Source organism: Paucimonas lemoignei, from assembly GCF_004342585.1.
In the GTDB taxonomy this organism is placed as follows: Bacteria; Pseudomonadota; Gammaproteobacteria; order Burkholderiales; family Burkholderiaceae_D; genus Paucimonas; species Paucimonas lemoignei.
Genome location: NZ_SLZQ01000003.1, coordinates 172,425 through 229,518, shown reverse-complemented (window position 1 = coordinate 229,518; position 57,094 = coordinate 172,425). Strand labels below are relative to the sequence as shown.

Below are 57,094 nucleotides of genomic sequence, written 5' to 3'. Positions count from 1 at the left end.
GCATTGAGAAAAGATCTCACTATGCGTTGCTATGTCAAAGTGACGTCAGTATAGAAGAGCAATCCAACGCCGGTATCTTTGATGCGATTTACGCCAAAAATTTGGCGAGCTTAAATCCAATTGGGGCGTCGCAAGTAACTTCAGTAGTGTCTTATCAGCCTAAAGTGCGGCTGTCGAAAGGCCCTCTCACATTTGAAAAGCCCTATCAAGTGGCATTCCGCGCAAAATTTTTTGGAAAAGGATTTGTGCGACTTGCCCGACCCGTTGTGATGACCGGCACGATGATGGCGCTTTATCAGGGACTTTGCGAAGTACAAACAGCCAAAGAATGGCACGAAGGGGTGCAGGCAATTCGCTCAATAGCGGAAGATGCTGTGGGAGGAGCATCGTGTCAGAATGATTTATTCGGCGAATATGCCTAAGCCATACAGTTTCCAGATAGCGATGTAAATACTACCAAGCTATGAATCTGCTAGTCGTTTAATGTGACTAATATCTGCTAACGCCGCATTAAGGAAGCTTTCTAGACTAGCCAAATTGTCGTTCGAAGAAAGTTGAGCCGTATTCTCTGCTTTTAGGACCAAAAATTTGGCGCGCACAGATTCAAGAAGTCGGGAGACATGCGCCTGGTTAATCACGCTTTGTGTTGAAGCGCGAAGCGCAAATGCAATATGAATATAGGGTTCAAGCGATTCCAATCGTGTGTGTCCAGTCCATTCACGAACTTCCCGCTTTAATGCTTCTCCGTCTAAAAGCGCTCGCCGGAAGTCATCGGCGGTTTCTATCTTCTCTCGTTCAATTAGCGCGATAAAAAGATTGGTCACGAAGGCATGTCGGAATAAATGTGGCGAAAGATCGCCCCTAATGCCGGCCGCCAAGCGAAGAAGTGATATCTCTTGGGTTATTGTATTGGGCCGTAAACCTTGCCCAGTTCGTTCATTAACTAACAGAATTCCATTGTCGTTACGCGCTCCGCAAGTTCGTTTGATAAGAGGGGCGCGATTCTTTCTGACAAATTCCAACAAAATATTTAGATCGGCGCGTAATACAGGAATAAGCCGGAATTCTTCATTATTTCCCCCTTTTTTTCCGGTCAGAACTTTCAACATCGGATATTCCATCTGTTCTGCGCCGAGTACACTTTGCACAGTTAAATGGGCTACTTCAAATCGTCTGGCACCAGTGATTTCCAATAACGTAATCAAGACATATCGGCGCTTTTTTAGATAGACCGAAGAACTTGCATGTTGAATGACCTCTCGTAGCTGACGCACATTTTCTGTGCTAACCGGCAAACGAGATTTATAACTATCTGCGGTTGGGAACGCATTATGATGCCAGTATTCCCTAATAATTGGCTTGCTCGACCGCCGAGTATTTTGAATAATGTGAGTCTTTTTGCTTGCTAGGATCCTGCCAGTCGGGCCGATAAAATTGGCATCGCCATAAAAATCACCGACCGCACTCAAAAAATCGAGGCAGACTTTTCCAATTGCCCTCACTGCATTAGGCCCTCGAACCGCTTGGTTCGTTCCATCTTTCTTTTTTTCGCCCGATAAAGTTTTAATAAAAAGAGTGAAGTGATTATCCATTAGGTCGTGAAAATCAATTTTATTCTTAAAACAAAAACGGATCAGATGCGAAAGTTGTGCAGCGTAAGTTGTGAGTGTCCCACCACCGTTTTTCCTAGATAGGCCTTGTTTATAAAGCCTTTGTATAAAGATGTTCGCTTCAAGGCACCATCGACGATCTGGCCAGTAAATCATCGGAATATTGTCTGCCAGGTCTGTTGCAATATTTCCTTCCCAATCTAGATGGGAAAACGAGCGAAATGACGTTTGAGTAAGCTGATAGAGCTGACTGTTTGCCATATGTATCAGTCCTCCTTGCGTAAGGCCGGGCGTTTGCACAGGGACATCTGTAATCGTAGCGCTTTCTGTTCACGCAGACATTTTTCCAAAATAATTGGATTGTTGGAGTCTCGCGCATAGCTGAGACCTTGGTTAAATGACTTGTTAATCGCCATGGTGAGATGCCAGCAGTCTTGCAGAGCGATTTGAAGCAAATCCTTCAACTCATCAATCTGCTCTGATAAAGCAGCTTTCGTCCGCTTGCCTGATCGTGCTGATCGCTCAAGGAAAATGCCGATCGCATCAGCGGCAGATGTTCGCCGTGCATCAAATCCCTGGAATCCATCTGCCAAGATGTCTTCGGCGATACGCTTGATGGTATTGATCGATGAAGGAGCAATGCCAGCATCTTCTCTAGAAAATTTAGCGAGCGCGCCTTGCGACTTGAGGGCAGCAATAAACTGATTGTCTGCGGCATAAGAAGCTGGGTTATCAATGGCTTCTTGTAAAAGCTTATCAAGCGCCCGCACAGACGCTGAATTTTTCTCAAGGCGGGGATCAGTTTTCATTTATTTCGCCTGTAATCTTAACCATCACTTTAAATTCCTTTCCTTCGGGAGTTTGGAAGAAATGCGGCTCGATGGTGACGGTCCCGCTTTCAAGAAGAAAGAAAACGTATTCTTCAAGTTCTTCGCTGTCGAGTAATGAAAACTTTTCGACGTTAAAATGTTTTCTTGCAAGCTGAGCCAGCCCGCCCGTTTCTGCTGGCTCCCTCCTTAACGCTTCTGCCCCGTACGCTGCTTTGGCACCATTTAGTACCGCGCCTGAAGTCGATTCAGTAATGTAGTGGTAAAGATGTTCCATGTCAGTGTGGCCAAGATACCACTGCAGCGTTTCTATGCCGCCAAACGATCTTCCCCAAAAAAAGAGCATGGCAAAAAATCGGCGCAATTGGTGCTGCCGGATGTAGTAACGTCGTCCCTTTTCATCAAGGGCAAGCTCAAAGTAATCACAGAACATGTCAAGCGCAGCGTTGTAGTACGAGTGCGATACTGACGAAGGAAGGTAGGAGGGCACCTTGGGACGGGCGAATAATTGCGTTGTCTCTCCGATTATCCCGCGTTCGACTAACTCAATTTGCAGTCTTTCTAGCATGCCGATCTGCGAAGCACAGATTTCGGGAATCGGTCGGACTTCCTTTTGTCGCATGCCGTCGAAACCTGATTTACGGTTCTCAAAAACCAAGTATTGGCGCGACTGGTCAAGGCACTGCGCAGTCTTCAGATCGATTAACTCACCTTGCCTTCTAGCGGAGAGGGTTCCGACAGAGACTTCTATGGCGCCATACAAAACGTGAAGTAGCTCAAAAAAACCTTCATTGGCTCGCATGCGCCGAAAATACTCACTACTTGGCGGACGGATAGAGCCTGGTTTATTAGGATTACTTTCACTGAAACTCATCTCAAAACCTAGATGCAATGTGCGAACGCCTTGCCGGCGAAGCTTTTCGGTCAGTAAAGGTTTTATGCCATTCTGAGCGCAATAGTCCCAAATACTCTTATCGCTCGCTTTCGCCGCAGTTGCAATATTCAGGTAGCTGGTAATTAAGTCTTCTCCATACTCCAACGAGAACTCGATAGCCTGTTTTAATGAGGTGAAAACGAGGCTTTGTGGCAACGTGCGAAATCGCCCACTTGGTTTCAGGGGCAAACAATCGTGCAGCGCAATTTCATCCGTTAAGTTTAGCGCTTCTAAGGGGACTGGCAATTCAAGTTCCGATAACAGCCCCATGGAACGGAGCGTCTGTTTCCATGCGCTCAAGGTTGCAAGACTTAGTTTATCTTCAAGCGCCGTGCGAACGGGGACGCTAGAGTATTCCCGATAATATCGATCGATCTGATGAAAATGTAGTTCTTCGGGAATTGGCTTGGCCTGAATCTTTCCCCATAGCGTATTTGCGTAGACTGCGTCGGAAATCTGCTTCGATCTCGGTCCATAGCGATAGTCCACATTTGCACAGGCTTTTTTGTAAAAACCTTTGGACCAAAGAAAAGCTCTTGCTCGAATGAGCTCTTGATCATTCAATTCCAGCGAGCGATCGCAAATATCGACTTCGATTTCTCCGAGGGCTGGCTTTTCTTTTAAGATAGCCTGCACCTCGGATTCGTTAAGCTTACTAATCCCGTCCTTTAGATACGCCGTTAACCGATCATGCCATCTGTAGATGGATTCGGCCGTAGAGGATGATGTTGCAAGGTCTGAGAAGAACCGTCTAATGTCAGTGTCAGTGACAATTGCCAGGCCATAACTGGCGAGCTTAAAGTAAGCAGTATTTAACAGAAAATAATCAATTAATCTAAATGTCCGGCTTACGCGGTGATAGCAGGCGATATTTGTTAATGTAACTTGTCCAGTTGAATCGAAATGGGTTTGTACACAAAGCCAGCATTTGAAAAGCTCAAGGAGCTGGTGATGTTGTGGATCAGTTAGCCAGCTATTGTCTTCTAGTTGCACTCGGAAATCGATTTGGAATTTACTCCCAAGGCCGAAATCAAGCTCCCAGCTGTTATTGGGAAAAGGGCTTTTTAACCACCATGCAGAACGATATTCTTCAGCCCGATCCAAGTTGATTAGCGCTATGAATTCGAGTTCCTTGGGAAGAGCGGATGCTTTACTCATAAATAATGGATTCCATTGCTTTTGGATTTGCCTCTTGAAGTGCGGTAGTCAAATAGCCTTTGAGATCTTCACGCTTGCACTTTTCACTTTCGATGTGATCAATGACTTGGGTTGCTATTTCCGACCAATATACGGCCTTTCCAGAGGGCCGACTGTGAGCGTTGGACACTGCGATTTTTAAGCTTGCTAGCGCAGTTAATATGCCAGGGCTTACTCCAATTAATAATTCACCTGGTTGGTCTTTCGGCTTATCGGGTTTTTCTTCTTGATTAAAAAATGAATCCGGAATTTTTCGCAATGCGTGGTTAGTTAAGAATTCATGTAATTCCGCCATGCTGGCGAAACTCGTGGCTTTAAGTAGGTATTTGCTATCTTTTAGGGCCTCTACGAGAATGCCCGCTTGGAAAATGCGGATCCACCGTTCTTGAAAGAATGCCAGAATCGGTTCTGGCAAGTATCGGGAAAGCAAGCTCCGCGAATACTCGGCGTGCCCGAGGGCTTCCGCCATTTTTTTGACATCGTGTGTTTCTAAGTAGATTAATACCCCTGCACTTGCTCTTAACGTAGGCAGACTGAAACGATCAGCTATATCAGTGCTCTCACCGATACTTATGTTGGCGGAGCATTGAATGCTTTGTGCCGTGGCTGCTCGCCTTGAGGCCATTGAAGTGCACGTCGCTATCCGGTTCACCGCAGTTGGGTAACTAAAAGCGATCCCGCTAGTTAAGAGTAGTCTTCGCCACTTATCATCACCGCGCTCTTTAAGAAATTTGCGAAGTGGATTTGTTAGCGCAATGATTTGTAGGACGATCTTGGCAGTCTCGCCCGTTAAGGCAACTTTTTGTTGGCTTTTCACTGGGCCTTTGCGATCTTTGCGGCCAATTAAAACGTATTTTCCATCGATTTTTTTGAGGCCGGTCCGCTTTCCATGTTTATTGTAGAGTTCGAGACCCTCGAGAAAAGACGGCGTAATAATCGGGTGCTCGGCCACGAGTAATGCACAATGTGGAAGTAGGGAGCTTGTCGTTGGTATTCCGAGGTCATGAGCCGCTTGTTGGAGATCGCGTCCATAAAGACTTGTTAGTGCACAGTCGTTACTCGTTAAGTAACCATGATAAGCAAACGTGGCAGCGATATTTTCGAAGTAGTTGGGATTGGCCCGATCGACGATCCAGCCTTGTCTTGTGTATTCGCTAGTCCCGCCGATGAGTCTTACTTGGCCTTGCGATTGCGCTACTATTCGACGCCGATAACGACCCCAAATATCTTTGACAGCACAATTAGCCCATGTTTTTATTATTCCTACATCACGGCGAATTTGATAAAACAGGAGTTCTAGCGCTTGGGAATCCGTAATATGGAGCGGAATATGGGTTAGCAATTTAACCTTAATCTCGGTCCCGTCTTTTAATTTTCGTATTTGTGTATGCGATTTAGGGCGATGTTTGATTGGGGCTTTAGGGAATTCGCCGAAAGGGCGGGCGAATAATTGATTCCCCACCAAATAATGTTCAACGAACGTAACAAGTTCATTGCGCCAGTCTCGTGTAATTGTGTGGATATTGCTATCGGCGGCAAATCGAGTAGTCGAGTAATAGATTAGAAATTCTCGCCAAAATCTTGTTATAAAATTCGAAGAGCGAAAATCACTAGGGGAAAGCTCTCGAGGATACTCTCCAATAAATGCGGCAAGCTCTTTTAGTCCGACAATTCGGCTCGATTTCCTACCGCTGAAATATTGATCGCACGCTTCAAAAAGACGCTGAGTAAATTCACGCCCCAACTTTTTGTAGATAAGGTATAGCGGGAAATGGGTGACGCGCCCGACTCTGTTTGTGGAAGGCCAATTCCGCCAAAGCCACACCTGCTCCTCTTGGAGTTGTAGGAGCGCATACTTCTCTTTGCATGCATCGACAAAGGACGTAGGGCCGGTACTGGCCGGTGAAAACTGCTCTGCATTAACTTGTGAAAACTCGGCTCGAAGCTCAACCAAAAGGGCCTTGAATGCCGAACAATAAGCGTAACGGCTACTAATTGATAATGACGCGAAATCGTCGGAATTCAATGCGCCGACAAACTGCTCGCAGATGCTGTTGAAACTAGCGCTGCGAATCGTGGTTAACGTAACCCCTTGCCCACTAACTTGCAGAAAACATTCAAGGAATCTAATTAAAGCGGAAATTTTGGGTTGGTGAGATATTCCTACCCGGGTGCCAGCCGAATTCAGTACGGCAAGAGCTTTATTACTTATTGCCTCAAATGTGTAATCTTGATAGGCACCTATATCCTGGATGATTGTCTGTGGCTTCACTATCTTGTCCGTTTGCGTAAATCATTGATTTATCGCAATTAATTAATATTGGACAATATTAGCAAAAAAGTTAAACCACAAATTCATCGAGAAACAGGACGCCGCGATGGGCTAGCGAGATTTCGCCGGGACGCGGATTGCCGCCGCCGCCCACCAGGGCAACCGCCGACGCCGTGTGATGCGGCGTGCGGTAGGGGCGCTTCTTCCAGCGCGTCGCGGCAAAGCCGCCGGTCAGCGACTGCACCGCGGCGGACTCCAGGGCGTCGTCATCCGACATGGGCGGCAAGATTCCGGGCAGGCGGGCAGCCAGCATGGATTTGCCGGTGCCGGGCGGCCCGACCATCAGTACGCTATGTCCACCAGCCGCCGCCACTTCCAGCGCCCGCTTGGCGTGCAATTGTCCCTTGACCTCGGAAAAATCCGGATAGTACGGGATAGCGTCGGCAGCCGGCTTTGCCTGGAATCGTGCCAGCCGGTCTTCGCTTTCCTTGCCGGCGAAATGTGCGCATACCTGCAGCAGCGACGCCGCGGGCAGAATGGCAGCTTCCCTAACCAGTGCGGCTTCTTCGGCATTCGCAAGCGGAAGAATGAATGCGCGCCGGCTTCCCGGCTTGCTGCTGACGCTCATGGCATAGGTCATGGCGAGCGCGCCGCGGATCGGCCTCAATTCACCCGACAGCGACAATTCGCCGGCGAATTCATAATGTTCCAGTTCGTGTGCCGGCACTTGTCCGGAGGCGGCCAGGATCCCCAGGGCAATCGGCAGATCGAACCGTCCCGATTCTTTCGGCAAGTCGGCTGGCGCCAGGTTGACGGTGATGCGTCGCGAGGGGAATTCAAACTGGGCGTTTTGCAGGGCGGCGCGCACGCGGTCGCGGGCTTCCTTGACTTCAGTATCGGGCAAGCCGACGATCGTAAAGGAGGGCAAACCATTCGCCAGGTGCACCTCGACCGTGACTTCCTGCGCCTGCATGCCAGTCAATGCACGACTTTTCAGGACTGCCAGACTCATCGCTCGCCTTGCTTTAATTGAAAAAAAGCAAGCTTAACGTTGCTGCATCCATCCAACTTTGCCCTATATCACGCTGGCTTAGGCTTGGGCGGTTTTGTGGTTTTTATGATGTTCCAACGAAGAAATAACCGCTTTGACAATGCCGAACATGATGGCCCGCTCGGCATTGGGATGATCGGTCAGGCAAATCTTGATGTTTCCTATTTGCACCGATGTGCTGTGCTCCTGCCCTGCTTCCTTGATGAAGGCGACGGGCAATTCATATTGCGCCAACAGCTGGCCGCAGGCTTTCCAGTCGCGCGTCCACTTGGGCAGCGCCTTGTTGCCGGCCCAAAGTGTCCCCGCGCTTTCATAGAGTTCTTCAATATTGTGGTGTCCCAGTAGATGCGCAAGCTGGCGTTCCTTGGCGATGCAGCTGCGGAAATACTCTTCGTCAGTCATGCGCATGATGGCGACTCCTGCCTGGAAAGCGGTGCGGACACTGGAACGGCTCCGCCGGCATGGCTGGTGCCGGCAGCAACCCGACGACTCTATTTATTTGTTTTTCAACTGGGCTTCCAGTTCCGCAACCCGTGCTTCCAGCTCTTCCAGCTTGGCACGGGTCTTTGCCAGCACCTGTATGTGGATATCGAATTCTTCACGTGTCACAAGATCGAGACGCGAAAACCCCTGGTTGAGCATGGCTTTGACATTCTTTTCCACATCCTTCATGGGCGAGTTGTCGATTGCTTGCTGGATCTTCGCTTGAAGATCGTCGAGGAAGTTCGGTTTAGTCATAACGATTTATTTTCAGAAATTAAAAGCACTATTTTGATGCGTCAGCACGTGATTGAACCAAAACGGTGCATATCAAATTGCCTACGCCACAAGATTTTACTAATTGGCAATAAATATTTGCCTTTTGATTAATACATCTGCACGGTAACAGGGTGGCACGGCTCCTGCTAAGTACGGTAAAGCTTACATCATCAAGCATTTTTTACCTTAACACTCACAGGGAAGAACCATGAAAAAATTAATGCTCACCGCTGCAGTCCTCGCTACCTTTGTTGCGCCAGCCTTTGCTGAAGAAGCTGCGTCTCCGCATTCCTTTTCCGGCAACCTGACGGTCGCATCGGACTATCGTTTCCGTGGTATCTCCCAAACCTTCAAGCAACCGACCGTACAAGGCGGGTTCGATTATGCGCATTCCAGCGGCTTTTACCTGGGCAACTGGAACTCCACCGTGAGCGGCCTGCAGTTTACCAACGGCGGCAGCATCGAGATGGACTTCTACGGCGGCTATAAGTTTGAGCCGGTCAAGGATCTGACCGCCGACGTCGGCGTGCTGTACTACTACTACCCGGGTTCCTCGATCGGCAACACCGGCGAGAAGTACAACAACACTGAAATCTATGTTGGCGCCTCCTACAAGTGGTTCTCGGCCAAGTATAGCTACAACGTCACCGACTTCTTCGGCTTGAACACCGCTTCGGGCGGCGGCAATGGCGATTCCAAGGGTTCCGGTTACCTCGACCTGGGTGCCACGTTCGAAGTCGCCGAGAAAACCAGCCTGGGCTTCCATGTGGGTCGTCAATGGGTGAAGAACTACGGCAGCCTGAACTATACCGACTACAAGGTCAGCCTGTCGCGCGATTTCGGTTTCGCCACGCTCGGCCTGGCAGTCGTCGGCACCAATGCTGACCGGGCGGCTTATCCGAATGTCGTCAATGCTGCGGGCAAATCCAAGGACGTGACCGACACCGGCGTTGTTGTTTCGATCAGCAAGACTTTCTAATTCAACCTGTAAGAGGTTCTCATGAAACTGATTACTGCAATCATCAAACCCTTCAAGCTTGATGAAGTGAGGGAAGCCCTGTCCGCCATTGGCGTGCAAGGCATTACCGTCACCGAGGTCAAGGGTTTCGGCCGCCAGAAGGGGCATACCGAGCTGTACCGCGGCGCCGAGTATGTGGTCGATTTCCTGCCGAAGACCAAGATCGAGGCGGCGGTCGATGACGATATCGTCGAGCGCGCCATCGAGGCGATCGAGACATCTGCCCGCACCGGCAAGATCGGCGACGGCAAGATCTTCGTCTACGATCTGCAGCAAGTCGTGCGTATCCGTACCGGCGAAACCGGCAAAGAAGCCCTCTGAGGAGACTATGATGAAATCTTATTTTGCACGATTCCTGGCAGCGGCCGCGCTGCTGGCCGCAGTCGGCCTGGCGCCATCGGCCGTGGCTGCGGAAGAAACGACAGCCGCGCCGGCTGCTGAGACGGCAACGGCAGCCACAACTGCTCCTGCCGAAACCGCGGCAGCCGCAACGCCCGCAGCAACACCCGCCGCCCAGGCGGAAGCTGCTCCGGCAGAGGCTGCTCCCAAGCTTGACTCGGGTGACACCTCCTGGATGCTGACGTCGACCCTGCTGGTCATTCTGATGACCATTCCGGGACTGGCGCTGTTCTACGGCGGTCTGGCGCGTTCCAAGAACATGCTGTCGGTGCTGATGCATGTATTCGTGGTGTTCTCGCTGGTGTCGCTCCTGTGGGCCATCTACGGCTTCAGCCTGACCTTCGGCGGCGAGGGGACATTTTTTGCCAACTTGGACAAGCTGTTCCTGAAGGGTATCGGTCCCGACACCCTGTCCGGCGCACTGCCAACCATCCCCGAGTACGTGTTCGTGGCCTTCCAGGGCACTTTCGCGGCCATCACTTGCGCGCTGATCGTCGGTTCTTTCGCCGAGCGCATCAAGTTTTCCGCCGTGCTGCTGTTTTCCGTGCTGTGGTTTACCTTCAGTTACATCCCGATGGCTCACATGGTCTGGGGCGGCGGCTTGCTCGGCAAGGATGGCGCGCTCGACTTCGCCGGCGGCACCGTGGTGCACATCAATGCCGGTATCGCCGGTCTGGTGGGCGCCTATGTGGTCGGCAAGCGTATCGGCTACGGCAAGGAAGCGCTCAAGCCGCACAGCCTGACCATGACCATGATCGGTGCCTCGCTGCTGTGGGTGGGTTGGTTCGGCTTTAACGCCGGCTCGGCTGGTGCTGCAAACGGTGTCGCAGGTCTGGCGTTCGTCAACACTGTCCTGGCGACTGCCGCCGCCACCTTGTCGTGGATCGCCGGTGAAGCCATGACCAAGGGCAAGGGTTCCATGCTGGGTGCTGCATCCGGCGCCGTGGCTGGCCTGGTTGCCGTGACCCCGGCTGCCGGCTTCGTCGGCCCGATGGGTTCGATCGTGATCGGCCTGGTTGCCGGCCTGGTCTGCCTGTGGGGTGTTGGTGGCCTCAAGCGGATGCTGGGCGCGGACGATGCATTCGACGTGTTCGGTGTGCATGGCGTGGGCGGCATCATCGGCGCCATCCTGACCGGCGTGTTTGCTGCACCTGCTTTGGGCGGCACGCAGGCAGCCGACTTCGCCATGGGTCATCAAGTGTGGATCCAGGTCAAGAGCGTCGCGATTACCCTCATCTGGTCTGGCGTGGTATCGCTGATTGCCTACAAGCTGGTTGATCTGGTGATCGGTCTGCGCGTGACGGAAGAGCAGGAGCGCGAAGGCCTCGATATCGCCAGCCACGGCGAATCCGCCTATCACCTGTGATCGTAGCAACCGTGGATTATTAAAAGATATTCAACCCATGCCGGGTTGTTCGGGCGCCTCCTCAGGAGGCGCTTTTTTATGGTCAAGCTTCTTTAAATTCACGAAATTGTCCTAATCTGAATTAACCCAAAAAGTATTTTTAGCCTGATTGGAATCATTGCTGTTTGTGCATGCCGTACACGCAAAGGGACGATTCCCGCTAAAATCTGCGTCAAACTCCATCGTTTGTTAAAGGGTGTATATGGTTCCGCATCTGGTCACGGCTCTGAATGGGCCGCTGCTCGACCTCGAAAAGAAAATCCTGAAGGCCACGCCGGCGATCGAGCGCTGGTTCCGGCTTGAATGGCAGGAGCATACGCCGCCGTTTTATTGCTCGGTCGATTTGCGCAACGCCGGCTACAAGCTGGCGCCGGTCGATACCAACCTGTTCCCGGGCGGCTTTAACAACCTGTCGCCGGAAATGCTGCCGCTGGCTGTCCAGGCGGCGATGGCAGCGATTGAAAAGTATTGTCCGGATGCTAAGAATCTCTTGCTCATCCCGGAAAACCATACCCGCAATACCTTTTACCTGCAAAACGTTTCGCGACTGATGCAGATCTTCCGCCAGACCGGCTTGAACGTGCGCCTGGGTTCGCTATCGCCGGACGTGACGGCGCCGACGCCGATCGAACTGCCGGACGGCACGACCCTGACGCTGGAACCGCTCGAGCGTATCCAGAATGGCCGCCGCGTCGGTTTGAAGAATTTCGATCCCTGCACGGTCTTGCTGAACAACGATTTGTCGTCGGGGATTCCGCCGATCCTGGAAAACCTGCAGGAGCAAAACCTGCTGCCGCCGCTGCATGCCGGCTGGGCCGTGCGCCGCAAGAGCAATCACTTCGCCGCCTACGATGAAGTGGTGAAGAAGTTCGCCAAGCTGATCGATGTCGACCAGTGGATGTTGAATCCCTACTTTGCCAAGTGCAGCCAGATCAATTTCCACGAGCGCACCGGCGAAGATTGCCTGGCAGCGAGCGTCGACAGCGTGCTGGCGAAGATCCGCAAGAAGTATAAGGAATACGGCATCAAGGAAACGCCCTTCGTCATCGTCAAGGCCGACGCCGGCACCTACGGCATGGGCATCATGACCGTGCGCGACGCTTCCGAAGTCAAGGACCTGAACCGCAAGCAGCGCAACAAGATGTCGGTGGTGAAGGAAGGCTTGCAGGTGTCCGACGTCATCATCCAGGAAGGCGTGCATACCTTCGAGCATATCAACGATGCTGTGGCCGAGCCGGTGGTGTACATGATCGACCGCTACGTGGTTGGCGGCTTCTACCGCGTGCATGCCGAGCGCGGCGTCGATGAAAATCTCAACGCTCCCGGCGCCCATTTCGTGCCGCTGGCCTTCGCCCAGCAGCATGCCTTGCCCGACCTGAAAGCCAAGCCCGGCACCACCGCGCCCAACCGCTTCTACATGTACGGCGTGGTGGCGCGCCTGGCCTTGCTGGCCGGTTCGCTGGAAATGGAAAAGACCGACCCGAATCCGGAAATCTATTAATGAAAATCGCTTTCCTGGCCGACCAGCTGTCGACCTTCAAGACGTACAAGGATTCGACCTATGCCATGATGGCCGAGGCGGCTTCGCGCGGCCATGAGATTCATGCCTTCGAGCAGTCCGACATGGCGCTGGAGCAGGGAAAGGTGATGGCCAATGCCGCCCGCATCCAGCTCACCGGCGAGGCCGATGACTGGTACCGTGCCGAACCGAAGGCTGCCCAGCCGCTTGCCGCCTACGATGTCGTGGTGCTGCGCAAGGATCCGCCTTTCGACATGGAATACGTGTACCTCACGTATTTGCTGGAAATTGCCGAGCGACAGGGCGCGCGCATCGTCAACCGGGCTGGCGCCGTGCGCGACCATAATGAAAAGCTGGCAATCGCGCAGTTTTCGCAATTTACCGCGCCGACTCTGGTCACCGGCAACATGGCGCGCCTGCGTGCCTTCCATGCCGAGCACCAGGACATCATCCTAAAGCCGCTCGATGGCATGGGCGGCACCGGCGTCTTTCGCGTACGTGACGATGGCCTGAACCTGGGCGCCATTATCGAAACCCTGACTCATCATGGCAGTGTCACGGTCATGGCGCAGCGCTACATCCCTGAAATTGCCAAGGGCGACAAGCGCATCCTGCTGATCGGTGGCGAAGCGGTGCCCTATAGTCTCGCGCGCATCCCGCAGGCCGGCGAAGTGCGCGGCAACCTGGCGGCCGGCGGTACCGGCGTGGCGCAGCCCTTGTCGGCGCGCGACCAGGAAATCGCCCATGCGCTGGCGCCGGAGCTTTTCCAACGGGGCTTGTTGCTGGTAGGATTGGACGTGATCGGTGATTATCTGACCGAAGTGAACGTCACCAGCCCGACCTGTTTCCAGGAGATCCGGCAGCAAACCGGATTCAACGTGGCCGGCATGTTCATCGATGCGCTCGAAAAGCGCGGCTGAATTACGCGCTTGGCGCAGGGACGGACCCCAAATACTATGGTAGGTATTCTTCTTTTAACGCATGCCCCGCTGGGCGAGGCGTTCGTCGCTGCGGCCACGCACGTGTTCCGCAACCGACCGGAGCGTCTTGAAGCGATTGATGTGAAGGCCGACCAGGATACGGCCGAAGTGCGGCGCATTGCCGGCGAAGCCATCAAGCGCCTCGACGACGGCAGCGGTGTGCTGGTGATCACGGATGTCATGGGCGGGACACCATCCAACTGTACGCTGCAGTTGTGTTCGCCTGGAGAGGTGGAAGTCATTGCCGGCATCAGTCTGCCGATGCTGTTGCGTGCGCTCACTTATCGCCAGGATACGCTGGATGTGGTGGTGGAAATGGCGCTCGCCGGGGGGCAGGGCGGCGCCGTGAGGGTGGATAACCGGGTACGCTTGTCGCCGAATTAATTCGAATAAGAAGAACGACATGGTTCAACAAGAAATCGAGATCATCAACAAGCTGGGCTTGCACGCGCGCGCGTCGGCCAAGCTGACCCAGCTGGCGGCGAAATACAAGAGCGATGTCTGGATGACGCGCAATTCGCGCCGGGTCAATGCCAAGTCCATCATGGGCGTGATGATGCTGGCCGCCGGCAAGGGCACCAAGGTGTTGCTGGAGACGGAAGGTCCGGATGAGCAGGAATGCTTCGATGCCCTGCTCGCGCTCATCAATGACAAGTTCGGCGAAGGCGAATAGAGGCACGCATGGCATCTTTCACCCTCCACGGCATTCCGGTTTCGCGCGGCATCGCGATCGGCCGCGCCCATCTGCTGGCGCCGGCCGCGCTCGAGGTCAAGCATTACCTGATCCCCGAGGAACAGGTGGAGGCCGAAGTCCAGCGCCTGCAGGATGCGATTGCCACCGTCCACAAGGAATTGCAAACGATCTGGAATGAGCTGCCCAAGGAGTCGCCGGCTGAGCTGGGTGCATTCCTGGACGTACATGCGCTGATCCTGTCGGACCCGATGATCGCCGAGGAGCCGCTCAATATCATCCGCACACGCCACTACAATGCCGAATGGGCGCTGGTGACGCAAATCGATGAATTGTCGGCGCAGTTCGACGAGATCGGCGACGCTTATCTACGCGAGCGCAAGGCTGACATTCAGCAGGTCGGCGAGCGCGTGATCAAGGTATTGACCGGCACGGCAGTCGATTTGCCCAAGCCGCGGGAAGATGAGCCCGCAGCCAGGATGATCGTCGTGGCGCACGATATCTCGCCGGCCGACATGCTGCAGTTTAAGAATGGCGCCTTTGCCGGTTTTGTCACCGACGTCGGCGGCCAGAACTCGCATACCGCCATCGTCGCCAGAAGTCTCGATATCCCGGCGGCAGTCGGCATGTTCAACGCCTCGGCGCTGATCGCCCAGGATGACTGGGTGATCGTCGATGGCGATGCCGGCGTGGTGATCGTCGATCCGCCGCAAGTGGTGCTGGAACAGTACCGCGATCGGCAGGCCAAGCTGCTGCGCGAGCGGAAAAAGCTCGCCAAGCTGAAGAAAACTCCGGCCATCACCAAGGATGGCGTAGAAATCACTCTGCTGGCCAATATCGAATTACCGGACGATTGCTCGTCGGCGATGGAAGTCGGCGCCTCTGGCATCGGCCTGTTCCGCTCTGAATTTCTCTTCATGGGGCGCGGCGGCTTCGTTGCCAAGCTGCCGACCGAAGATGAGCAGTACGAGTCCTACCGCAAGGCAGTGACGATGATGAAAGGGCGTCCGGTGACGATCCGCACGCTCGACATCGGCGCCGACAAGCCGCTCGATGCGGCGGAGCAGACTGCGCTCAATCCCGCGCTGGGCTTGCGCGCCATCCGTTATTGCCTGGCCGAGCCGCAGATTTTCCTGATGCAGCTGCGCGCCATCCTGCGCGCTTCGGCGCACGGCCCGGTCAATATCCTGGTGCCGATGCTGGCGCATGCCTTCGAGATCGAACAGACCCTGTCGATGATCGCGCAAGCCAAGGAACAGTTGCGCGACGCCGGCAAGAAGTTCGACGAAAACATCAAGGTCGGCGCCATGATCGAAATCCCGGCTGCGGCGCTGGCGCTGCCGATGTTCATCAAGCGCATGGATTTTCTCTCCATCGGCACCAACGACCTGATTCAGTACACGCTGGCGATCGATCGTGTCGATCATGAAGTGGCGCACCTCTACAATCCGCTGCATCCGGCTGTGCTGTATTTGCTATCGTCGATCATTTCCGCCGGCGCGCGCGAAGGCATTCCCGTGGCGGTGTGCGGCGAGATGGCTGGCGACATCAAAATGACGCGCCTCTTGCTGGGCATGGGCTTGCGCGAATTTTCGATGCACCCGACCCAGGTGCTGCCGGTGAAAAATGAAATTCTCAACAGCGATTTGACCGTCCTGGCGACGCAGACGCGCCGGATCCTGCGCACGACCGACCCGGTGGCGATTACCGAAGCGGTGGCGCAATTGGGCTCGCTGTAATCCATGCCGTGATAAGCCTGGCGCCGGCTTTGTCATGCTTGCGGTTTGACGGCGGCAGCCGACTTGGTTATTCTTACGCAATGGCGCCGATTTGATATCAGCTTGCGGGCGCATGATAAATACGGCTAAAGCGTGCTTGGTACAACTGACAAGTTCGAATTTAGCCCGACGCGCATGACGCTTTCGGGCTTTTTTATTTTCTCTTTATGACTTCCATCGGAATCGTCTCGCCGCAGGCCATGCATTTCAGCGAGCCCTTGCCGCTGCAGGGCGGCGCATCGCTGGCGGACTATACACTGGTGTATGAAACCTACGGCAAGCTCAATGCCGACCGTTCCAACGCCGTGTTGATCTGTCACGCGTTGAATGCTTCGCACCACGTGGCGGGCTATTACCTGAACGACAAGGGCGAAAAGAATATCGGCTGGTGGGATAACATGGTCGGGCCCGGCAAGCCGGTCGATACCGACAAGTTTTTCGTCATCGGCGTCAACAATCTTGGCTCCTGCTTTGGCTCGACCGGGCCGATGCACACCAATCCGGCAACGGGCAAACCTTATGGCGCAAGCTTTCCGGTCGTGACCGTGGAAGACTGGGTCGATGCCCAGGCGCGGCTGGCCGATGCATTGGGCATTGAACAATTCGCCGCCGTCATGGGCGGGTCGCTCGGCGGCATGCAAGCGCTGGCCTGGAGCCTGCGTTATCCGAAGCGCCTGCGTCATTGCGTGGTGATCGCCTCGACGCCCAAGCTATCGGCGCAGAATATCGCCTTTAATGACGTGGCACGCCAGGCCATCCTGACCGACCCCGATTTCCATGGCGGCGACTTTTATGCGCATGGCGTGGTGCCCAAGCGCGGCTTGCGGGTGGCACGCATGATCGGCCACATCACCTATCTGTCGGATGACGACATGGCGGAGAAATTTGGCCGTGAGCTGCGCGCGGGGAAATATCAGTTCGGCTTCGGCATCGATTTCGAAATCGAATCCTACCTGCGTTACCAGGGCGACAAGTTTTCCGAATACTTCGATGCCAATACTTATCTCTTGATTACCAAGGCGCTGGATTATTTCGACCCGGCGCGCGAATTCGATGGCGACCTGGCGCGTACGCTGGACGGAACCGAAGCGCAATTCCTGCTGGTGTCGTTCACCACCGACTGGCGCTTTTCGCCGGCGCGCAGTCGCGAGATGGTGCAGGCGCTGGTCAACAACAAGCGGCGCGTGTCGTATGCGGAAATCGATGCGCCGCATGGCCACGACGCCTTCCTGCTCGAAGATCCGCGCTATCTGCGCACGGTGCGCACGTATTACGATCGCGTGTGGCAGGAAATCCAGGCAGGAGGCGCATTATGACTTTCGATGAATTGAGCCGCCTGCGGCCGGATCTGGCATTTATCGCGCACTGGGTAGCGCCGGGGTCGCACGTGCTGGACCTGGGTTGCGGCGATGGCGTCATGCTCGACCACCTGCGGTCCGACAAGGGCTGCCATGGCTATGGCATCGAAATCGATGACAACAAGATCCCGGTCTGCATCGAGCGCGGCGTCTCGGTGATCCAGCAAGACCTGGAAGCCGGCCTGGCCATGTTTGAAGATAATTCCTTCGACATGGTGCTGTGCCTGTCGGCGCTGCAGATGATGAAGGATGTCGAGGGCGTGCTGACCGAAATCACCCGTGTCGGCCGCGAGGCGATCGTTTCCTTTCCCAACTTCGCCCATTGGCCGCACCGGCTGTCGCTGATTCGCGGTCGCATGCCGGTGTCGAAGTCACTGCCGTATCAATGGTATGACACGCCCAACCTGCGCTTTTCCACCATCGGCGACTTTGCGGAACTTGCCAACAGCGTCGGACTCGAAGTGCTCGAATTCATCGCGTTGCATGAAGGCAAGCCAGTTGGCTTCTTGCCAAACTGGCGCGGCAGCCTGGCGGTCTTCCGTCTTCGTAAAAAACACTGATTAAGAATCGTTCATGAGCCAGACTCCCGGCAGCGCCCCGCATCGCCACGACACGGATAATTCCAAAGACCAGGGCGCCGCGCGCGCCGGCGAAGAGAAAGCCAGGTCCGGGACGCGAATCCGCGACGCTTTCCTGCAGCCCTCGGCCTGGACCATGTTTTTCTTTGGCTTTGCCTCCGGCTTGCCGTTCTTGCTGGTGGCCGGCACGCTCGCTTACTGGCTCAAGGAAGGCGGCATCGTCCTGAAGGACATCACCATGATCGCCAGCGCGGGCTTGGCGTATTCCTTCAAGTTTTTATGGGCGCCGCTGGTCGACCGCCTGCGCTTGCCGATTTTAGGCCGGCTGGGGCAGCGGCGCAGCTGGCTGTTGCTGGCGCAAGTTGCGGTGATGATCGGGCTCGCCGCGATGGCTTCGGTGACGCCGGAGCAACTGCCGCTGTTCGTCGGCCTGACCCTGCTGGTAGCGTTCGCCGGCGCGACACTGGATATCGTGGTGGATGCCTATCGCATCGAGATCGCGCCGGTCGAGGCGCAGGGCGCGCTGGTCGCCACCTATTCGCTGGGATACCGGATTGCGCTGATCATCACCGGCGCGGTGGCGCTGGTCTTGGCGGACCACTTCATCTGGCCGAACGTGTACCGCCTGATGGCGCTGTTCATGCTGATCCCGATTGCGACCAATCTGCTGGCACGCGAGCCGGAAGTCATCCGCTTGCATGCAAAAAGCTGGGTGGCTGGCATGCGCGAGGGCGTGGTCGAGCCGTTTGCCGATTTCTTCCGCCGTTTTGGCGGCCGTGTTGGCTTGGTGATCCTGCTCTTCATCTTGCTGTTCAAGATTTCCGACCAGGCACTGGTCGGCGGCATCATGGGGCCGTTTTACCTGGACCAGGGCTTTACCAAGACGCAGATTGCCACCATATCGAAGATATACGGCATCTGGGTCGGTATTGGCGGCGCTTTCCTCGGCGGCGTCGCCGTGGTAAGGCTGGGTGTCGAGCGCGCGTTGTTGCTGAGTATCGTGCTGGGGGCGCTTTCCAACCTGCTGTACCTGGGGCTGATCGGCGCCAATGGCAATGTCGGTATGCTGACCCTGGTGATCTCGGGCGAGAACCTGGCGCAGGGCCTGTTGGGAACTACTGCCGTGGCTTATCTGTCGGCATTAGTGAACCAGCGTTATACCGCGACCCAGTATGCGCTGTTCAGTTCGCTGATTACGCTGCCGGGCAAGGTATTGGGCTTTTATTCAGGCCGCATTGTCGAGGCGGTGGGATATGCGCCGTATTTCTGGATCACGACCCTGGCGATCGTGCCGGCGGTAGCGCTGTATTTCTGGTTGCGGCCACGCGTTCGCCTGGATGGCGAAGCCGGCGCCGTTGAAAGAGACAACTGAGGGAGTCGCTGAAGGAGACATTGAGCCATGCACTTCAAGCCAACTGGTTTTTCAAGGCGCCTTGCTATCACATTGGCGCTGGCGGGAATGACGAGTGCGGCGGCCCCGGTTTGGGCACAACAGCCGCAAGCGGCGAGCGACGGTGTCCAGGTCGGCAAGATGTCTTCCCTGCGCAATCTGGTGCCGGAAGAGCAACTGGAAGCGGCCGCGACCCAGCAATACGTCGCCATCAAGCAGCAGGCCCAGCAGCAGAATATTCTGCTGCCTGAAAATCATCCGCAGGTTAAGCGTTTGCGCGCCATCGCCAACAAGATCATTCCGCAAGTCACGCGCTGGAATCCGCGCGCATCCGACTGGAAGTGGGAAATCAATGTCATCGCCGCCAAGGATGTGAATGCCTTTTGCATGCCCGGCGGGAAAATCGCTTTCTTTACCGGCTTGCTGGATGGCTTGCAGCTGACCGATGACGAAGTCGCCATTGTCATGGGCCATGAAATCGCCCACGCCTTGCGTGAGCATGGCCGCGAACGTGTCGCCAAATCCACGCTCACCAATGCCGGCGCCAAGCTGGCTGGCATCGGGTTGTCGGCGTTGCTTGGCATTGATTCCAATCTGACCACGGCCGCTACTGGTCTTGGCGCCAACCTGACCATGCTGAAGTTCTCGCGCGACGATGAAACCGAAGCCGACGTGGTTGGTTTGGATATCGCCGCGCGTGCCGGTTATGATCCGCGCGCCGGGGTCGCGCTGTGGCAGAAAATGGCGAAAGTCAGCCAGAACGCTTCGCCGCAATGGCTGTCGTCTCACCCGGCGGGCCAGAATCGCATCACGGAAATGAAAAAGCATTTGCCGGCGGTAATGCCGGTCTATGCCAGAACCAAGGGCGTGGCATTGCAAGCCTTGCCGCCTTACCGCTCCAACGTCAAGGGAATCGATCCTGTTTCCTGAATGACGTTACGCCATACCCGATAAGCCGTGGTTCCATAATCGAGCCACTAATAAGACGGCCCCGGCAAACCGATGCAGTTTGCCGGGGCCGTTTGTCTTACAGACTGCGCTTGGCTTATGCCGCTGTCAATGCCTGGTCGAGATCGGCGATCAGGTCATCGATGTGTTCGATGCCGATCGACAGGCGCAGCATATCTTCCGACACGCCGGCCTTGGCCAATTCTTCCGGGTTGAGCTGACGATGGGTGGTCGACGCCGGGTGGGTAGCCAGCGACTTGGCGTCGCCGATATTCACCAGGCGGGTGAACAGCTTCAAGGCGTCCAGCACCCGGGCGCCGGCAGCGCGCGGATCGGTATCGTTCGACTTGACGCCGAATGACAGGATGCCGGAGGCGCGGCCATTCATGTACTTCTCCACCAGCGCATGGTCGGGATGGTCGGACAGACCGGCATATTTCACCCACGCGACTTTCGGATGCTTTTGCAGGTATTCAGCGATGGCTTGCGAGTTTTCGCAGGTGCGGTCCATGCGCAGTGCCAGCGTCTCGATGCCTTGCAGGATCAGGAATGCGTTCATCGGCGAGATTGCCGCGCCCATGTTGCGCAGCGGGACCACGCGTGCGCGGCCAATGAAGGCTGCCTCGCCCAGCGCTTCGGTATACACCACGCCGTGGTAGGACACGTCCGGTTCGTTCAAGCGCTTGAAGCGTTCCTTGTATTTCGCCCAGGGGAACTTGCCGCTGTCGACGATAGCGCCGCCGATACTGTTGCCGTGGCCGCCGAGATATTTGGTCAGCGCGTGCACGACGATGTCGGCGCCATGCTCAATGGGGCGGAACAGGTAGGGGCTGGGCACGGTGTTATCGACGATGAGCGGGATGCCGTGCGCATGCGCGACTTCCGCCAGCTTGGCGACATCGGTGACGTTGCCGAGCGGGTTGCCGATCGATTCGCAAAAGATCGCCTTGGTGCGCGCGTCGATCAGTGCGGCGAAGCTGTCCGGATTACGGGCGTCGGCAAAACGGGTTTCGATACCCATTTGCGGCAGCGTGTGGGCAAAGAGGTTATAGGTGCCGCCGTACAGCTGGCTGGCCGACACGATGTTGTCGCCCGATTCGGCAATGGTTTGAATGGCATAGGTAATCGCTGCCATGCCCGAAGCCACTGCCAGCGCGGCGATGCCGCCTTCCAGAGCGGCGACGCGCTTTTCGAGAATGTCTTGCGTCGGGTTCATGATGCGGGTGTAGATATTGCCCGGCACCTTCAAGTCGAACAGGTCGGCGCCATGCTGGGCATTATCGAAAGCATAGGCCACGGTTTGATAAATCGGGACAGCCACGGCTTTGGTGGTGGGGTCGGGCGAATAACCAGCGTGAACGGCAAGAGTTTCTAGCTTCATTGGCGGTTCCTGAATTGAACGAAAAACATGAAAAATAACACAGTATCAATTATTTGCAGAAGCTGGTTTTTTTAATAAGGAAATTCCTGCAGCAATTGAATAAATTCCCGCTGTCAATCCCTTTTCTCAAGGAAACATTTGATTAATCTGGGTATACTCCAATCCTCGAATTACCCGGATGCAGCGCGGGAAACTTAAGACAGCTAGTCGACGTTTCTTCTTCGCTTCTGCACCACTTGCCTCATGGTCAAACCAGGCGGCAAGAGACACAAAGAATTCCGCACATGGCAAATTTTCTGGCGATTCTGTCAGGGGGCGGCGTGACCCTGCTGATCGTCGCTTTATTCCTCAGCATTAGCAACTTGGCTGCGCTTTACCTTTCGGTGAGAAAGCAGCATCTTGTGCGCAGCGCGCTGTTCGTGTTCACTGCCCTCGGTGTCATGATGTTTCCGGTCTACGGCGGCGGCGACACCCTGCTGGACCAGCGCGCGGCGATTCTCGCGGTGGCGACCATATTCGGCAGTGTTGCCACGGCCATGATGACGGCGCTGGCGATGCTGATTTATCGCGCCTATGTCGGCGGCAGCGCCATGCTGGCGGGCTTGCTGGGCATTACCCTGATGCTGGCAGTGTCCGTGTTATTAGTGAAGTGGTGGCGGCACCGTCATGCAGCCCAGCCCTATGCCGGCCGGTTGATCCTGGCAGCGGGCATTGCCGCAGGCCTGTGTTCAGTCGTGAGCTTGCTGCTGGTTGGGCCAGGCGGTAAAGGTTTGGATCTGGTGCAGCAAGAGGGATGGAGCATCTTCCTGGTTCAGGTGGTGTCGACTTGCCTGTTTGGCTTCATGCTCAAGCTGCATGTCGAGCGCGAGCACAACCTCGAGGAACTTCGGCAAAAAAATAGCGCCTTGCGCGACACGCTCGTGCAAACCATCGGCGCGCTGTCCGCCGCCATGATGCATCGGGACCCTGCCGTGGCTAGTCATGAAAAGCGCGTGGCCGAACTGGCGGTGGCGATCGGGGCCGAATTTGGTTTCGACAGAGATCGCCTGGAGGCATTGAAGCTGGCGGCAATGGTGCATGACATCGGCATGATGCAGCTGCCGGCTGAAATCCTGATGCGGCCCCGGAAGTTGACCGAACAGGAATTCGCTTTGGTGAAGCTGCATGCGCAGAATGGCTATGAAATCCTGCGCACCGTCGAATTCCCCTGGCCCCTGGCGGATATCGTCCACCAGCATCATGAGAATTTCGATGGCAGCGGCTATCCGTTGGGATTGTCGGGCGAAGCCATTTCTTTGGAGGCGCGCATTCTGCGGGTGGCTGACAGCATGGAAGCCATGCTGTCGCACCGGCCATTCCGCCGCGCGCATGCACTCGATCACGCGCTCGCCAGCCTGGAACAAGGAAAGGGCAAGGCCTACGACCCGCAAGTGGCCGATGCCTGCCTGCGGGTCCTGCGCGATAACAAATTCAGTTTTGTGCCCCCGGTCAGGAGCGCCGCATGAAAATGGATCAGCCAATTCCCGAACTCGATGGGTTGGACCCGCATGCGCCGGTCGCCTCCATCATGCATGCGCCGGATGCGATGTTCGCGCCGGAGACGACGCTGGGCGAGGCCATCACCGCCATGGACCGCTTGCAAAGCAGCGGCTTGCTGATAGCGAAAGATGGCGTCATGGCCGGCATCCTGACCTCACATGACCTCGCGTGCGCATTTCGTAACGGCAGCGGGCCGGATGAGCCGGTGAGCCGTTTCATGTCGCGCCAAATTATTTCGATCATCGCTTCCGCCAGCCTGGAAGAAGCCGTGCAACTGATGGCGATGCATGGCATTCGCCATTTGCCGGTACTGGATGCGTCGGAAAAGCTTGTCGGTGTGATCAGCGGCAAGGACTTTTACCGCCAGAGCGAGGCCGCCATCAAGGCCCGCGCCAGCCATGCCAGCAAGCTGGAAAAGGCATTGGAGGATACGCTGGAGGCAATGGCGGCCGTGCTGGAGCAGCGCGACCCATACACCGCCGGCCATCAAAAGCATGTCGGCATGCTGGCGGTGCTGATCGGCAGGGAGCTTGGCTTCGCGGCGGAGCGCCTGCATGCGCTCAATCTTGCCGCCATCGTTCACGACCTGGGCAAGATTCAGATACCGGTGGAGATCCTGACCAAGCCGGCGCGCCTGAACGAGGTGGAATTCGCTCTGGTAAAGCAGCACCCTTTGATCGGCTATCAGATTTTGAAGACCATCGACTTTCCCTGGCCGATCGCCGATATCGTCGTGCAGCATCATGAGGCGCTGGATGGCAGCGGCTATCCCTATGGCTTGAAGGGCGAGCAAATCCTGCCGGAGGCGCGCGTGCTGACAGTGGCCGATATCGTCGAATCCATGGCGGCGGACCGACCTTACCGCGCCGCGCTGGGAATCGATGCCGCGATCGCGGAAATTACCCGGCTGCGCGGCAGCAAGCTCGATCCGGAAGTGGTCGATGCCTGCGTGCGCGTCTTGCAGCGCGGCGAATATTCACCGCACTTGCTGGGGTTGCAGCAATAAGGCCGAGCGCGACCGCATGCATCGGCTGGCTTAGCCGATGCTGCCTTGGGTGGCATCGGCCCGTGTACTTCATCGCTACTGTCAGGCTTCCACTTTCCAGTCGTAGTGCAGTGTCAGCGGCGCATGGTCGGAAAAGCGTTCATCCTTGTAAATCGCGGCTTGCTTGGCTGTTGCCGCGATGTTTTTGGTGGTGACGTGATAATCGATGCGCCAGCCGACGTTCTTGGCCCAAGCCTGGCCACGATTGCTCCACCACGTGTAGGCGTCACCGGTGGCATCCGGGTGCAAGACGCGGTAGGCATCCACCAGGCCGACTTCATCGAAGACGCGGGTGAGCCAGGCGCGCTCTTCCGGCAAAAAGCCCGAATTCTTCTGGTTGCTTTTCCAGTTCTTGAGATCGATTTCCTTGTGCGCGATATTCCAGTCGCCGCAGATCACCACTTCGCGCCCGCTGGCATGCAATGCAGCCAGGTGCGGCAGGAAGACTTCCATGAAGCGGAACTTCGCTTCCTGGCGTTCCGGGCTGGACGAGCCGGACGGGCAGTACACCGATATCACCGTCAGATTACCGAAGTCGCATTGCACGTAGCGGCCCTCGGCATCGAATTCGGGGCAGCCAAAGCCGGTGACCACCGCGTCCGGTTGCGTGCGGCAGTAGATGCCGGTGCCGGAATAGCCCTTTTTTTCGGCATAGTGAAAATATCCCAGGTAGCCCGGCGGGTTGAGGAAGGTATCCGTCATGTCGGCGGCTTGCGCCTTCAATTCCTGCACGCAGACGAAATCGGCTTGCTGCGCCGCCATCCATTCGAAAAAGCCTTTTTTGGCGGCGGAACGGATGCCATTCAGATTGGCGGAAATAATCTTGATCATAAAGACAGCTGAAAATAGATTGGATAAGGATTGGCCGACAGCATAACGCATCCCGCGAATTTATCGCAGGCATGCGCCTTGCATTTGGCACTGCATGAAGCCGGGATATCCATTTACAATGCCGCTGTGCCGCGCCACAGGCGCGGAAAATCGACAGAATTCGTCACATCACAGGATATCGAGGGTATTAATTGAACAATTTACGTCAGCAATTTATTGAGTTTGCCGTTTCCGCGGGAGTGTTGCGCTTTGGGGAATTCGTCACCAAGGCCGGCCGCACGTCGCCGTATTTTTTTAACGCCGGGTTGTTCAATAATGGCGCCAACCTGGGGAAGCTGGCTGACTTCTATGCCCAGACCCTGCTGGATTCCGGGGTCGAATTCGACATGCTGTTCGGTCCGGCCTACAAGGGCATCACGCTGGCGTCCGCCACCGCAGTCGCGCTGGCGGCCAAGGGATGCAACGTGCCGTTTGCCTTCAACCGCAAGGAAGCCAAGGACCACGGCGAAGGCGGCACCATCGTCGGCGCGCCGTTGCAGGGCCGGGTGGTGATCATCGATGACGTGATTTCGGCCGGCACTTCGGTGCGCGAATCGGTGGAAATGATCCGCGCCGCCGGTGCGACGCCTTGCGCAGTATTGATCGCGCTGGATCGCATGGAACGTGCAGGCAAGGACGATGCCCTGTCGGCGCATTCGGCAGTGCAGGAAGTCAGCCGGCTATACAACATGCCGGTGGTCTCGATCGGCAACCTGGCCGACCTGATGGAATTTATCTCGGGCGCAGGCGCCAATCCGCAGCTGGCGCAATACAAGGATGCCATCGCGGCGTATCGACAACGCTACGGAGTGGAATAATTCACAATTTAACAATTGTTTAACATCCGGCCAGCCTTGTTGTTGCAAAATTCATCATTCTTCAGGGGGTGCAATGCAAAATAAAATCAAAACACTGACCGGATTATTGATCATGGCTGGCTTGCCGCTGCTGGCGCAGGCCGAGATTTACATTTGCAAGGATGCCAGCGGCAAGACGCTGACGTCCGATCGCCCGATTCCCGAATGCCAGGACCGTAAGGTGCGGGTGCTGGGTAAAAATGGCATGACCCAACGCGAAATCGCGCCGCCGATGACGGAAGAGCAAAAACGCCAGAAGCAGGCCGAGGAAGAGAAGCGCAAGGCAGACATGGTGGCGGCCGATGAGCAGCGGCGCCAGGATCGGGCGCTCCTGGCGCGCTACAGCAAGGAAGCCGACATTGAAGTGGCGCGCGGACGGACGCTGGAGCCGGTCAATGAGCAAATCAAGCGCGAAGAATTAACGATCGCCAGCGCGGCAAAGAGTTTGGCGCAAGCCCGTGCCGAAGCCGCTGCCCAACCTAAAAGTAAAGTGCCAGCCAATTTGCAGCGCAAGATCGAAGACCTCGATCAGCAAATTGCCGACAGCAAGAAAGTGATCGGCGAGCGCAAGGAAGAAATCGTCCAGATCAATGGACGCTTTGATCAGTCGGTCAAGCGGTTCCGGGAATTGACCTCCCAGCGGACGGCCAGGGCCGAAGCGAAATAGCACATCTTGATACGCAAATAAAAAGCGGAGCTCATGCTCCGCTTTTTATTTGATCTGCCGGCATGGCAATAAACGCGCAATTTCACCGCAAGTTCAAGCAAGCCACCGGCATCGAGACAAGCCAGTGCCGTAAGGTCCTGGTTCAAGATGAAATGTGCGGCAGTCCTGTTTTCAGTAGTAGAGAAACCCCAGGGCCTCCCGCAGACGGTCGCCGGTGCTTCGCATGCGTTCCCAGCGCTCCATCGTGACATCGCCCTGGCGAAACTCCCGGAAGTAGTCGTTCGACTGGAGCTGGTTCATGATGGCTTCGATATTGGCCGGGCTGCTGTCGGCGAAGCCGAATTTTTGGCGCAAGGCCTGCATCCGGCTCGCCATCGAGTCGCCGGCTTCGGCGGCGGACTCGGCGATCTGGACCGGTGCTCGCGGCGTGACCAGGATCAGCACCGAGCGCTGCAGTTCATTGCTCTTCTTGTTCGAGAACAGGTACTGCACCACGGGCACATCCTGCAGCCCCGGCACGCCGTCGCGCGTGCTGGAGGTCGACTTCTCGCTCAAGCCGCTCAAGACCAGGGTGTCGCCCAGGTTCATCACGACATTCGCGTTAGCGGTGATCTCGCCGATCTCGATCTGGTACGCCACCCGGGGATTGTCCGAACTGGCGTTCAGCGAAGTGCGCTGCGCCTCGACCTTGAGCTGCACGCGCCCCTGCGGCAGGAAGTTGGGCGTGACGGCCAGCTTGATGCCGAAGCGCTTGTCCAGCGGCACGACGGTGGTGCCGCCTTGCGCGCTGAGCGACACCACGCCGGCGCTCAGGTTGGTGCCTGAAAAAAATTCGGATGGCTGGCCTTCGATCGCGGCCAGCGTGGGCCGCGCCAGCACTTCGTTGACCGAATTGTTGGCGTTGGCGATATTGAGCGAATAAGACAGGGCCGGAATCGTCACCGCGCGGGTGATAGCGGTGCTGACGGTGGCGGGGGTAGTGTTCGTGCTGTTCTCGGTGACGACCCGCGAGTAACCGGCGATGTTGCCGGACACCGAGCCGAGCTGGAGCGTCAACGCGTTAAGCAAGTTGACGCCCTTGGAGGTCGAAATCACTTCCTGGGTGGACAGCAGAACCACATCGATGAGCAGCATACGCGGGCCGTTGTCGGTCGCAGCCGCGGCAGGAGCAGCAGGAGCAGCAGGAGAGGCGGTGGGCGCCGCCGGCGACGCGTCAACGTCCGGCTTGGCGCCGGTGCTGCCCGGCGCCGGCTTTTCGGCGTACGGATAAGGCGTATTCGGCAGCGTGAAGGCTTGCGCGAGCTGAACCGGGCGCCCGTTGGAGGGGATCTGGGGCAAGCTCGTCGGCAGCATGCCGGCGGCGGCCGGGCGCTGTGCGCCGGGCGCATCCTGCGTCTGCTTCAGGTAAAAAGACTTCCATTGCGCCAGCCGCCGATCCACGCGCTCGATGTCGGGCCCGCCGCCGGTGATCTGGCTCAATGCCTCGCGCATCCGGTCGGCCTGGGCAAAGTTGCCGCAGGAAGCGTACACCGAAATGCTGGAACGAATGAAGCCGCGGTTCGGTTGCGCCGGCGCTTTCTGGAACTGGTCGGCCATCGCGCACGCGGTCCTGGCGTCGCCGGTCAGATACGACGCCACCATCAAGCCGTAAATGGACACGGCGCTGTCCGGGGTCATCAGCAAGACATCGGAAAACGCCAGCCTGGCGCGGTCGAACTGCTTGAGGTCCATGTACGCCAGCCCCAGGAATTCCCGCGCGATCCAGTTGCCAGGGTCGAGCCGCAGCGCCTGCTGGTACCCCTCGACGGCCATTTCATTTTTTTGCGTGTCGCCCTGCCGGGCTTGCAGGTGGTAGACGAAGCCGTTCAGGAAATGCAGGTGCGAATTGCGTGGGTCCAGCTGCAGGGCTTCGTTGGCCGCCAGTTGCGCCTGCGGCAACTCCAGGCGCTTGATCAGGTCGACCGCCACGGTGACCTTGGCCAGCATCTCCGAATCGTACGAACCCGCCGGCACCAGCGGCAATTCCTTCACCATGTCGGCAAAGGACCTGGCAGGCTCGTCGCCGTGCACCGGCATGGCGCAAAGTGCGAGCGTCAGCGCGGCGGCGAGCCTGCCGCAGCGCAGGGTGTGGGAGAGCGAAATCATCAGCGCGGCCCCGTCGACCGGAAGATCAGCTGGTCGGTACGGTCGCCCGAGCGACCCGACATGCACCCGAGCTTCTGGCCGGGAGTCACCTTGTACTCGCCGTTCATCTTGCTGGATCCGTAATTGCCGTGGGTGCGGCCCTTGTTCGTGTAGAAGATGACGCCTTCCACCTCGCTGCTGCCGCGGAAACTCACGCGCTCCACGTATTCGTCCGCTGCGAGCAGAATTTCTTCCTTGAACTGCTTGTTGCCGCCGTGGGCCTCGCCCCAGCCGCCCGGGTAGCGGAACTGCAGGCGGTCGACCTTGCTGCCGCTGTACACGCGCCAGCCGGTGATGTGCTGCCCCTTGCACACGGCGTCGTCCGTCCAGGCGCTGCCGCCGCCGCCGCCGACTCGCAGCGGTCCCATCACCGGTCCCGGATCATTCGAAGCAGGCCGCGGGTTGCGGCCCTCATCCTCGCCGCTTTCAAGCCAGTGCTCCATCGCGGCAATGTAGTCGTTCGGGCCGAACAGCTTCTGCAGGTCCGGATAGCGGTCCAGGTAGGTTGCCACGGCCACATCAGGGCTGCCCTGGCGGCCGGATTGCAGGCCAGTGTCCAGCCAGTGCCGCAGGACGCACATCCGGTCGGTGGCTTTGCACTGCGCCTGCACGTCGAGGTAGCGATCGCGGTAGAACTTGGCGTCGAACTCGAGGCTGCCGCGCCGGCCTTCGTTGAAGCCGTTGTTCTTCCAGTGCGTGGCCAGGTCCATGCCGCTCTTCACCACGTTGGGCTGGTTGTCGTAGTAGTAGTCCCAGTCGAACGCCGAGGAGGCAAACAGCGGGTCGGGTTCCGGCTTGTGCCGCTTCTTCTTGCCGAAGCCCTTGAACACGTTGCCAGCTGCCTTGAGGGCGTTGTTGGCGGCGTTGGACGACTTGTTGGCCACGTCGCGGGCGGCGTTCTTTGTCTTTTCATACTCCTTGCGCGCCTGTTCCGCCGCCTTCATTGATTCTTCCTCCGCCGCCTTCGTCGCTGCGTTGGCCGCGTCAGAAATCTTTTTCAACTCCGCAGTAGCGGCGCTGGCGGTATAGCCGCTCAGATGCTTGTATTCGCCTGCGATCTTGTTGTACGCGGCTTCCAGCTCCTTGCCGATGCAGCCGCTGATCTTGGAAGGATCGACGTTGACGCCGCCCTGGCCGTCGAAGACTTCGGCAATGTCGGTGCTTTCCGTGATCGCCACCTTGGCCTTGATCTCGAACGGGTTCACGCAGCTGGCATTCATGGCGATCGTCATCGTGCTGCCGCTCAGGATCACCGAAACTGTCTGACCGGCGACGTTGCCGAGCAGGCTGATGTCCTGCTTGTTGCCGTTGACCTTCATTGACGCATCCATCTTGAAGTTGACCTTGCCGAGCGGGCCCAGCTTGAGCGTCACGCCCGCGCCCACATCGCCGGCTAGTCCGTTGCTGCCGGCCGACGCATCCAGCCAGCCCATCTTCTGCCCCAGGATTTTGATGTCGCCGGCCTGCCGCATGTACGGTCCGCCTTCAGTCAATGGCCCCAGAATCGCGTAGTTGAAATACTTGGCATCGTTCGGGAATGGCTTGGTGCTGTCGCCAAAGCGATATTCGGCAGGATTCGGATTTTTTAGCTGGAACACCGACAGCGGCTTGGTCACGCTCAGCAAGGCATTCTTGTAAGAGTCGATGTTGCGGATATAGCCACCGCCGTATTTCGCCAGCCGCGGATCGGGAACCGCCATCGCGAACATCATGCGCGCGGCATCCTCCATCGTAAACACGGGTGGCGTCGCCATGCGGAACTGGAAGTCCAGCAGATCGAGTGCACCGGCCGGATTCCATGGCGTCTGGAAATGGATAATGATCTTCCTGTTTTCCACACCCTTGAACGCCGCATTACCCTTGTAGCCGAAGGTGAGGGCATTGTTGATGAAGAAGGTGGCGTCGGTCAGTTCCATCTTCGGCGACACCATGGCGATCCTGGTATTCGGCGCGAACTGAAATTCGATGAAGGCTTCCGGCTTGGCAGCATCCGCACCGGCCTTTTTCATCGTGTCACCGTGCGCCATGGCCTCGGCCATGCCCGCGCCGGCACTAGCGCCGCTTGTGAGGTCTGTCGGCATCGGCAGTACCACGGCCGCGCGCATGGTCACTTGATCGCTCTTGACGCCAAAACTTTCCATCGCCGATTTCATGCCCCCGCCCAAGTTTGCCTGGGCCGCCAGTTGCACGCCGCTGGCAAAGGACAGCGAGCTGACATTGAAATAGTGTTCGCGGACCACCTTCTGCAGACTGGGCGGCATCTTGATGATGTCAAGCGCGTAATCCGTCGTAGAAATCGAAATGATCGGCGAACTCAAGGTTGTACTGCCCATGGCTTTCTGCACCTTGTCGCTCAACAGGTGCGGCAGGGGAAGGGTTTTGTCGACCACCATCAGGAAGGTTTGCTGATTTCCTTTGGTGGTGAAGAAGTAAAGCTGCAAAGGTCCGCTTTGGGTGTAATAGCACCCAGTCAGTTTGTCGCCGCATGTTGTTTGTTGCAGCGCGCCAATCATGCCTTGCACCTGATCCTTGAGCTCGGCGATGGGCAGGGTGCTCAGCAGTTTTTTCAACGGCGGCGTGATGTCCGGCGGGGTGGCATGGGCGGTGGTGGAGATCGCGAGTGCGGCAAGAAGCACGCCGGCTTGACCTATTAATTTTTTCGCCATAGGTAACCTAGCCAATAGCTTTATCCGTTCGGAACTTTTCATCGCCGCCTTCCCATTCATCACTAGGATTTCGAGTATAAACATTTCCAAATTGAAATTTACTGAGCAAATCTGAGGCCGTACTTAGGCGGTTGGCAGATTGCAGATTGAATGCGCGCGGCATGGGGCAGCGACATCACCGCAAGGCGGTTGAGCCGTCATGGGCGTTTATCGGTGGAAGATTCGCGTTGAGTGTACGGTGACCGGCTTGCGTAAACTGACTGACAGTTGTGACTCCGTATTAACCGCAGATTGTGGCTTTCGCATAAAACCGGTAGCCGACACCGTACACCGTGCTGATCGGTAGCGCTTGGCCGCACGACTCTTTGACCTTGCGCCGCAAACGACGCATTTGCGTGTCTAGGCGACGCTGATCATATTCCAGGAAATTCTTCCCTAAGGCCTCGACAATCGTTCTTCGGGTAACGCATTCACTTTCACGCATCAGCGTCTGTAAAACGATGTGATCCTGTTCGGAAAGCGCGATATGGATCCCGCGGGGCGTGACCAGCCGTCTTGGTGACGCGGATAGTTGCCAGCACGGGAGGTCGTCCGGGAGAAGCTGGGGGGCAACCCATTCCTGATCATCGAATTTGCGCTGGGTGATGTCGCGTGCCACGCCGATTCTGACCTGATGCTCCTGCGACCAGGAAGCCGACCAGCTGATATACACCACCCGCCCGTCCTTGCGCACATACCGGTTTTCGAAATAACGCTGGAGGTAACCGCCCATTACCCGGTCGATCGCTGCCGCAGTTCTCTGTCGATCATCAGGATGTACGAGGTCAAGCATTTTCTTGCCCGCCATTTCCGCAGGGGTATAGCCAAAGATCCGCTCACACGCGCCGGTTACGGATAGGCATGTGCCTTGGGCGTCAACTACGCAAATCGCATCGAGCACCAAGTCGGTGTAGTCGCCGGCGAGGGTGCTGCCTTCTTTTGTCATGTCGTGTTATTTAAGGCTGCGCTGATTAAGTAAAAGGGGAGGTTGCTAGTACTTAAGGATAGCATTATGCAGAATGGCGGTGGAACGCAATGAAACACCAGACATTGGCGAAGGCCGCTTGCTTGGCGATTATGCAGGCCTCCAGAAATAGACCTGGCCGATTCTGCATTGGAGTTTGATCTTGCTGTTTCATTTACGCTTTGCGCTACAGCTACAAAATTTTTCCATCGGCGAGGGATTTTCCTATGAGTGTCAATAAAAACGCCCCTACCAGTTAGATGCAGGGGCGTTTGCAAGAGCGCAGCCGAATAATAGGCCAGGGAAAATCGCGAGAAAAAGCAACGAAAAAAGCGGCTAGTAAAACTGGCGGAAATTTAGCCTGTCAGCTTTTTCTTCAGCAATTCCGTCAGCTGTGCCGGGTTCGCCTTGCCGCGCGATGCCTTCATGGCCTGGCCGATCAGGGCATTGAATGCCTTTTCCTTGCCCGCCTTGAACTCCTCGACCGATTTGGCGTTGGCAGCCAGCACCTCGTCGACGATCTTTTCCAGCGCGCCGGTATCCGAAATCTGTTTCAGGCCCTTGGCTTCGATGATGGCATCGACTGCTGCCGGGTCATCCGAAGGGGAGTCCCACATGGTTGAGAAGATTTCCTTGGCAATCTTGTTGGAGATCGTGCCATCGGCGATGCGCAGCAGGAGCAGGGCGAGCTGTTCCGCTTTCACCGGGGAGTCCCCGATATCGACACCTTCGCGGTTCAGCGTCGACGACACATCGCCCATCAGCCAGTTGGCTGCCGGCTTGGCTTGTTCGCGGCCAGACTTCTCCAACACCGCTTCAAAGTAGGCAGCCATGGCTTTGGATTGCGTCAGCACGGCGGCGTCATATTCGGGCAGGGCGTAATCCTTGACGAAACGGTCGCGCATCGCGCCCGGCAATTCCGGCATGGCGGCTTTCACGCGCTCGATCCAGTCTTGCGCGATCACCAGCGGCGGCAGGTCGGGGTCGGGGAAGTAGCGGTAATCCTGCGCATCTTCCTTGCTGCGCATGGAGCGTGTTTCCTTCTTGTCCGGGTCGTACAGGCGGGTTTCCTGCACCACGGTGCCGCCATCCTCGATCAGCTCGATCTGGCGCCGCACTTCGTAATTGATGGCTTCTTCGAGGAAGCGGAACGAGTTGAGGTTCTTGATCTCGCAACGCGTGCCGAATTCCTTCTGGCCGACCGGGCGCACTGAGACGTTGGCGTCGCAGCGAAATGACCCTTCCTGCATGTTGCCGTCGCAAACGCCCAGCCACACCACCAGCGCATGCAGCGCCTTGGCATAGGCGACTGCTTCGGCGGCGCTGCGCATGTCCGGCTCGGTGACGATTTCCAGCAAGGGCGTGCCGGCGCGATTCAAATCGATGCCGGTCATGCCATGATAATCCTCGTGCAGCGACTTGCCGGCATCTTCCTCCAGGTGCGCGCGGGTGAGCTGCACGCTCCTGAGTTCGGCCTTGCCATCCTTCTCCAGCACGAACGATACCTTGCCACCCTGGACCACGGGGATTTCATACTGGCTGATCTGGTAACCCTTGGGCAGGTCAGGATAAAAGTAGTTTTTGCGCGCAAACACCGATTGCGGCGCAATCGTCGCGCCCACTGCCAGGCCAAACTGAATGGCGCGTTCCACCGCCCCCTTGTTCATCACTGGCAGCACGCCCGGCAAAGCCAGGTCCACGGGGCAAGCCTGGGTATTGGGTTCGGCGCCGAAAGCGATTGACGCGCCACTGAAAATTTTGCTGCGGGTGGTCAACTGCGCATGCGTTTCCATCCCGATCACGACTTCCCACTGCATATGTATTCCTCGCTGTATCCGTTTAGTTCGCCAAGGTCGCTATGGCCGGCTTATACGCTGTCCGGCGCGCGCTGATGCCAGTCGGTCGCCAGCTGGAACTGGTGCGCGACATTGAGCAGCCTGGCTTCGTCAAAGTAATTGCCGATGATTTGCAGGCCGACCGGGCGCTTGCCATTCTTGTCGCCCTGGCCAAAGCCGCAGGGAATCGACATGCCGGGCAAGCCGGCCAGGCTGGTCGACAGCGTGAAGATATCGGCGAGGTAGTTGGCCACCGGATCGTCGGCTTTCGCGCCCAGGTCCCAGGCCACCGTCGGCGCCACCGGTCCCATGATGACGTCGCAGGACTGGAAGGCATTCTGGAAATCCTGCGCGATCAGGCGGCGGATCTTTTGCGCCTGCAGGTAGTAGGCATCGTAATAACCATGCGACAGCACGTAAGCGCCCACCAGGATGCGCCGCTTGACCTCGTCGCCGAAGCCTTCGGCACGGGTCTTGCAGTACATGTCGGCCAGGTCCTTGTAATCCTTGGCGCGATGGCCATAGCGCACGCCATCGAAGCGCGACAGGTTGCTGGATGCTTCGGCCGGCGCAATCACGTAATACACGGGAATCGACAGCTCGGTCTTCGGCAGGGAAATATCCACCAGCGTGGCGCCCAGCTTTTCGTATTCCTTCAGCGCGGCGCGTACTGCTTGTTCGACATCGGCAGCCAGGCCTTCACCGAAGTATTCGCGCGGCACGCCGATGCGCAGGCCAGCCAGCGGCTTGCCGAGGTCGCGGGTGAAGTCTTCGGTCGGACGGTCGATGCTGGTGGAATCGCGCTCGTCGAAGCCGGTCATGGCATTCAGGAGCAGGCCGCAATCCTCGGCGGTCCGGGCCATCGGGCCGCCCTGGTCGAGCGAGGAGGCGAACGCGATCATGCCGAAGCGCGAGACGCGGCCATAGGTTGGCTTGATGCCGGTGACGCCGCACATGGCCGCCGGCTGGCGGATCGAGCCGCCCGTGTCGGTAGCGGTGGCGCCTGGCGCCAGGCGGCCGGCAACGGCCGCTGCCGAGCCACCGGAGGAGCCGCCGGGAATGGCGGTCTTGTCCCAGGGGTTTTTCACCGCGCCGAAATACGAATTTTCATTCGACGAGCCCATGGCGAATTCATCGCAATTGACCTTGCCCAGCGTGACGGTGCCGGCGCTATTGAAGCGCGCGACCACGGTGGCGTCGAAGGGGCTGACATAGTTTTCCAGCATCTTCGAGCCGGCGGTCGAACGCCAGCCGCGCGTGACGAAAATATCCTTGTGGGCGATCGGGATGCCGGTCAGGGCAGTAGCCGTGCCGGAAGCCAGGCGGTCATCCGCAGCCTTGGCCTGTTGCAGCGTCAATTCTTCATTGACATCGATATAGGCATTCAGGTCGCTTTGCTTGATGCGGGCAAGGTAGAGGCTTGCCAGTTCGCTGGCGGAAATGTCGCGCGCTTGCAGCAAGGCTGAAAGTTGTTTGATGGTCTTGGTATACATGGAATTCTGTCGTTAGGCGATGACGGCGGGCTTATTCGATAACCTTGGGCACCAGGTACAGGCCATCCTGGGTAGCCGGGGCCACTTGCTGGTAATCGTCGCGGCGATCGGGTTCTGTGACTTCATCTTCGCGCAGGCGTAGCGCCAGGTCTGCCTGGAAGGCGGCGATCGGGTGGCTGAGCGGCTCGACACCGGTGGTGTCGACGGCCTTCATCTGCTCTACCAGCGAAAAAATGCCGTTGAGCTTGTCCAGGGTGGCATGCGCCTGCTCGTCGGTCAGCTCAAGTTGTGCCAGCTTGGCAAGGCGCTTTACGTCAGAAAATTCAAGTGACATGGTCGGGAAAGGGTAAGCCTGATAATGAACCCCGGAGGGGAATTTTTAAATAAGCAAAAAAGCGTGGCAATCCTGCAAAAAACTTGCTAAAACAGCGCACAACTTGCACATTTTTGGTTTTTCCATGCGCTAATCTAAGGCAGATTATAAGGTAGAATGTCGGGCTATTACCTGCTCGGCGCTACTGGCGGCGCGGGCACCGGGAAGATGGCCGGTCTGTCAGAAGCAGATTGGCGCCACTTACGGGTCTATGCAGTGATGAATACGGTTGGGGAAAGACGAAGTCTGCCCGGTTTTGGTTGATTGGGGATGGCAGGCCGCTGTGCTTCGTTCTGTCTCTGAATATTGTTAATTTTTATTTGTTAAGCGCTTTTCTTTTGCGCATCAGGACGAATACATGTTTGGATTTTTACGCGGCTACTTTTCGAACGACCTGGCGATCGACCTGGGCACGGCCAACACGCTGATCTATGTGCGTAATATGGGCATCGTGCTGGACGAGCCTTCGGTGGTGGCGATCCGCCAGCAAGGTGGCCCGAACGGCAAGAAAACCATCCAGGCGGTGGGCAAGGAAGCCAAGCAAATGCTGGGCAAGGTGCCGGGCAATATCGAGGCAATCCGCCCGATGAAGGATGGCGTGATCGCCGACTTCACCGTCACCGAGCAGATGCTCAAGCAATTCATCCGCATGGTGCACGATTCCAAACTGTTCAAGCCCAGCCCGCGCATCATCATCTGCGTGCCTTGCGGCTCGACCCAGGTGGAACGCCGCGCGATCCGCGAATCGGCCCTCGGCGCCGGCGCCTCGCAGGTATATCTGATCGAAGAGCCGATGGCTGCTGCGATCGGCGCCGGTCTGCCGGTGTCGGAAGCGACCGGTTCGATGGTGGTCGATATCGGCGGCGGCACCACCGAGGTCGGCATCATTTCGCTGGGCGGCATGGTGTACAAGGGTTCGGTGCGCGTTGGCGGCGACAAGTTCGATGAAGCCATCGTCAACTACATCCGCCGCAACTACGGCATGCTGATCGGCGAACAAACCGCCGAAGCCATCAAGAAGGAAATCGGCTCGGCCTTCCCGGGCTCCGAAGTCAAGGAAATGGAAGTCAAGGGCCGCAACCTCTCCGAAGGTATCCCGCGTTCGTTCACGATTTCTTCCAACGAAATCCTCGAAGCCCTGACCGATCCGCTCAACAATATCGTCTCCGCCGTCAAGAACGCGCTGGAACAGACCCCGCCGGAACTGGGCGCCGACATTGCCGAAAAGGGCATGATGCTGACCGGCGGCGGCGCGCTGTTGCGCGACCTCGACCGTCTGCTGATGGAAGAGACCGGCTTGCCGGTGATCGTCGCCGAAGATCCGCTGACCTGCGTGGTGCGCGGCTCCGGCATGGCGCTCGAGCGCATGGACAAGCTCGGCTCGATCTTCTCGTACGAATAAAAGCTGGGCGTTTGGCGGGCGCTGCGCTAAACTTTCTAGCCGGCAGCTTGTCCAAGGGTCGTCAGGCGGGCAAGTCCCGCCTGTTTTATTGTTAGTCCATTAGATTGTCGTATCTCTAATCCATAAATGGAATACAGCCCACCGCCACTGTTCAAGCAAGGCGCCTCGGCCCGCGCCAAGGTGGTGATCTTCTCTCTGATTGCCATTTTCTTACTGGTCGCCGATGCGCGCTGGCATACGCTGGGCGCCATTCGCCAGGTGGTCGGCACGGCACTGTATCCATTGCAGCGGCTGGCCCTGACGCCGCGCGACGCCGCCTTTGCGGTGGGTGACTATTTTTCCTCCCTGTCGCGGCTGCAGCAGGAAAACCGCAAGTATATGCAGCAGCAAGTGGCCAATGCCCAGGCCTTGCAGCAATCGCAATTGCTGGCTGCCGAAAACGCCCATCTGCGTAGCCTGCTGGGCGCCAGCGAACGGCTGGAAGTGAAGTCGCTGATGGCGGAAATCCTCTATGATGCGCGCGATCCCTTTACCCGCAAGATCGTGCTGGATCGCGGCTCCCAGCAAGGCGTCAAGCCCGGGCAGCCGGTGATCGACGATACCGGCGTGGTGGGACAGGTGACGCGCGTGTTTCCCTTCACTGCCGAAGCCACGCTCCTGACCGATAAGGACCAGTCGATTCCCGTGCAAGTGGTGCGCAGCGGCTTGCGCAGCGTTGCTTATGGCCGCGGTCAATCCGGCGTGATGGATTTGCGTTTCATGCCGGCCAATGCCGATATCCGCAAGGGCGATATCCTCGTCACCTCCGGCCTCGACGGCATTTATCCAGCGGGTCTGGCCGTGGCAAAAGTGACGGAAGTCGAGCATAAATCTTCGGATGCCTTTGCCAAGATCGTCTGCCTGCCGGCTGCGGGCATCGATCGCCATCGCCAGTTGCTGATCCTGTTGACCGAATACCAGCCGCCGCAGCGCACGCAGGCAGCGGCGCCGGCAGGTGCCGATGCAAAGTCGCCCGCCAAACCGGCAGATAAGGCGGCTGATAAAGCTGCGCCGGCCAAGGCCGCGGAGGGGGCGGCAGCCAAGCAGGATGCGAAGCCTGCCGCCAAGCCGGATGCTAAACCTGCAGAAAAGGCGACAGACAAACCAGCTGCGCAGTCCGCACCCAAGACTGCGGCTCAGCCCGGCGGAGCCACCGCCAATCCTGCTGCTAATATTGCCAAGCCGGTGCAAAAGCCGGCTCCGGCCAACGTTGCAGGTGCTCCCGTAGCGCCGGCGACATCGGCAACGCAGGCGAATAAGCCGGCAGCCCAGGTTGCGCCTGCAATTCCAGCAGCGCCGGCTAACAAGCCTGCTCCTCAAGTTGCGCCTGCCAAACCGGCAACCAAACCTGTGACGCAACCAGCTTCCGCCGTTCCGGTGGCCAAAGCAATGCCTGCTCCAGTTTTCAACCCGACAGCGGCAAACTTGCCCGCCAATCCGGTCGCTAATCCTGCAGTGCCTGCTGCCCCGGCGTCCCAAGCCGCCAAGCCGGCCGCGCTACAACGGCCGCAAGCTTCCGGCGGCACAGTCCCAAGCGGCCCGACGCCGACTTCGTTACCCTTGGAGCTTCGATAATGCACCAGCCACATTACATCCTGTTGCCGGTCAATCCGATCTTCATTGCCGTAAGCCTGGTCGGTGCTTTTCTTCTCAATATGCTGCCTTGGGGTGGTTTGGCCGGCGTGCCGGATTTTGTTGCGCTCGTGCTGGTGTTCTGGAGTATTCACCAGCCGCGCCGGGTCGGCATCGGTGTTGCCTTTTTCATGGGCATCCTGATGGATGTGCATGACGCCACCCTGCTGGGCGAGAATGCGCTGTCATATACGCTGCTGTCTTATTTCGCCATCATGATCCATCGCCGCGTGCTGTGGTTCCCCATGAGTACCCAGGCGCTGCATGTGCTGCCGCTGTTCATGCTGATGCAGGCAGTGCAGGTCGTGATTCGCTGGATTGTCAGCCAACAGGCCCCCGGATGGTTCTTTTTCAGCGAGAGCGTGGTGGCGACCCTGTTGTGGCCGGTCGTAACCTGGCTGTTGCTGGCGCCTCAGCGCCGCGCCGTCAATCGTGACGACACGCGCCCGATTTAAGCGGCAATGAATCTCTATATATTCGGTGGCAATCTGAATAGCCATTCCTCATTGCGCCTTTTGTATTGGCATGACTGAATTTAAAAATACCGAACACGAACTGCATCTCTTCCGCCTGCGCCTGTCGGTGGTGGGCGTGTTCGTGTTCATCTGCTTCGGTCTGCTGGTGACGCGGCTGGTCTGGCTGCAGGTGGTGCGCCACAACGACTATGTCGCGCAGGCGGAAGACAACCGCATCTCGGTGGTGCCGGTGGTGCCCAACCGTGGCTTGATCCTGGACCGCAACGGCGTGGTCCTGGCGCGCAACTACTCCGCCTATACGCTGGAGATCACGCCCTCCAAACTCGGCGCGCCGCTGGAGCAGGTGATTGATGAGCTGTCGACGCTGGTCGATATCCAGCCCAAGGACCGCAAGCGCTTCAAGCGCCTGCAGGAAGAAGCCAAGAATTTCGCCAGCGTGCCGATCCGCATGCGCCTGACCGACGAGGAAGTCGCGCGCTTCGCCGCGCAACGCTACCGTTTCCCCGGCGTCGAGGTGCAGGCGCGGCTGTTTCGCCAGTATCCGCTGGGTGAAACCGCCTCGCACCTGATCGGCTACATCGGCCGCATCAGCCAGCGCGACGCCAAGCGGATCGAGGAGTGGCCGGACGAGGAAGCGGCCAACTACCAGGGCACGGAATACATCGGCAAGGAAGGCCTGGAGAAGAAGTATGAGCAGCTCTTGCACGGCAAGACCGGCTACGAGGAAGTCGAGGTCACGGCAGGCGGGCGCGCGGTGCGCACGCTCAAGCGCAATCCCGCCACGCCCGGACACAATCTGATCCTGTCGGTCGATATCGAGCTGCAGAAAATCATCGAGGAAGCATTCGGCGACCGCCGCGGCGCGCTGGTGGCGATCGATCCGTCCACTGGCGATATTCTTGCCTACGTATCCAAGCCGACTTACGATCCGAACCTGTTTGTGGACGGCATCGATCAACAGAGCTGGGATGAGCTGAATACCTCGATCAACAAGCCATTGTTGAACCGGCCATTGATCGGCACCTATCCGCCTGGCTCCACTTTCAAGCCTTACATGGCGCTGGCCGCACTGGAGTTGGGCAAGCGCACGCCGAACCAGGCGATTTCAGACCCTGGCTACTACAATTTCGGCGGCCATCGCTTCCGCGACGATAAGGTGGGCGGCCATGGCATGGTCGACATGTACCGGTCGATTGTCCAGTCGTGCAATACCTACTACTACATGCTGGCTACCGATCTGGGGATCGACGCGATCCATGATTTCATGAAGCCCTTCGGCTTTGGCCAGCTCACCGGCATCGACCTTGAGAACGAGCGGCGCGGCGTGCTGCCGTCGCCTGCCTGGAAGCGCGCCACTTACCGGCGCCCCGAGCAGCAAAAATGGTATGCCGGCGAAACGGTATCGATCGGCATCGGCCAGGGCTACAATGCCTTCACGCCGCTGCAGCTGGCCCACGCGATGGCCAATCTTGCCAACAATGGCGTGGTGATGCAGCCGCACCTGGTCAAGTTGATCGAAGATAGCATGAGCAAGGAACGCAAGCCCACCGTGCGCAATGAGAGCTACCGCATTCCGGTCAAGCAGGAAAACATCGAGACTATCAAGCGCGCCATGGCGGGCGTGACCAAGGAGGGCACTGGCTCCCGTGCATTCGCTGGCGCACCCTATGTCTCGGCGGGTAAAACCGGTACGGCGCAGGCCATCGGTTTGAAAGCCAATGAAAAATACAATGCCTCCAAGATGGCGGAATTCCATCGCGACCATTCCTTGTACATCGCCTTTGCGCCGTACGACCAGCCAAAGATCGCGCTGGCCGTGATCGTCGAAAACGCCGGTTTCGGCGCCGCCGCCGCTGCCCCGATCGCGCGCCGCGCCATCGATTATTACCTGCTTGGAAAGCGGCCGAACGAAGCGGACAAGCAGGCCGACGCCAAGGCAAGCCAGCCGCAGGCCGATGCCCATGGCCATGTTTCAGCGGATTGATTCCTTATGCATCCCACTACCATTTCCGGCAAAAAGAGCATCTGGGCGATCATCAAGCCCTACCTGAATGTCTTTGACCCGACGCTCTTGCTGCTCGTGTGCCTGATCATGACGGTCAGCACGATCAACATGGTGTCGGCCGGCTCCGGTTTTCCCGGCCGCCTGGAAGATCATCTGCGCAATATCTGTCTGGCGCTGGTGATTATCTGGCTTGCCGCGCTGGTGTCGCCGCAGATATTGATGCGCGTGGCCGTGCCGGTCTATCTGGTCGGCGTCGCGCTCCTGGTCGGCGTGGCGCTGTTTGGCATTATCAAGCTGGGGGCGCGGCGCTGGATCAACGTCGGCGTGGTGATCCAGCCGTCCGAGATCATGAAGATCGCCATGCCCATGATGCTCGCCTGGTGGTTCCAGAAGCGCGAAGCCACTATCAGTTGGCAGGAGTTTCTTATCGCCGGCGTATTGCTGGCCATTCCCGCAGCCTTGATCATTCGCCAGCCGGATCTGGGAACCGGCACGCTGGTGTCGGCAGCGGGCTTCTATGTCATTTTTCTGGCCGGACTGTCATGGAAGGTGTTGAGCGGGATGGTGGTTGCCGGCGCTGCCTTTATGCCGGTGGCCTGGCACATGCTGCACGATTATCAGCGTCATCGCGTCATGACCCTGATCGATCCGACCACTGACCCGCTCGGCAAGGGCTTCCACATCATCCAGTCGATGATCGCCATCGGCTCCGGCGGTCTTCCCGGCAAGGGCTGGATGAATGGCACGCAGGGACATTTGCAATTCATCCCCGAGCGCACCACCGACTTCGTCTTCGCCGTGTTTTCCGAGGAATTCGGCTTGATCGGCAATCTCGTGCTGATCACGCTATACCTGTTGCTGATCGGACGCGGGCTCCTGATTGCCGCCAACGCGCCGACGCTGTTTACCCGCCTTCTGGCAGGCGCGCTGTCGCTGATGTTCTTTACCTACGCGTTCGTCAACATGGGCATGGTCAGCGGCATCCTGCCGGTGGTCGGCGTGCCGTTGCCGTTCATGAGTTATGGCGGCACGGCCTTCGTCACGCTGGGACTGGGCATCGGTATCCTGATGAGTATCCACCGGCACCGCAAGCTCATCCAAAGTTAGCATTCCTCTCTGACGCGCCTCTCAATCCGTCCGCTTGCCACGCAGTGTTTGCTGCCGTCGGCAGGGTGAAAGGCGCTCTTAATCTTCCGCCAAGCTTTGCCAAGCTTGCAGATATGCATTTACAATCGGCTTTTAGCGATTGCCTAATGGCAAAAACTGCAAGGTGGTCAAGGCATCAACGCGCCTTCTGCCGCGCAGCTCAACATAACGCTGCAACTGACCCGCTTTCAAGAAAGCGGGATTCAGATTCCGGCATCACGATCAGGGAGCGCGCCATGCCGGCGAATCAACTCATGCAATCCGCCACGTGGCGGCAAGTTCGAACTTATCTTTACATGACGCTGTGCGCGGCGCTTCTGGCAGCTTGCGGCAGCGTGCCGCAGGCGCCAAGCGAAACGGGCGCACAAAAGCGGGCGTCGACCGCCTCGAAATCCAAGAAGTCGTCGCTGCCGCCGGCAGGTTCGGGACGCGGCGGCTATTACCTCGACGATGGTCCGGGCGACGACGAACCGGACGACCTGCTGGCAATCCCCGACGCGGAGCCGAAGATCGAGCCTTACTCCAGCCGCGGCAACCGTACCTATGAAGTGTTCGGCAAAAGCTATACGCCGTTTCTCGATGAGCGCCCATTCCGCCAGCGCGGCAGGGGTAGCTGGTATGGCCGCAAGTTTCACGGCCAGCGCACCTCGTCGGGCGAACCCTACGATATGTACAAGATGACGGCGGCGCATCCGACCCTGCCGATCCCCTCGTATGCCCGGGTAACCAACCTGGCCAATGGCAAGCAGGTGATCGTGCGCGTCAATGACCGTGGACCGTTCCATTCCAACCGCATCATGGATCTGTCGTACACCGCCGCGCTCAAGCTCGGTTACGTGCAGCAGGGCAGCGCGGAACTGGAAGTCGAACGCATCCTGCCTGCGGAAATCGAGCGCATGGCAGCGGGCCGGCAGTCGTCCGGCGATCAGGCCTCGGCCGCAGCGGCGACTCCATCGGTCGAGCAGCCAGTGGCCAAGCCTGAAGTCAGCGTATTGGCGGTACCGGTTGCGACGGCTAGTGGCGAGGCAAGCAATGCCGGCGTGCCCGTGATGGGAGGCGTCTATCTGCAACTTGGCGCATATTCGCAGGCAGGCAGCGCGGAAACTGCGCGCAGCCGCTTGCAGCAGCAGTGGGCAGGCACGTTGCCGCCGATCGAGGTGGTGCCTGGCGGCGCCGTGTATCGCCTGTTCAGCGGCCCCTTCGCCAGCCGCGATGAGGCGGCGAATGTCGCGCAAAAGCTCAAGGATGGCGGCACTTCCAAGCCGCTCATCGTGCAGCGTTAAGCTTCTTGGCGCGGCGCTGAAGCTGCACCGCCCTGTATCCAGGGCTGGCTTGTTCTTGCGCCGGATCTGGACATTGCGCCCCAAGGACGGATTTATTCTCGGCCTATTCGCTCTTCAGCTTCAATGCCAGTTCGTATAAGGCATTCTTTTTTTGCCCCGTGATCTGCGCGGCCAGCGCGGCGGCTTGCTTGACCGGACATTCCGCCAGCAGGATTTTCAATACGCGCTCTGCCTCTGCAGAGGCATCATCGGCAGCGGACGGCGCACCTTCCACCACCAGCACGAATTCGCCTTTCTGCCGATGCGGGTCCGCTTGCAGCCAGGCCGGCGCCTCGGCAAGCGGACAGCGGTGAATTTCCTCGAACAGCTTGGTCAGTTCGCGCGCCAGTACGATCTGGCGGGTTGGTTCGAAGATCGCCGCCAATGCCGCGACAGTCTCGACGATGCGGTGCGGCGCTTCGTAGAACACCAGCGTCGAGGTTTCATGGCGCAAGCTTTCGAGCATCGCCTCGCGCTGCTTACTCTTTGTCGGTAGAAAACCGATGAAGTGAAAACGGTCATTCACCAGGCCGCAGGCCGACAAGGCTGCCAGTGCTGCGGAAGCCCCCGGCAGCGGCACCACCCGCAAGCCGGCGGCGCGCACGGCGTCGACGATGCGCGCGCCGGGGTCCGAGACGGCCGGCGTGCCGGCATCCGATACCAGCGCAATCCGCTCGCCCTGTTGCAAGCGGGTGATCAGTTTTTCTGCTGCTTCGCGCTCGTTGTGTTCGTGCGCCGCCAGCAGCGGCTTGGACAGACCATAGCGGGCCAGCAGCTGGGATGTATTGCGGGTGTCTTCGCAGGCCACGGCGTCCGAGATCGTCAGCACATTGAGTGCACGCAAGCTGATATCGCCGACATTTCCGATCGGCGTTGCCACCACATATAATGTGGCGCCCGGATAGATTTGCCGGGCGATTTCTTCTTGCAGCGGCAGGGGAGCTGGGGAATCAGGCGATGGGTTTGATTGAGTGCGCATGGGAGAACGTATGATTGGCAAGGCGGCGAAAGCATTATTGCTGAGCATGGTGTGCGGATTGTGCGCGCCCGCGCTGGCAAATTCAACTGAAAATGCGAGCGCAGCAGGAATGGCGCCGGCTTCTCCGGATGTCGGGGCGCCCGGCGCCAGTGTGCCTGGTGTCGTGCGCATTGCCCTGTTGTTGCCGACCCAGTCGGAAACCTTCGGCCTGGCCGCGCAGGCTTTGCGTGCCGGCTTCATGGCGGCGTTTGAGCGCGAGCCCGCCGGCATCGATGTCACCGTGGTGGAAAGCGCAGATGGTGAGCAGAACGTGCTGCAAGCTTATGCGGATGCGCAAGCGCGCGCCGATATCGTCGTCGGTCCCCTGGCGCGCGCCGATGTCGCCGCCATCGCCAAGGGCGGCAAGGTGGAAAAGCCAAGCCTGGCGCTGGCCTTGCCCGAGGCGGCGACTGAAGGCGAGATTGCGCTGCCGCCGCGCATGCTGGCAATCGGCCTTTCCATCGAAGAGGAAGCGCGCCAGCTGGCATCGTGGGCTGCCGGCACCAAGCCCGGCAAGGCATTCGTCATCTCCACGCCAATTGCCTGGCAGCGCCGCGCCGCGCGGGCCTTCGCCATGCAGTGGCAGGAGAAGGGGAACGAGGCGCAACAATTCGAGATTGCCTCCAGCAGCGGCTACCTGAGTGCCAGCGGCTTGGCCCAGTTGAAGAAACGCCTGCAGGATGAAAAGCCGGCGCTATTGTTCCTCGGCCTCGATGCCTTCCAGTCCCAGCAATTGCAGCTGGCGCTGGGCAAGGGCCCCGCGGCCTACGGCACGTCGCAGCTGAATCCGCTGAGCGCAACCGACTGGCGCAGCGCCGAAAGACGCCCGGAAATGAATGGCGTGCACCTGCTCGATATTCCCTGGCAGGTGCAGCCCGACCATCCGGCAGCGATGGTGTATCCGCGCTGGGTGACGCAAGCCGACCAGCGCGCCAATCCGGATCTCGAGCGCTTGTACGCCCTGGGAATCGATGCCTATCGCATGGCGCGCGAACTCGCCCTCGGGCGCAACAGCTTCGAGCTCGATGGCGTGACCGGGCGGCTGGCCGTGAAGTTCGGCCCCGAGGCTTACCGATTCCGCCGCACGGCACAGCCCGCCATGTACCAGGGCGGCGTGGTCGTGCCCTTGTCGCGCGCTCCTTAACGGAGATGGCAATGGATGAATCAGGCCTGAACGCCCGCCGGCGCACCGCCAAGCAGGAAGAAGGGCAGGCGGGCGAGGATGCTGCCCTAGCTTACCTGCAGCAGCAAGGCTTGATGCTGGTAATGCGCAATTTTCGCTGCAAGGTCGGCGAAATCGATTTGATCATGCAAGACCGCTCCGGCCTGGTGTTCGTCGAAGTGCGCAAGCGCGCCAGTAGCGCTTATGGTGGCGCTGCTGCCAGCATCACGCCGGCCAAGCAGCGTCGCCTGCTGCGCGCGGCCCAATTCTATCTGCTGCGCTACCGGGTTCAGCCGGCATGCCGCTTCGATGTAATCGCCATCGAGCGCGAGCAGATTACCTGGCTAAAGAACGCCATTGAAGCCTAGTGACGTGAGGCAGCCTGCGCCAGTCTTCAATGCAATTCACAAGATCAGCCTTTATAATCGTTAAACATGAGCAACCGAATCGTCGGGCACTTTCGAGATAGTGCCGAACTTAAAATCCAGGCCGCTTCCGCCCTGGCCCAACCCATTTCACAAGCTGTGGAACTTATCTTCATGGCATTGTCTAATGGAAATAAGATACTTGCTTGCGGGAATGGCACCGCTGCGGCCCATGCCCAATACTTTGCCGCCGCCCTGGTGGACCGTTTCGAGCGCGAACGTTTGCCCATGCCGGCGCTGGCGCTGGGAGCGGATGCGGTCGTGCTGTCGTCCATCGGCAATGGCGCCGGCGTTTCCGAGATCTATAGCAAGCAGGTGCAGGCATTCGGCCAGCCTGGCGATGTGCTGCTGGTGATTACCGGCGGCGGCGATATCGCCGGCCTCAGCGCCGCCGTCGATACTGCGCTGGAGCGTGAAATGCGCGTGGTCGCCCTGACCGGCAAAGAAGGCAGCGCCATCGGCAAGCAGATCAGCGACGCCGACGTGCATATCAACGTGCCGCATGAGCGCGCGGCGCGCGTGCTGGAAGTACATTTACTGACGATTCATTGTTTATGCGACGGCATCGACGTCGCGCTTTTTGGAGGTGATACGGATGATTGATTGGCAAGCGATTCGGCGTCCTGTGGCGGCTGCCCTGTTGTGCGGCATGATGGCAAGCGGTTTGCAAGGGTGCGTCGCGCTGGCGGCGGGAGGCACGGTGGTTGGCACGTTGTCGGCGACCGACCGCCGCACGCTGGGCGCGCAAACCGAAGACCGCAGCATCGTCATCAAGGGCGAGAACCGCATCAGCAAGCTGGTCGGTGACGCCGGCCATGTCAACGTCAATGCGTTCAACCGCCGTGTCCTGCTGACCGGCGAAGTGCGCGACGAGCAAATGAAGCAGGCGGCAGAACGCGAAGCCGCGGCAATCGAAGGCGTGGAAGCCGTCGTCAATGAACTGGAAATCGGTTTCCCCTCCAGCCTGACTTCGCGTTCCAACGATACCCTCATCACCGGCAAGGTCAAGGCATCCTTCGTCGATGCCAAGGACTTGTTCGCCAATTCGTTCAAGGTCGTGACCGAGCGCGGCGTCGTATATCTGATGGGCCGCGTCACCGAACGCGAAGCCAATCGCGGCGCGCAGGTTGCCGCCGGCGTGGCAGGCGTGCAAAAAGTCGTCAAGGTCTTCGAAATCATCAGCGAAGATGAGTTGAAGACGATGTCGATGTCGACCCAGCCGCAAACGAAATAAGCACGCCGTTGCGGCAACCGTTACGGAGAATGTCCATGCGCAGAGACTTCCTCAAGCGTATCGCCCTGGTGGCGCTGACCGTGGCCGGCGCCGGCCTGTTGACTGCAGCGCCTGCGCAAGCGGCTGAACAGGTCAGGGTGGTCTACCATCTTTTGGAAGGCAATAACCAGGCGACGCGTGCGCTGGGCAATATCCGCAATCACTTGCGCGCGGCGCCGGATGACAAGATCGTCGTGGTGGCGCATGGCGAAGGCGTGCGTTTCCTGCTGCAGGATGCGCGCGACCGCGAGGGCAAGCCCTTCGACGAAGCGGTTGCCGCGCTGGCCCGGCAAGGCGTGGAATTTCGCGTATGCCGCAACACCCTGATGGCGCACCAGATTCCCGAAGACAAGCTGTTGCCGCAGGCAAGCCTGGTGCCGTCGGGCGTGGCGGAAATCGCCCGCCTGCAAGCCAGGGAAGGCTTCGTCTATCTGCGGCCATGATCTATTCGCCGCCGTACGTGCGATAGATAGCCAATACCTGGCCTATACATAGGCGATACGTAGTCGATATGCCTGCCCGCGTCCCGCGATTGGGCGGCTATAATGCGGCTATCCCCGGCCCATCACTGACGTAACCTGCGCACAATCTGCCCATGACAACGAATACCCCACCATCTCCTGCAAGCCGTGCTTCCCGGTCGCTCTGGGTCAAGGCGCTGGCGGCCTTGTTTGTCATCGCGCTGGCGGCAGCGGGCTACTTCTCCTTCTTCGCGCAGCAAAAGGCGCCGGATGTGACCTTTACCGACTTGCAGGGCAATAAGGTGCAGACGCAGGATTTGCGCGGCAAAGTGATCATGGTGAATTTTTGGGCTACCAGTTGCACGACCTGTGTGAAGGAAATGCCCAAGATGGTCGAGACGTACAACAAGTACAAGGATCGCGGCCTGGAATTCGTCGCCGTGGCGATGAGCTACGACCCGCCGAACTATGTGCTGAATTATGCCGAGACGCGTCAGTTGCCGTTCAAGGTGGCGCTGGACACCAGCGGCGAATTGGCTAAGTCATTCGGCAATGTCCAATTGACTCCCACGACATTCGTCATCGATAAACAGGGCAACATCGTCAAACGTTATCTGGGCGAGCCGGACTGGTCCGGCTTGTATGCCCTGCTCGAACAATCGCTGAGTTAAAACTTTCTGTATTAGTGCCGGCCACCGGGCATGCGCCGGTCGCCGCTGCCTGGCCATTCATCATCGTCCAGCTCGGACGTGTCTTGTTCGACGTCTTCGCCGAACTGCTTCAAGCCATGGCTGTAGACCGCCGAGCCGATGCTGATGAAGCGGTAAAACTCATCTTCGCTGAGCCGGTCGGAAATATCCGAAAGCATCTCGGCCATCAATTCGGAAATACTCAAGAGATCGGTTTGCGTGCTTTGATGGTTACGACGCATCATCAGCGCCAATACCTGTGCCTTGTTCATCGCGTCTCCTCGGGCTCGAATAAATTCTTAGTATAGGGGCCATTCTGAATGACACAAGACCATATGACTTGATAGGAATGAATACTTCCCCATTCAATGTCTTCGTTGAAATTATTTTGTAAGACTATTGGCAAATCGGCAGGTAAAGCTGCTCTTTACACCGGCGAGCTATTGTCAAACTTTCCAGCTCTTTGTTTCTGAAGCAATTATTGTAAAACGATAAAATAATTGTTCTGCGTGCCCCTGTGTCATGCGAATTTGATAAAGCCATCAGAAAGGAATGCCATGCCAAATCAGTTGCGTCTTGCTTTGACCGTTTGTCTCTTGGGTGTCTCGGTAGCTGCCAATGCTGCCGCATTCTCCCTATCCAGCCCGACCATCAAGCCTAACAGCCGCCTGGGGCAAGACCAGGTATTCAATGGATTTGGCTGCACCGGCAAAAACATTTCTCCGGCACTGAAGTGGAGCAATGCGCCAGCCGGCACCAAGAGCTTTGCCATCACAGTGTATGACCCTGATGCGCCGACGGGCTCGGGCTGGTGGCACTGGGTGGTGTACAACATTCCTGCTAGCGTCACGGAGTTGCCTGCCGGTGCCGGCGATGTGAAGAGTGGTGTGATACCGGAAGGAGTCGCACAGGGGCGTACCGATTTCGGTTCCGCAGGATTTGGCGGCGCCTGCCCGCCGCCGGGCGACAAGCCGCACCGCTATATCTTCACAGTGCACGCACTGAAGACGGAAAAGCTCGACGTGCCAGCCGATGCCACCGCGGCGCTGGTTGGATTCATGATCAATGCCAACCGTTTGGCAAAGGCCAGTTTCACGGCGACTTACGGGCGATAAATCGAAGTCAGTAGCAGTCCGTGCGCGCCACGTTAGCGAAGCCTCAACTACGCGACACGCGCCGACGCACGGTACGCCAGGTAATGCCGCAATATCGCCTGTTCCACCTTGACCCGCTCGTTGGGTCGGCAGGTGTAACGCAGGGATAGCGTGGCTTGCTTGACATCGTTGAGCTGCAGGATCACCTTGGGCTCGGCGGAGGGCAAGTCCACCATGTCGCGCGTCTCGATGCGCTTCAGATGCGCATCCGCTTCCGCCATCCAGGGATCGCACACTTCGTGCGCCGCTTTAAGCAAGGCCTGCTCCAGCGCCACCAGGTCTTCCGCCGGATCCGCGACGACTTTCAGCATGTGCACGACATACATGCCCGTGGCGGTCAGGTTGCGCAAGGGTTTGACCAGCAGCATCGAGTGCGGCAGGGTGACGGTTCGGCTGGTCAGCTGGCTGCCTTCCTGCGCTTCGGAGAGCGTGGTGGCCAGCAGGTCGGTATCGATGACGCGCCCGGCAATGCCATCGAGCTCGATGAAGTCGCCGACGCGGTATAGCCGCGACACGGTGAGAAAAGCCGAGCCGAGCAGGTTGGCAAGGAATTCCTTGCTAATGATGAGCATGGCGCCGGCCACTGCAGCCAGCGACAGCGCCGCGCCGGCAATTTTCGAGGCCCAGATCGTGCCGACGACAATCACCGAAGCCAGCAATACCAAATTCTTCAGCAAGACGAAATTGCCGCGCCGATGGGCAAGCTCCAGATTGGTGCCAGTCGTGATGCGGGCATGCTTCTGGATCAGCTTCATCATCAGCATCGTGATGAGCAGCGTAATCAGCGTGGCGACAATGCGCCCCATCTCGGACTGGGCAAGGAATTGGAAATGGCTCATATACTCGTGAACGGAATAAATCCCTTTACTGCTGTTTCAAGTGGTTGACTAGAAGCTTGGCTGCGATTGGCAGCGCATCGAAAGTCCGCACGCAAATCTTCAGCTCGCGCCTGGCCCAGGGGTCGGTCAGGGAAAGAGCCCGCAGGCCCAGGGTTTTAACATAAGTCTTGGCTACGCCTTCGGGCAGGACGCCGATGCCTAAACCGGAATTGACCATCAGGCAAAGCGCATCGTAGCTGGTTACCTGGATGCTGAAGCGCACCCGTTTGCCTGACTCGCCGGCGGCATTTTGCAGCTGCAAGTTGATGGTACTGCCGGTATGCAGGCCGACATAATCATAATCGAGCGTATCGGCAAAAGAAACTGATTCGCGGGAAGCCAGCGCATGGTCAACCGGGGTGATCAGCACCAATCTGTCTTCATGATACGGAAAGACTTCCAGTTGCTGTCCATGCGGCTGCATCACGAAGATGCCGATGTCGGCGGCGTTTTCCGCCACCCCCTTGGTGACGGCAGTGCTGATTTTTTCTTCCAGGTTGACTTGGATCTGCGGGTATTCGGCCAGAAAAGATTTGATTTCACCGGGAAGAAATTGCGTGATTGCGGAAATGTTGGCAAAGACGCGCACATGGCCGCGTACGCCGCTGGCATATTCCTGCATCTGTATCGAGACTTCATCCAGCTCGTGCAAGGCGCGCCGCGCCAGGGCTAGCAGCGCGAAGCCGGCCGTCGTCGGCTCGATTCCTTTATTAGTGCGGGTCAGTAGTTGCGTGCGCAAGTACGCTTCGAGTTCGCTGATGCGCTTGCTGACCGCCGCGGCAGCAATATGCTCGCGCTCCGCCGCGGCAGCAATGGTGCCTTCTTCGACGACAGCGATGAACAATTGTAAAGAAGTGGGATCAAGTCGCGCCATATCGCCATTATGCCATTGAGTAAGTGTGGTCTTCGCGGTTGACGATGGCAACTGGAAGACAGTCATTGCAAGGCAATTCCTGCGAGAGGCATTGACCTGCCGCGTTCGTTAAACGAAAGCCGGTTGTCACGGTGCCGAAGCGAGGGCCAAGGCTATCTTGGAAAAGGCTGCGACAGGCGGGGGGACTTTACCGTGGCGACTGGCAAGAATGAGCTGCATGACTGCCGACGGATCGGCAATCGGCCGGTAGCGGGCGCCTTTGATGCGAATGCACTTGTATGATTCCGGCAGGATGGAGATCCCGAAGCCCGCAGCGACCAGGCTGATGATGACGGAAGGGTCGCTCGCCTCCATCGAGATTTTCGGCTCGAAGCCTGCCTTGCGGCATAGGCGCAGGATTTCCGGATAGGTGCCGGTGCCGCTGTCTTGTACAAACAGGACAAATGCCTCGTCCTTGAGATCGCGTACCGTGATCGTCGGCTTGCGGGCGAGCCGATGATTGGCAGGCGCCACCAGCGTCAATGGGTCATGGCGCAACGTGTTTAAGGTAATGCCAGGCGGAATGCCTGCTGCCGGTGGCCGGATAAATCCGATATCCAGCGTTTGCTGACTGATGGCTTCGACCTGATGCATCGTCACCATTTCTTTCAGCGTCAGCGCGACTTGCGGAAACTGCTTGCGGTATGTATTGATTACTGCAGGGAACATAGGCATGAGCAGCGTGGATGGCGTAAAGCCGATACGTAACTCGCCGATTTCACCGCGTTCCGCCCGGCGTGCGGTATTGGCCGCTTCTTCGGCCAGCGCCAGAATATGGCGCGCATCTTCCAGAAACCGCTTACCTGCTTCGGTCAGGCGAACCCAACGGCGCGAACGCTCAAACAAGGTGGCGCCGACCTCCTGTTCCAGCGCCTGGATCTGTTGGCTTAAGGGAGGCTGACCAATATGCAGCCTGGCGGCAGCACGGGTGAAGTGCAATTCCTCGGCGACGGCAATGAAGTAGCGTAAGTGGCGAAGCTCCATTTTCAGTTATCTGTTTTGAATATAAATGATGGCGCTAATATATATTGGACTGGATGAGCCGGTAAACCTAAGATGAAATAATCAGCGCATCATCTCATTGAGGGAAATCTCTTGGCTCTTTCATCCCCCGCCATGCCGGCCGCCCGCATCCGCACCGGCACGCGGGAATTCCGGCAAACCAACCGCGCCATGTTCCTTGGCGGATTTTCGACGTTTGCCTTACTGTATTCCGTGCAACCGCTGCTGCCATTGTTTGCTCAGGAATTCGGCTTGTCGCCGATGCATAGCAGCTGGGCACTATCCGCTTCAACCGGCGCGCTGGCAGTTTGCCTGTTGCTGGCAAGCGTGGCATCCGACCGCCTGGGTCGCAAGAACATGATGTGTCTGGCGCTGCTGTTGTCGGCTTTGCTGAATATGGCTTGCGCCTTTGCCCATAGTTTTACGCAGCTGGTGATCTTGCGCGCATTGTTGGGCGTGACGCTGGCAGGCTTGCCGGCAGTGGCGCTGGCTTATCTTGGCGAGGAGATCGATGCTCCTTCGCTCGGCTATTCGGTGGGCTTGTACATCGCCGGCACCGCCTTGGGCGGCATGACAGGCAGGGTTGCCACTTCCTTCTTGAGTGATTACCTGACATGGCGCCCGGCGCTTGCCGTCATCGGCGGCGCTGCATTACTGGCGACGGCAGAATTTTGGCGCATTCTTCCGCAATCCAATCACTTCAAGGCCGGCACGCTCGACTTGCCAACCATTCTGGGAGGCGCACGCCGGCATTTTCAGGATGGCGGCTTGCCCTGGTTCTTTTGCCTGGCATTCCTGCTGATGGGGTCGTTCGTCAGTGTCTACAACTACCTGGGATTCCGCTTGGCGGGCGCCGAGTTCGGTCTGCGGCACAGCGAAGTCAGTTTGATTTTTTCATTGTACCTGATGGGAATGTTCAGCTCGGTGTGGATGGGCAAACTGGCGGATCGCTTCGGACGCCGTCGCGTCTTGTGGACTGTCATCGCGGTGATGCTAGCCGGGTTATTGTTGACTTTGTCGGGTTCGCTGGTGCTGATCATCGCCGGCATTGCGCTATTTACCTTTGGGTTTTTCGGCGGGCACTCCATCGCCAGCAGTTGGGTAGGGCGGCGTGCAAAAATGCAAGCTGGCTTGGCCTCTTCCTTATATCTGTTTTTCTATTATCTGGGTTCCAGCCTGATCGGGTCCTTTTCCGGCTTGATGTGGGAGACCGCTGGTTGGCCCGGAGTCGTGGCAGTTCTGGCAGCCTGCCTGATCCTGGCATTATGGGTCGCGGTGCGATTGCGGAAATTGGCGCCGCTGGCGGCATAATCCCGTTTTTCCTTATCGTTCTGCCATCGCGTTTCGCGATGGCGCCGTCGCAAGATATTGCTTTTTCACCCAAAGGCAGATTTGTATGATGGGTCCCATTCGCAGGCAGGGTTACGCCTGACTTGCATCCAGGAGACATCAGAATAGATTGCCATGACAGAGCAAAGCAATAACACACAGGCACCTTTGCAGGGTGTGAAAGTGATCGAGATCGGCACCTTGATTGCAGGCCCTTATGCTGCCAGCTTGCTGGCGCAGTTCGGTGCGGAAGTCATCAAGATCGAATCTCCCGGTGACGGTGATCCGCTGCGCAAATGGCGCAAACTGCATAACGGCACTTCACTGTGGTGGTATTCGCAAAGCCGCAATAAGAAATCCATCACGCTCAATCTGAAATCGGAGCAGGGTCAGCAAATCGTGCGCGACCTGGTCAAGGATGCCGATATCGTGATTGAAAACTTTCGCCCGGGGACCTTGGAAGCATGGGGACTGGGCTGGGAGCAGCTTTCGCAAATCAATCCTTCGCTGATCATGGTGCGCGTGTCCGGCTATGGCCAGACCGGCCCTTATCACAAGCGCCCCGGTTTCGCGGCGATTGCCGAATCGATGGGGGGCTTGCGCGGCTTGGTCGGCTATCCTGATCGCCCGCCGGTGCGCGTCGGCGTCAGCATTGGCGACACGCTCGCGTCACTGTACGGCGTGATCGGCGCAATGATGGCAATGCACCACTTGAAGGTCAATGGCGGCAGCGGCCAGTTCATCGATGTTGCCCTGTACGAGGCCGTGTTCGGTGTCATGGAAAGCCTGATTCCCGAATATTCCGCATTCGGTTACGTGCGCGAGCGCACCGGCTCCAGCTTGCCCGGCATCGTGCCGTCCAATACCTATCCATGCCGGGATGGCCGCTATGTCATCATCGCCGGCAATGGCGACAGCATTTTCAAGCGCCTCATGCATGCCATGGGTCGCGCCGATCTGGCTGAAGACCCGCGCCTGGCGCGCAACGATGGCCGCGCGCAGCATACCGAGATGTTGGATCAGGCCATTACCGACTGGACCATGCAGCATGATCTTGACGATGTGCTGCAGGCGTTGGAAGCAGCCGACGTGCCGAGCAGCCGCGTGTTCGATGCCGCCGATATCCACAAGGACCCGCATTACCGGGCGCGCGACATGATCCAGCCGCATACATTGCCGGATGGTCAGGTGGTCGACATGCCTGGCGTGGTGCCGAAGCTTTCGGCGACACCGGGCAAGACCAACTGGCTGGGCCCGGAATTGGGCGAGCATACCGACGAAGTCCTGACCACGCTGGGCCGAAGCGCTGAACAGATTGCCGCGCTGCGCGAGCAGGGCATCATCTGAAGCCGCGTAGTAGCCGATGCCGAGGTCCGATATGCCATCCACAGAAAAGATGAATGTGAGACCCGTGTTAAAGCATGTGAAGTTGTGCGACGGCGATGCCGGCAAGCCGGCGTTGCTCTGCCTGCCCGGGGCCATGTGTTCGCCGGAAGTTTTTGCCGCCATGGCGGAATCGACCGGCTACATCGGCTATGGCGTTCCCTGGCTGGAAAGCGAGGGCCCATTCGACCTGGTGTCGCTGGCGCAGCGGGTCAGCGAGCTGATCGACCAACTCGGGAAGGTGATCCTGGTCGGCCATTCCGTCGGCACGGTGATTGCCGTGCTGGCTGCCCGGCAGTGCATGGCAGATGGCCGCAACTCGGTGGCGGGGCTGGTCCTGTCCAACAGCGGCGCGAACACACGCGGGCTTGGCGATATCGATAGCCTCATCGATAAAGTATCCATGCAATGGGGAACGGCGTTCTGGGAGGCGTTCTCCACGCGATGCATCGGCACGGATATCCCGCCGCAGCTGATGGAACGCCTGCAAGCCTATCCCGCGCAGCTGAATCCCTCGGCGGTGGCCGAGTCGCTTGCGAGCCTCAAAGCAATTGACCTGCTGCCCGTATTGCCAAGCCTTGCCGGCATACCGGCTGCCGTGGTGCACGGGCGCTTCGACAAGGCCAGGACGATGGCGCATGCGACGGAATTGGCCGGCGCGCTTCCCGCCAGTTCGCTGCATGTGCTGGAAACCGGGCACACATCGGCCGCCGAAGCACCTGCGGCGTTTGCCGGCATCGTGCAGTCTGTTGCAGACA

Annotated in this window: 52 protein-coding genes and 1 pseudogene (2 of these 53 only partly in view); 33 read left to right on the top strand and 20 right to left on the bottom strand. The window is 58.0% G+C overall.

The window, feature by feature from the left end; translation table 11 throughout:
- Window positions 1-422: the 3' portion of a hypothetical protein gene (locus tag EDC30_RS06440; protein ID WP_132257976.1), read on the top strand. The gene continues 388 nt to the left of window position 1, outside the view; 422 of the gene's 810 nt are visible here — the last part of the coding sequence; its start codon lies beyond the left edge, outside the window; it ends in the stop codon at window positions 420-422.
- Between the two features lie 39 nt (window positions 423-461).
- On the opposite strand, the gene EDC30_RS06435 is transcribed toward EDC30_RS06440, so the two are convergent.
- From EDC30_RS06435 to EDC30_RS06405, 7 genes and pseudogenes are all read right to left on the bottom strand, one after another.
- On the bottom strand, window positions 462-1,871 hold the full coding sequence (locus EDC30_RS06435) for a tyrosine-type recombinase/integrase (RefSeq protein ID WP_132257975.1): 1,410 nt from the start codon (window positions 1,869-1,871) through the stop codon (window positions 462-464).
- A gap of 5 nt (window positions 1,872-1,876) precedes the next feature.
- Window positions 1,877-2,419 (bottom strand): hypothetical protein, encoded by a 543-nt coding sequence (locus tag EDC30_RS06430; protein WP_132257974.1) that lies wholly within the window; start codon window positions 2,417-2,419, stop codon window positions 1,877-1,879.
- On the bottom strand, window positions 2,409-4,529 hold the full coding sequence (locus tag EDC30_RS06425) for a site-specific integrase (protein WP_132257973.1): 2,121 nt from the start codon (window positions 4,527-4,529) through the stop codon (window positions 2,409-2,411). The genes EDC30_RS06430 and EDC30_RS06425 overlap by 11 nt, the downstream gene beginning before the upstream one ends.
- Entirely contained in the window at window positions 4,522-6,840 is a 2,319-nt protein-coding gene (locus EDC30_RS06420; protein ID WP_132257972.1) for a hypothetical protein, read from the bottom strand. The genes EDC30_RS06425 and EDC30_RS06420 overlap by 8 nt, the downstream gene beginning before the upstream one ends.
- Window positions 6,841-6,922: 82 nt before the next feature.
- A pseudogene (locus EDC30_RS06415) lies at window positions 6,923-7,852 on the bottom strand (YifB family Mg chelatase-like AAA ATPase); the annotation flags it as partial.
- A 78-nt stretch (window positions 7,853-7,930) separates the two neighbouring features.
- Window positions 7,931-8,299, bottom strand: a complete 369-nt coding sequence (locus EDC30_RS06410; RefSeq protein WP_132257971.1) for an aminoacyl-tRNA synthetase — start codon at window positions 8,297-8,299, stop codon at window positions 7,931-7,933.
- An 87-nt stretch (window positions 8,300-8,386) separates the two neighbouring features.
- On the bottom strand, window positions 8,387-8,629 hold the full coding sequence (locus EDC30_RS06405; RefSeq protein WP_132257970.1) for an accessory factor UbiK family protein: 243 nt from the start codon (window positions 8,627-8,629) through the stop codon (window positions 8,387-8,389).
- Between the two features lie 229 nt (window positions 8,630-8,858).
- Here EDC30_RS06405 and EDC30_RS06400 point away from each other — a divergent pair, with 229 nt between their 5' ends.
- The 12 genes from EDC30_RS06400 (at window position 8,859) to EDC30_RS06345 (ending at window position 20,696) form a co-directional block, all read left to right on the top strand.
- Window positions 8,859-9,629 (top strand): TorF family putative porin, encoded by a 771-nt coding sequence (locus tag EDC30_RS06400; protein WP_132257969.1) that lies wholly within the window; start codon window positions 8,859-8,861, stop codon window positions 9,627-9,629.
- A gap of 21 nt (window positions 9,630-9,650) precedes the next feature.
- Window positions 9,651-9,989: a P-II family nitrogen regulator gene (glnK, locus tag EDC30_RS06395; protein ID WP_132257968.1), complete on the top strand. Its 339-nt coding sequence runs from the start codon at window positions 9,651-9,653 to the stop codon at window positions 9,987-9,989.
- A 10-nt stretch (window positions 9,990-9,999) separates the two neighbouring features.
- On the top strand, window positions 10,000-11,433 hold the full coding sequence (locus tag EDC30_RS06390) for an ammonium transporter (RefSeq protein WP_132257967.1): 1,434 nt from the start codon (window positions 10,000-10,002) through the stop codon (window positions 11,431-11,433).
- Window positions 11,434-11,674: 241 nt separating this feature from the next.
- Window positions 11,675-12,973, top strand: a complete 1,299-nt coding sequence (gene gshA / locus EDC30_RS06385) for a glutamate--cysteine ligase (RefSeq protein ID WP_132257966.1) — start codon at window positions 11,675-11,677, stop codon at window positions 12,971-12,973.
- Window positions 12,973-13,911, top strand: a complete 939-nt coding sequence (gene gshB, locus EDC30_RS06380; RefSeq protein ID WP_132257965.1) for a glutathione synthase — start codon at window positions 12,973-12,975, stop codon at window positions 13,909-13,911. The genes gshA and gshB overlap by 1 nt, the downstream gene beginning before the upstream one ends.
- 36 nt (window positions 13,912-13,947) lie before the next feature.
- Window positions 13,948-14,355 carry a PTS sugar transporter subunit IIA gene (locus tag EDC30_RS06375; protein ID WP_132257964.1) on the top strand — a complete coding sequence of 136 codons (408 nt, stop codon included), beginning with the start codon at window positions 13,948-13,950 and terminating at the stop codon, window positions 14,353-14,355.
- A gap of 19 nt (window positions 14,356-14,374) precedes the next feature.
- On the top strand, window positions 14,375-14,644 hold the full coding sequence (locus tag EDC30_RS06370) for an HPr family phosphocarrier protein (RefSeq protein WP_132257963.1): 270 nt from the start codon (window positions 14,375-14,377) through the stop codon (window positions 14,642-14,644).
- 8 nt (window positions 14,645-14,652) lie between these two features.
- Window positions 14,653-16,401 (top strand): phosphoenolpyruvate--protein phosphotransferase, encoded by a 1,749-nt coding sequence (gene ptsP / locus EDC30_RS06365; protein ID WP_132257962.1) that lies wholly within the window; start codon window positions 14,653-14,655, stop codon window positions 16,399-16,401.
- Between the two features lie 206 nt (window positions 16,402-16,607).
- A complete protein-coding gene (metX, locus tag EDC30_RS06360; RefSeq protein ID WP_132257961.1) occupies window positions 16,608-17,756 on the top strand; it encodes a homoserine O-succinyltransferase MetX in 1,149 nt (382 codons plus the stop codon).
- Window positions 17,753-18,358 carry a methionine biosynthesis protein MetW gene (gene metW, locus EDC30_RS06355; protein WP_132257960.1) on the top strand — a complete coding sequence of 202 codons (606 nt, stop codon included), beginning with the start codon at window positions 17,753-17,755 and terminating at the stop codon, window positions 18,356-18,358. The genes metX and metW overlap by 4 nt, the downstream gene beginning before the upstream one ends.
- 13 nt (window positions 18,359-18,371) lie before the next feature.
- Window positions 18,372-19,748: an AmpG family muropeptide MFS transporter gene (locus tag EDC30_RS06350; protein ID WP_207907223.1), complete on the top strand. Its 1,377-nt coding sequence runs from the start codon at window positions 18,372-18,374 to the stop codon at window positions 19,746-19,748.
- A gap of 27 nt (window positions 19,749-19,775) precedes the next feature.
- Window positions 19,776-20,696 (top strand): M48 family metallopeptidase, encoded by a 921-nt coding sequence (locus EDC30_RS06345; protein ID WP_243656673.1) that lies wholly within the window; start codon window positions 19,776-19,778, stop codon window positions 20,694-20,696.
- Between the two features lie 115 nt (window positions 20,697-20,811).
- Here the strand turns inward: EDC30_RS06345 and EDC30_RS06340 are convergent, their stop codons facing one another.
- Entirely contained in the window at window positions 20,812-22,095 is a 1,284-nt protein-coding gene (locus tag EDC30_RS06340; RefSeq protein WP_132257959.1) for an O-acetylhomoserine aminocarboxypropyltransferase/cysteine synthase family protein, read from the bottom strand.
- A gap of 284 nt (window positions 22,096-22,379) precedes the next feature.
- On the opposite strand from EDC30_RS06340, the gene EDC30_RS19435 reads away from it, so the two are divergent.
- Window positions 22,380-23,600 carry an HD-GYP domain-containing protein gene (locus EDC30_RS19435; protein ID WP_165973747.1) on the top strand — a complete coding sequence of 407 codons (1,221 nt, stop codon included), beginning with the start codon at window positions 22,380-22,382 and terminating at the stop codon, window positions 23,598-23,600.
- Window positions 23,597-24,640, top strand: a complete 1,044-nt coding sequence (locus EDC30_RS06330) for an HD-GYP domain-containing protein (RefSeq protein ID WP_132257958.1) — start codon at window positions 23,597-23,599, stop codon at window positions 24,638-24,640. Before EDC30_RS19435 ends, EDC30_RS06330 begins: the two co-directional genes overlap by 4 nt.
- A gap of 81 nt (window positions 24,641-24,721) precedes the next feature.
- Here the strand turns inward: EDC30_RS06330 and EDC30_RS06325 are convergent, their stop codons facing one another.
- On the bottom strand, window positions 24,722-25,510 hold the full coding sequence (locus EDC30_RS06325; RefSeq protein WP_132257957.1) for an exodeoxyribonuclease III: 789 nt from the start codon (window positions 25,508-25,510) through the stop codon (window positions 24,722-24,724).
- A 191-nt stretch (window positions 25,511-25,701) separates the two neighbouring features.
- Here EDC30_RS06325 and pyrE point away from each other — a divergent pair, with 191 nt between their 5' ends.
- Together pyrE and EDC30_RS06315 are read left to right on the top strand one after the other, a co-directional pair.
- Entirely contained in the window at window positions 25,702-26,367 is a 666-nt protein-coding gene (pyrE, locus tag EDC30_RS06320; RefSeq protein ID WP_132257956.1) for an orotate phosphoribosyltransferase, read from the top strand.
- A 73-nt stretch (window positions 26,368-26,440) separates the two neighbouring features.
- On the top strand, window positions 26,441-27,073 hold the full coding sequence (locus EDC30_RS06315; protein ID WP_165973746.1) for a DUF4124 domain-containing protein: 633 nt from the start codon (window positions 26,441-26,443) through the stop codon (window positions 27,071-27,073).
- 171 nt (window positions 27,074-27,244) lie between these two features.
- Here EDC30_RS06315 and EDC30_RS06310 read toward each other — a convergent pair whose 3' ends face one another.
- The 6 genes from EDC30_RS06310 to gatC all read right to left on the bottom strand — a co-directional run bounded on the left by EDC30_RS06310 (window position 27,245) and on the right by gatC (window position 36,588).
- Window positions 27,245-29,218: a secretion protein gene (locus EDC30_RS06310; RefSeq protein WP_132257954.1), complete on the bottom strand. Its 1,974-nt coding sequence runs from the start codon at window positions 29,216-29,218 to the stop codon at window positions 27,245-27,247.
- Window positions 29,218-31,923, bottom strand: a complete 2,706-nt coding sequence (locus tag EDC30_RS06305; RefSeq protein ID WP_243656672.1) for a jacalin-like lectin — start codon at window positions 31,921-31,923, stop codon at window positions 29,218-29,220. The genes EDC30_RS06310 and EDC30_RS06305 overlap by 1 nt, the downstream gene beginning before the upstream one ends.
- A gap of 280 nt (window positions 31,924-32,203) precedes the next feature.
- On the bottom strand, window positions 32,204-32,908 hold the full coding sequence (locus tag EDC30_RS06300) for a PAS domain S-box protein (protein WP_132257952.1): 705 nt from the start codon (window positions 32,906-32,908) through the stop codon (window positions 32,204-32,206).
- Between the two features lie 374 nt (window positions 32,909-33,282).
- Window positions 33,283-34,761: an Asp-tRNA(Asn)/Glu-tRNA(Gln) amidotransferase subunit GatB gene (gene gatB, locus EDC30_RS06295; RefSeq protein WP_279389749.1), complete on the bottom strand. Its 1,479-nt coding sequence runs from the start codon at window positions 34,759-34,761 to the stop codon at window positions 33,283-33,285.
- 32 nt (window positions 34,762-34,793) lie between these two features.
- Entirely contained in the window at window positions 34,794-36,254 is a 1,461-nt protein-coding gene (gatA, locus tag EDC30_RS06290; RefSeq protein ID WP_132257950.1) for an Asp-tRNA(Asn)/Glu-tRNA(Gln) amidotransferase subunit GatA, read from the bottom strand.
- A 31-nt stretch (window positions 36,255-36,285) separates the two neighbouring features.
- Window positions 36,286-36,588, bottom strand: a complete 303-nt coding sequence (gatC, locus tag EDC30_RS06285) for an Asp-tRNA(Asn)/Glu-tRNA(Gln) amidotransferase subunit GatC (protein ID WP_132257949.1) — start codon at window positions 36,586-36,588, stop codon at window positions 36,286-36,288.
- A gap of 397 nt (window positions 36,589-36,985) precedes the next feature.
- Between gatC and EDC30_RS06280 the strand changes: the two genes are divergently transcribed.
- The 6 genes from EDC30_RS06280 (at window position 36,986) to EDC30_RS06255 (ending at window position 44,610) form a co-directional block, all read left to right on the top strand.
- A complete protein-coding gene (locus EDC30_RS06280) occupies window positions 36,986-38,029 on the top strand; it encodes a rod shape-determining protein (RefSeq protein WP_128900623.1) in 1,044 nt (347 codons plus the stop codon).
- A gap of 126 nt (window positions 38,030-38,155) precedes the next feature.
- The gene (gene mreC, locus EDC30_RS06275; RefSeq protein WP_132257948.1) at window positions 38,156-39,643 is read left to right on the top strand and encodes a rod shape-determining protein MreC; all 1,488 of its coding nucleotides are present in this window, start codon (window positions 38,156-38,158) and stop codon (window positions 39,641-39,643) included.
- Window positions 39,643-40,155, top strand: a complete 513-nt coding sequence (gene mreD / locus EDC30_RS06270) for a rod shape-determining protein MreD (protein ID WP_132257947.1) — start codon at window positions 39,643-39,645, stop codon at window positions 40,153-40,155. The genes mreC and mreD overlap by 1 nt, the downstream gene beginning before the upstream one ends.
- 70 nt (window positions 40,156-40,225) lie before the next feature.
- Window positions 40,226-42,160: a penicillin-binding protein 2 gene (gene mrdA, locus EDC30_RS06265; RefSeq protein WP_132257946.1), complete on the top strand. Its 1,935-nt coding sequence runs from the start codon at window positions 40,226-40,228 to the stop codon at window positions 42,158-42,160.
- Between the two features lie 6 nt (window positions 42,161-42,166).
- The gene (rodA, locus tag EDC30_RS06260; protein ID WP_132257945.1) at window positions 42,167-43,288 is read left to right on the top strand and encodes a rod shape-determining protein RodA; all 1,122 of its coding nucleotides are present in this window, start codon (window positions 42,167-42,169) and stop codon (window positions 43,286-43,288) included.
- A gap of 275 nt (window positions 43,289-43,563) precedes the next feature.
- Window positions 43,564-44,610 carry a septal ring lytic transglycosylase RlpA family protein gene (locus EDC30_RS06255; RefSeq protein WP_243656671.1) on the top strand — a complete coding sequence of 349 codons (1,047 nt, stop codon included), beginning with the start codon at window positions 43,564-43,566 and terminating at the stop codon, window positions 44,608-44,610.
- Window positions 44,611-44,713: 103 nt separating this feature from the next.
- Here the strand turns inward: EDC30_RS06255 and rsmI are convergent, their stop codons facing one another.
- A complete protein-coding gene (gene rsmI / locus EDC30_RS06250) occupies window positions 44,714-45,628 on the bottom strand; it encodes a 16S rRNA (cytidine(1402)-2'-O)-methyltransferase (RefSeq protein ID WP_132257944.1) in 915 nt (304 codons plus the stop codon).
- Between rsmI and EDC30_RS06245 the strand changes: the two genes are divergently transcribed.
- From EDC30_RS06245 to EDC30_RS06220, 6 genes are all read left to right on the top strand, one after another.
- A complete protein-coding gene (locus tag EDC30_RS06245; RefSeq protein ID WP_243656670.1) occupies window positions 45,627-46,811 on the top strand; it encodes a penicillin-binding protein activator in 1,185 nt (394 codons plus the stop codon). The genes rsmI and EDC30_RS06245 overlap by 2 nt on opposite strands.
- 11 nt (window positions 46,812-46,822) lie before the next feature.
- Window positions 46,823-47,197 (top strand): YraN family protein, encoded by a 375-nt coding sequence (locus tag EDC30_RS06240; protein ID WP_424446903.1) that lies wholly within the window; start codon window positions 46,823-46,825, stop codon window positions 47,195-47,197.
- 66 nt (window positions 47,198-47,263) lie between these two features.
- Window positions 47,264-47,857: an SIS domain-containing protein gene (locus EDC30_RS06235; protein WP_132257942.1), complete on the top strand. Its 594-nt coding sequence runs from the start codon at window positions 47,264-47,266 to the stop codon at window positions 47,855-47,857.
- Entirely contained in the window at window positions 47,850-48,488 is a 639-nt protein-coding gene (locus EDC30_RS06230) for a BON domain-containing protein (RefSeq protein ID WP_132257941.1), read from the top strand. Before EDC30_RS06235 ends, EDC30_RS06230 begins: the two co-directional genes overlap by 8 nt.
- Window positions 48,489-48,523: 35 nt before the next feature.
- Window positions 48,524-48,970 carry a DsrE family protein gene (locus tag EDC30_RS06225; protein ID WP_132257940.1) on the top strand — a complete coding sequence of 149 codons (447 nt, stop codon included), beginning with the start codon at window positions 48,524-48,526 and terminating at the stop codon, window positions 48,968-48,970.
- A 152-nt stretch (window positions 48,971-49,122) separates the two neighbouring features.
- Window positions 49,123-49,659: a redoxin family protein gene (locus EDC30_RS06220; RefSeq protein ID WP_132257939.1), complete on the top strand. Its 537-nt coding sequence runs from the start codon at window positions 49,123-49,125 to the stop codon at window positions 49,657-49,659.
- Window positions 49,660-49,670: 11 nt separating this feature from the next.
- Here the strand turns inward: EDC30_RS06220 and EDC30_RS06215 are convergent, their stop codons facing one another.
- Entirely contained in the window at window positions 49,671-49,949 is a 279-nt protein-coding gene (locus tag EDC30_RS06215) for a hypothetical protein (protein WP_132257938.1), read from the bottom strand.
- A 285-nt stretch (window positions 49,950-50,234) separates the two neighbouring features.
- On the opposite strand from EDC30_RS06215, the gene EDC30_RS06210 reads away from it, so the two are divergent.
- The gene (locus EDC30_RS06210) at window positions 50,235-50,792 is read left to right on the top strand and encodes a YbhB/YbcL family Raf kinase inhibitor-like protein (protein ID WP_132257937.1); all 558 of its coding nucleotides are present in this window, start codon (window positions 50,235-50,237) and stop codon (window positions 50,790-50,792) included.
- A gap of 47 nt (window positions 50,793-50,839) precedes the next feature.
- On the opposite strand, the gene EDC30_RS06205 is transcribed toward EDC30_RS06210, so the two are convergent.
- The 3 genes from EDC30_RS06205 to EDC30_RS06195 form a co-directional block, all read right to left on the bottom strand.
- The gene (locus EDC30_RS06205; RefSeq protein ID WP_132257936.1) at window positions 50,840-51,670 is read right to left on the bottom strand and encodes a mechanosensitive ion channel family protein; all 831 of its coding nucleotides are present in this window, start codon (window positions 51,668-51,670) and stop codon (window positions 50,840-50,842) included.
- Window positions 51,671-51,695: 25 nt separating this feature from the next.
- A complete protein-coding gene (locus tag EDC30_RS06200; RefSeq protein WP_132258149.1) occupies window positions 51,696-52,583 on the bottom strand; it encodes a LysR family transcriptional regulator in 888 nt (295 codons plus the stop codon).
- A 126-nt stretch (window positions 52,584-52,709) separates the two neighbouring features.
- Complete coding sequence (locus tag EDC30_RS06195; protein WP_132257935.1) at window positions 52,710-53,606, bottom strand: LysR substrate-binding domain-containing protein; 897 nt, start codon at window positions 53,604-53,606, stop codon at window positions 52,710-52,712.
- A 111-nt stretch (window positions 53,607-53,717) separates the two neighbouring features.
- On the opposite strand from EDC30_RS06195, the gene EDC30_RS06190 reads away from it, so the two are divergent.
- The 3 genes from EDC30_RS06190 to EDC30_RS06180 form a co-directional block, all read left to right on the top strand.
- Window positions 53,718-54,935: an MFS transporter gene (locus tag EDC30_RS06190; protein ID WP_243656669.1), complete on the top strand. Its 1,218-nt coding sequence runs from the start codon at window positions 53,718-53,720 to the stop codon at window positions 54,933-54,935.
- Window positions 54,936-55,088: 153 nt separating this feature from the next.
- Entirely contained in the window at window positions 55,089-56,300 is a 1,212-nt protein-coding gene (locus EDC30_RS06185) for a CaiB/BaiF CoA transferase family protein (RefSeq protein WP_132257934.1), read from the top strand.
- 64 nt (window positions 56,301-56,364) lie between these two features.
- Window positions 56,365-57,094: the 5' portion of an alpha/beta fold hydrolase gene (locus EDC30_RS06180; RefSeq protein WP_207907222.1), read on the top strand. Its footprint extends 14 nt past the window's final position; 730 of the gene's 744 nt are visible here — the first part of the coding sequence; the start codon lies at window positions 56,365-56,367; the stop codon falls past the right edge of the window.

Bases quoted from the DNA above. Each gene is read 5' to 3' on its own strand.
- EDC30_RS06435 (WP_132257975.1), bottom strand. From the start codon at position 1,871: ATGGCAAACAGTCAGCTCTATCAGCTTACTCAAACGTCATTTCGCTCG.
- EDC30_RS06430 (WP_132257974.1), bottom strand. From the start codon at position 2,419: ATGAAAACTGATCCCCGCCTTGAGAAAAATTCAGCGTCTGTGCGGGCG.
- EDC30_RS06425 (WP_132257973.1), bottom strand. From the start codon at position 4,529: ATGAGTAAAGCATCCGCTCTTCCCAAGGAACTCGAATTCATAGCGCTA.
- EDC30_RS06410 (WP_132257971.1), bottom strand. From the start codon at position 8,299: ATGCGCATGACTGACGAAGAGTATTTCCGCAGCTGCATCGCCAAGGAA.
- EDC30_RS06405 (WP_132257970.1), bottom strand. From the start codon at position 8,629: ATGACTAAACCGAACTTCCTCGACGATCTTCAAGCGAAGATCCAGCAA.
- EDC30_RS06400 (WP_132257969.1), top strand. From the start codon at position 8,859: ATGAAAAAATTAATGCTCACCGCTGCAGTCCTCGCTACCTTTGTTGCG.
- glnK (WP_132257968.1), top strand. From the start codon at position 9,651: ATGAAACTGATTACTGCAATCATCAAACCCTTCAAGCTTGATGAAGTG.
- EDC30_RS06390 (WP_132257967.1), top strand. From the start codon at position 10,000: ATGAAATCTTATTTTGCACGATTCCTGGCAGCGGCCGCGCTGCTGGCC.
- gshA (WP_132257966.1), top strand. From the start codon at position 11,675: ATGGTTCCGCATCTGGTCACGGCTCTGAATGGGCCGCTGCTCGACCTC.
- gshB (WP_132257965.1), top strand. From the start codon at position 12,973: ATGAAAATCGCTTTCCTGGCCGACCAGCTGTCGACCTTCAAGACGTAC.
- EDC30_RS06375 (WP_132257964.1), top strand. From the start codon at position 13,948: ATGGTAGGTATTCTTCTTTTAACGCATGCCCCGCTGGGCGAGGCGTTC.
- EDC30_RS06370 (WP_132257963.1), top strand. From the start codon at position 14,375: ATGGTTCAACAAGAAATCGAGATCATCAACAAGCTGGGCTTGCACGCG.
- ptsP (WP_132257962.1), top strand. From the start codon at position 14,653: ATGGCATCTTTCACCCTCCACGGCATTCCGGTTTCGCGCGGCATCGCG.
- metX (WP_132257961.1), top strand. From the start codon at position 16,608: ATGACTTCCATCGGAATCGTCTCGCCGCAGGCCATGCATTTCAGCGAG.
- metW (WP_132257960.1), top strand. From the start codon at position 17,753: ATGACTTTCGATGAATTGAGCCGCCTGCGGCCGGATCTGGCATTTATC.
- EDC30_RS06350 (WP_207907223.1), top strand. From the start codon at position 18,372: ATGAGCCAGACTCCCGGCAGCGCCCCGCATCGCCACGACACGGATAAT.
- EDC30_RS06345 (WP_243656673.1), top strand. From the start codon at position 19,776: ATGCACTTCAAGCCAACTGGTTTTTCAAGGCGCCTTGCTATCACATTG.
- EDC30_RS06340 (WP_132257959.1), bottom strand. From the start codon at position 22,095: ATGAAGCTAGAAACTCTTGCCGTTCACGCTGGTTATTCGCCCGACCCC.
- EDC30_RS19435 (WP_165973747.1), top strand. From the start codon at position 22,380: ATGGCAAATTTTCTGGCGATTCTGTCAGGGGGCGGCGTGACCCTGCTG.
- EDC30_RS06330 (WP_132257958.1), top strand. From the start codon at position 23,597: ATGAAAATGGATCAGCCAATTCCCGAACTCGATGGGTTGGACCCGCAT.
- EDC30_RS06325 (WP_132257957.1), bottom strand. From the start codon at position 25,510: ATGATCAAGATTATTTCCGCCAATCTGAATGGCATCCGTTCCGCCGCC.
- EDC30_RS06315 (WP_165973746.1), top strand. From the start codon at position 26,441: ATGCAAAATAAAATCAAAACACTGACCGGATTATTGATCATGGCTGGC.
- EDC30_RS06310 (WP_132257954.1), bottom strand. From the start codon at position 29,218: ATGATTTCGCTCTCCCACACCCTGCGCTGCGGCAGGCTCGCCGCCGCG.
- EDC30_RS06305 (WP_243656672.1), bottom strand. From the start codon at position 31,923: ATGGCGAAAAAATTAATAGGTCAAGCCGGCGTGCTTCTTGCCGCACTC.
- EDC30_RS06300 (WP_132257952.1), bottom strand. From the start codon at position 32,908: ATGACAAAAGAAGGCAGCACCCTCGCCGGCGACTACACCGACTTGGTG.
- gatA (WP_132257950.1), bottom strand. From the start codon at position 36,254: ATGTATACCAAGACCATCAAACAACTTTCAGCCTTGCTGCAAGCGCGC.
- gatC (WP_132257949.1), bottom strand. From the start codon at position 36,588: ATGTCACTTGAATTTTCTGACGTAAAGCGCCTTGCCAAGCTGGCACAA.
- EDC30_RS06280 (WP_128900623.1), top strand. From the start codon at position 36,986: ATGTTTGGATTTTTACGCGGCTACTTTTCGAACGACCTGGCGATCGAC.
- mreC (WP_132257948.1), top strand. From the start codon at position 38,156: ATGGAATACAGCCCACCGCCACTGTTCAAGCAAGGCGCCTCGGCCCGC.
- mreD (WP_132257947.1), top strand. From the start codon at position 39,643: ATGCACCAGCCACATTACATCCTGTTGCCGGTCAATCCGATCTTCATT.
- mrdA (WP_132257946.1), top strand. From the start codon at position 40,226: ATGACTGAATTTAAAAATACCGAACACGAACTGCATCTCTTCCGCCTG.
- rodA (WP_132257945.1), top strand. From the start codon at position 42,167: ATGCATCCCACTACCATTTCCGGCAAAAAGAGCATCTGGGCGATCATC.
- EDC30_RS06255 (WP_243656671.1), top strand. From the start codon at position 43,564: ATGCCGGCGAATCAACTCATGCAATCCGCCACGTGGCGGCAAGTTCGA.
- EDC30_RS06245 (WP_243656670.1), top strand. From the start codon at position 45,627: ATGGGAGAACGTATGATTGGCAAGGCGGCGAAAGCATTATTGCTGAGC.
- rsmI (WP_132257944.1), bottom strand. From the start codon at position 45,628: ATGCGCACTCAATCAAACCCATCGCCTGATTCCCCAGCTCCCCTGCCG.
- EDC30_RS06240 (WP_424446903.1), top strand. From the start codon at position 46,823: ATGGATGAATCAGGCCTGAACGCCCGCCGGCGCACCGCCAAGCAGGAA.
- EDC30_RS06235 (WP_132257942.1), top strand. From the start codon at position 47,264: ATGAGCAACCGAATCGTCGGGCACTTTCGAGATAGTGCCGAACTTAAA.
- EDC30_RS06230 (WP_132257941.1), top strand. From the start codon at position 47,850: ATGATTGATTGGCAAGCGATTCGGCGTCCTGTGGCGGCTGCCCTGTTG.
- EDC30_RS06225 (WP_132257940.1), top strand. From the start codon at position 48,524: ATGCGCAGAGACTTCCTCAAGCGTATCGCCCTGGTGGCGCTGACCGTG.
- EDC30_RS06220 (WP_132257939.1), top strand. From the start codon at position 49,123: ATGACAACGAATACCCCACCATCTCCTGCAAGCCGTGCTTCCCGGTCG.
- EDC30_RS06215 (WP_132257938.1), bottom strand. From the start codon at position 49,949: ATGAACAAGGCACAGGTATTGGCGCTGATGATGCGTCGTAACCATCAA.
- EDC30_RS06210 (WP_132257937.1), top strand. From the start codon at position 50,235: ATGCCAAATCAGTTGCGTCTTGCTTTGACCGTTTGTCTCTTGGGTGTC.
- EDC30_RS06205 (WP_132257936.1), bottom strand. From the start codon at position 51,670: ATGAGCCATTTCCAATTCCTTGCCCAGTCCGAGATGGGGCGCATTGTC.
- EDC30_RS06200 (WP_132258149.1), bottom strand. From the start codon at position 52,583: ATGGCGCGACTTGATCCCACTTCTTTACAATTGTTCATCGCTGTCGTC.
- EDC30_RS06195 (WP_132257935.1), bottom strand. From the start codon at position 53,606: ATGGAGCTTCGCCACTTACGCTACTTCATTGCCGTCGCCGAGGAATTG.
- EDC30_RS06185 (WP_132257934.1), top strand. From the start codon at position 55,089: ATGACAGAGCAAAGCAATAACACACAGGCACCTTTGCAGGGTGTGAAA.